This is a genomic window from Catellatospora chokoriensis (assembly GCF_011297315.1).
Lineage (GTDB): Bacteria > Actinomycetota > Actinomycetes > Mycobacteriales > Micromonosporaceae > Catellatospora > Catellatospora citrea.
This window is the reverse complement of record NZ_JAAOTI010000015.1, coordinates 57,672-112,439: the sequence shown is the minus strand read 5'-3', so window position 1 is coordinate 112,439 and position 54,768 is coordinate 57,672. Positions and strand designations below refer to the sequence as shown.

The following is a 54,768-nucleotide window of genomic DNA, read 5'->3' as shown; positions in this document are numbered from 1 at the left end:
ACTCCAGTCGGCCTATTCGGGCGACGTGTTCGGCTACGCCGGTGATCAGGCGGGGGCGGGTGCGGGAGTTGACGGCGACCACGGCGGTGGGGCGGGCGGGCCAGGGGTCGGTGCCGTGGGACCAGTCCTTGAGGACTTCGACGAGCACGTTGAGCAGGTCTTGGGGTGGGGTGGTGTCGGGGGTGCCCTCGGACAGGAGTTCGCGGAGCCGGGTGCCCCAGCCGAGGTCGGAGAGGCGGCCCACGGCGCGGCCGGGGAGGGTCTGTTCGGCCGGCGGGATCTTTCCCGTCAGGGGCACGCCGGCGGCGGCGAGGCCCGTGGGCCACATCTTGCGGGGTTCGATCTGGACGCCGGGGCGGCCGAGGAAGGTGTGCGCGGCGTTGAGGGCGTCGGCGGAGACGTCCCTGGTGTAGGCGGGGCCGGCGCAGTTGTCGCAGCGGCCGCAGCGTCGTGCCTCGGGGTCGTCGAGGGTCAGGCGGAGGAACTCCATCCGGCAGCGCGTGGTGGTGGTGTAGTCGCGCATCGAGTCCTGTTCGGCCTGGCGGGCCTTGGCGATGCGGGCGTAGCGCTCGGTGTCGTACGCCCAGGGGCGGCCGGTGGCCTCCCAGCCGCCGCGGACGCGCTTGACCGCGCCGTCCACGTCGAGGACCTTGAGCATCATCTCCAGGCGGTTGCGGCGCAGGTCGACCTGGACTTCGAGGGCCTGCGTCGACACGGGTCGCCCGGCGGTGTCGAGCACGTCGAGGACGCGGCGGACCTGGTCCTCGGGCGGGAAGGCCAGCGAGGCGAAGTAGCGCCAGATGGCGGCGTCCTCGGGGCCGGGCAGCAGCATCACGTCGGCCCCGGCCACGGCCCGGCCGGCGCGGCCGACCTGCTGGTAGTAGGCGATGGGCGAGGCGGGCGCGCCGAGGTGGACCACGAAGCCGAGGTCGGGCTTGTCGAAGCCCATGCCCAGGGCGGAGGTGGCGACCAGCGCCTTGAGCTTGTTGTCGAGCAGGTCCTGCTCGGCGGAGCGGCGGTCGGCGTCCTCGGCCTGGCCGGTGTAGGAGGCCACGGCGTAGCCGCGGCTCGCGAGGAACTGGGCGGTCTCCTGGGCGGCGGCCACGGTCAGCGTGTAGACGATGCCGGAGCCGGGGATCTGGTCCAGGTGGTCGGCGAGCCAGGCGAGCCGGTGCGCGGGGCTGGGCAGCTCCAGGGCGGCCAGCCGCAGCGACTCGCGGTCCAGCGGGCCGCGCAGCACCAGCGGCTCCTGGTCGGCCGTCTGGCCGCCGCCCAGCTGCTCGGCGACGTCCGTGGTGACGCGCTCGTTGGCGGTGGCGGTGGTGGCCAGCACGGGCGTGCCCGCGGGCAGCTCGGCCAGCATGGTGCGCAGCCGCCGGTAGTCGGGGCGGAAGTCGTGGCCCCAGTCGGAGACGCAGTGCGCCTCGTCGACCACGAGCAGGCCGGTGGTGGCGGCCAGGCGGGGCAGCACGGTGTCGCGGAAGTCCGGGTTGTTGAGCCGTTCCGGGCTGATCAGCAGCACGTCCACCGCGCCGTCGGCGATCTCCGTGGTGATCTGGTCCCAGTCCTCCAGGTTGGCCGAGTTGATGGTGCGGGCGTGGATGCCCGCCCGCGCCGCCGCCTCGACCTGGTTGCGCATCAGCGCCAGCAGCGGCGACACGATCACCGTCGGGCCGTGGCCGCGCTCGCGCAGCAGCGCCGTGGCGACGAAGTACACCGCGGACTTGCCCCAGCCGGTGCGCTGCACGCACAGCACCCGCCGGGCGTCGGCGACCAGCGCCTCGATCGCCCGCCACTGGTCCGGCCGCAGCTCGGCATGGTCACCCGCGAGCCGCCGCAGCACCGTTTCGGCACGTTCGCGCAGTTCCGTCCTGTCGTCCGCCATCCCGCAGTTCTACCAGCCGGGGGTGTCAACCGCCGGGTCGGCGGCGGCGGGGGTGTCGGCCGTCGCGCTCGCGGGTAATCAGGGCGAATGACCAATATCGGCTACACGCTCATGACCGAGCAGCGCGGGCCCCGGGAACTGGTCGACGACGCGGTACGCGCCGAGGCGGCCGGGTTCGGCTTCGCGGTCTGCTCCGACCACTACTACCCGTGGCTGGCCGAGCAGGGGCACGCCCCGTTCGCGTGGTCGGTGCTGGGCGCGGCCGCCCACGCCACCGAGCGCATCCCGCTGGTCTCCTTCGTCACCTGCCCCACCATGCGGTATCACCCGACGGTGGTGGCCCAGATGGCGGCGACCGTGGGCGTCATGTCGCGCGGCCGGTTCACGCTCGGGCTGGGCGCCGGCGAGAACCTCAACGAGCACGTGGTGGGGGCGTACCCGCAGGCCGTGCAGCGCCACGCGATGCTGTCCGAGGCCCTGGAGATCATTCAGCCGCTGCTGGCGGGCGAGGTCGTGCACCACCTCGGCGAGTACTTCGAGGTGCCCGAGGCACGGCTGTGGGACCTGCCCGACGAGCGGGTGCCGATCGGCGTCGCGGTGTCCGGGCCGTCCTCGATCCGGCTGGCCGCCCGCCATGACGCGGCGCTTATCGCGATCGAGCCGAAGCGCGAGCTGATCGAGCGGTACGCCGACGCCGGCGGCACCAGGCCCCGCTACGGGCAGGTGGCGATCTGCTGGGGCCCGGACGCCGACGCGTGCGCCCGGATCGCCCACGACCAGTTCCGCTGGTTCGACCTGGGCTGGGCGGTGAACGCGGAGCTGCCGCACCCGCGCTCGTTCGCCGCGGCGACCACCGCGATGACTCCCGGGATGGTCGCCGAGAAGATCTCCTGCGGCCCGGACGTGGACAGGCACGTGGCCGCCGTACGACAGTTCGCCGACGCCGGGTTCACCGACGTCGCCCTGATCCAGATCGGCGGCGACAGCCAGCCCGACTTCCTCGACTTCGCCGAGAAGCACCTCCTACCCGCCCTGGCCGGCATCTGACGCACGCCCCCCGGGCCCTGCTGCGTGCAGTTTCGGGGAAACTGCGCCCACCGCGGCGATCCAGGGCGCAGTTTCCCCGAAACTGCCGCACACTCCGGCGTGGCCGCGGCGTCAGCGCGGGGCGCGGGCCCCCGGCGCGCGGCGCGACAGGCGCAGGACGCGCAGGACCATGGCGGGTTTGCGGAGGACGCCGGGCGGGGTGAGCAGGTGCTGGACGGCGGTGAAGATGCGGCGGATCTCCGGGTCGACCTGGGCGGCGAGCTGGATGCGGCGGGAGTAGCGGTTGCGCAGGGCGATGCCCCGCGGGCGCTCGCCCTGGGTCTGCGGGTAGGCGAAGTCACCTCCGGCGGCGAATCCCCAGGGGGTGGCGAGGATGTGGGCCGCCTCCCCGTAGTAGTCGGTGGCGAGGGCTGCGGTCACCGCGCCGTGCGCGTCGAGTTGCCGGCCGAGGGCCTGGGCCTCCAGCGCTGCGCAGGTCATGCCCTGTCCGTAGATCGGGTTGAAGCTGCAGATCGCGTCGCCCAGGGCGAGGTAGCCCGCGGGGTGGGCGGGCAGGTCCTCGAAGTGGCGGCGGCGGTTCGACGGGAAGGTGAACGACACGGCCTCGGTCACCGGCTCGCACCTGTCGATGAGCCCGGCGATGCCGGGGTGGGGCAGGCTGCGGGCGTGCGCGGTGAACGCGTCCGGGTCGCCCACGGCGGGGAAGTCGCCGTGCCAGCCGCCCATCGAGATCAGCCAGCGGTCGTCCTCGATCGGCAGGGCCAGCCCGACCCGGGTCTCGTGCGGCGCGGCGGGCAGCACGAACACCGCGGTGGCGTCGCTCAGGTCGCCGGGTTTGCGCCGGTAGAGGCGTGTGGTGTAGCCGACGCCGATCTTGATCTCGGTGACCGCCGGAGCGGCGAAGCCCAGCTCGGCGAGCCAGCGGTCGGAGCGGCTGCCCCGGCCCGAGGAGTCGACCACCAGCGCGCACGGCAGCGTCTCGCCGCTGTCCAGCACGACCCCGGTGACCACACCGCCCGCGCCCGCCAGCCCGCTGACCGCGACCCCGGCCCGGATCTCGACGTTGCGCAGCGCCGACACGCGGCCGCGCACGGTGTGCTCCAGCAGCGGGCGGCTGAACGACAGCAGGGTGATCCCGGTCGGCGACTTCGCCCAGACGCTGCCGTACCGGTAGAAGATCATCTCGGTGCCCGGCTCGAACGGCACCGCGCCCGCCCCGACCAGCTCGTCCACCAGGCCGTCGAACAGCTCGCCGAGCGCCCGCTGCCCGGCCGCGAGCAGCACCGCGCCGTGGTTGCCCTGCGGCACGCCGCGCCGCGGCGCCGCTGACGGCGGCAGGTGGTCCCGGTCCAGCACGATCACCCGGGCGTACCGGTCGGCCAGCACCCGCGCGGCGCACAGGCCCGCGATGCCGGCGCCGATCACGACCGCGGTGGATCCGGACAGGTTCGGGGCGTTCTCGGTCATCCGTCCATCTTCGACGCAACGCGCCGACATCGCCGACCCGGGTGGCGATTCGCGCGACGGATGTGACGATTTCCCGTCAGCCCTAACGATCAACGTGGATCGATACTAGGGTGCTGGTGTGTCCTCATCCGCCGTGGTGTTGCTGGGCGGGCTGCCGTTCACGCTGCTCGCGGTGCTCTTTTTGGGGCTGCTGGCGCAGGCGCAGTCCCGGCGCGACGGCGTGCGCCCGGGCCGGCTCAGCGCGGCCGAGCGCGCGAAGCTGACCGCCGAGGCCCGCGAGCTGGAGGAGGTCGCGGCGGAGGTGCTCGAGGCGGCCCGCACCGCGGTGCTGCTGGCCGAGCGCACCGCGGCCGAGCTGGCGGCCGCCGAGGCCGAGCGGGACGCCGCCTGGCAGAGCCACCTGGCGGCCGCGCAGGCGCTCGAGGAGGCGGCCGAGGCGCTGCCGCCCGAGCCGGTCGAGGCCACCGTCTCCGCGGAGAACCTGCGCGAGGTCTCCCGCGCCGCGCGGGCCGCCTACAAGCGCGGCGACCTGTCGATGGAGCAGCTGCGCGCGGTGTGGCAGCAGGTCGACGGCTGGGATCAGTCTCGCCAGGACCGCTCGCACGGGCTGTCCCGTCTGCGCGCCGAGGACGCCGAGGCAGCCCGCCTCTACCACGTCGCCGCCTCCCGGGCCCGGCACGCCCGCCGCGCCGCCGAGGTGGCCCGGGTGTCGTCACACGCACTGACCCAGGAAGCTGCCGACGCCGCATACGAGGCCCAGGCGGTGCAGACCGTCCTGCGCGGCAAGCCCTGACCCCTACCCGCCCCGGCAGGCGACGAAACCGCCACGACGATTGAACCGCCCCCACCCCGGGTACCCCTCCCCCATGCGCGACTACGACGAAGTGGTGGAGGTCGTCTACGCCTGGCAGCAGCCCGAACCGGCCGGCGGCGTCCCCGCCCGCGACCTGCCCGACGAACACCTGCTCCGAGAACTGGCAGCCATCCACCGCACCCGCCACGACACCCTGCGCCACGGCTCCGACCAGGCCCTGGCCCACCACACCGCACGCATGATCGAACTAGAGGCCGACTACCTCCGCCGCCACCCCACCCGCGAAATCGCCCCCTCCCGCCTACGCCCCGACCCCACCCCATGATCACGACGATCTTGCGTGAACCGTGCTGACGACACGGGCAAAGCGGTCATAAGGTCAACAGTTCACGCAAGATCGTCGTGATCATGCGGGTGGGGTCGGGGTGGGGCGTGTGGGGTGGGTTACGGGGGGTCGGGGTGGTGGGGGTGGGCGTGAGATTCTTGGGGGCGTGAGTGCGACTTTGATGGTGGGGCGGTACCCCGTTGATCCGCCGGTGGTGCTGGCGCCGATGGCGGGCATCACCAATGTCGCGTTCCGGCAGCTCTGCCGCGAGCAGGGGGCAGGCATCTACGTCTGCGAGATGATCACCACGGTCGCGCTGGCGGTGCGCAACCCGAAGACCGACAAGATGATCGAGTTCGGGCCGGACGAGCACCCCCGCAGCATGCAGCTCTACGGCGTCGACCCGGACATCACCGCCAAGGCCGTGCGGCGGGTGGTCGACGAGAACCTCGCCGATCACATCGACCTCAACTTCGGGTGCAGCGTCAAGAAGATCACGAGCAAGGGCGGCGGCTCCGCGATCCCGTGGAAGCGCCGGCTGTTCGGCTCGATCATCAAGGCCGCCGTCGACGCGGCCGCGCCCGCCGGCATCCCGGTCACCATCAAGATGCGCAAGGGCATCGACGACGACCACCTGACGTACGTCGAGGCGGGCCTGATCGCGCAGGAGGCCGGCGCGAAGTGGGTGGCCCTGCACGCCCGCACCGCCGCACAGCGCTACTCCGGCGAGGCCGACTGGGAGTCCATCGCCACCCTCAAGCAGGCCCTGGACGTGCCGGTGCTCGGCAACGGCGACATCTGGGAGGCCGACGACGCGCTGCGCATGGTGGCCGAGACCGGCTGCGACGGCGTCGTGGTGGGCCGGGGCTGCCTGGGCCGGCCGTGGCTGTTCGCCGACCTGGCCGCCGCGTTCGCCGGCCGGCCCGAGCGGGTCATGCCCGACCTGGGCGAGGTCGCGCAGGTCATGCGCCGCCACGCCGAGCTGCTGGCGCACTGGTGGGGCGCCGAGCGCGAGGCCGTCACGGACTTCCGCAAGCATGTCGCCTGGTATCTCAAGGGCTTCCCGGTGGGCTCGGAGCTGCGCCGGTCGATGGCCATGGCGTCGTCGCTGATGGAGCTGGACGACCTGCTCGGCAAGCTGGACCACGACGCGCCCTTCCCGGTGGCGAACCTGGGCCAGCCGCGCGGGCGCACCAACTCCCCCGCCAAGGTGGTGCTCCCCTACGGCTGGCTCGACGACCGCGACTCCGAGACCGTCCCCGAGGACGCCGAACACGACGACTCCGGCGGCTGACCGCCCCCGCCCCACCTCGCGCAACGAGCATGATCGCTGTTTGGCGCCATGATCTGCGGTCAAACCACGGATCATGGCGCCAAACAGCGATCATGGCGCGCAAGCCGACCAACGGTCAGCGGCCCAAACTGCCGACCAGAGCCCGGGTGTACGACGCCCGCACCCGCGCGATCAGCACGAACACCACCAGCAGTGCACCGGACAGGTACGCATTCGACGCCGCCCCGGGCAGCACGAACAGGTTCATGACGGTCGCCCCGGTCATCAGCCCGACCAGCCCGATCGCCGCCGCCCCCGACAGCCGCGGGATCAGCAGCCCCACGCCGCCGGCCAGCTCGCAGGCCCCGACGAACCAGATGAACCAGGTCCCCAGCCCCGCCTCCCCGAAGCTCGCCGGGGCCTCGAAGCCGGGCAGATACTTGGGCGCCGACACGGTGATGAAGAACAGCCCGAGCAGCACCTGCCCGGTCCACGTGACGATGTGGACGGCGCGGCGGGGGCGGACGGCGGGGGCGGCGTACGTGGTCATGGCGGGTTCCCTTCCCGAAGTGATGTCATCGCGTTCATCCGTGTAGACGGACGCCACGCGCGGAACTCATCGGTCGGGACGGAACGGATTCGCCGGGTCACCGCCCCCGCGCGGCGAAATGCTCGACGATGCCCTGCAGCAGGCGGGTGTCGAAGGGCAGCGCGGCGCAGCTGTCCACCGCGGCGTCGCGGTGCTGCTCCATGAGCCGCCGCGCCTGCGCGAGCCCGTACACCCGGACCAGGTTGGCCTTGCCCACGTCATTGCCGGAGTCCTTGCCGAGCTGCTCGCTGGACGCGGTCGCGTCGAGGATGTCGTCGCGGGCCTGGAAGACGATGCCCGCGTGGTCGGCATACCGGGTGACCAGCTCGATCTCGACGCGCGGCCGGTCCAGCAGCATCAGCAGCGGCACCAGCGCGGCCTCGACCATCGTCGACGTCTTCAGCCGGTACATCTCCAGGATGTCCTCACCGGTGACCGGCGACGCGTCACGGGCGTAGCGCAGGTCCAGGTACTGGCCGCGGCACAGCCGCTGCGGGCCCAGCACCGTGCCGACGTACGCGACGACGTCGGTGACCCGGTGCGCCGGGTAGTGCCGGTCGAGCCGGGCCAGCATGCCGAACCCGGAGGACAGCATGGAGATCGCGGCGAGCTGCACGCTGCCCTCGTCGAACACGGTGTGCGCGGCCGGGCGGCCCCGGCGCAGCGTGGCGTCGTCCTGCGCGGGCAGGTCGTCGAAGATCAGGCTGGCGGTGTGGAACAGCTCGATCGCGCCGAGCAGCGACTCGGGCATGTCGCCGCGCACGCCGAGCCCTTCGGCCAGCATCAGCGTCAGCGCGGGCCGCAGCCGCTTGGCGGGTCCGTCCATCGTGTACGCCAGGATCGGGGCCAGCTCAGCCGCGTTGACCTCGGCGTGGCAGTTGTGCACGATCTCGTTGATGCGCGGCAGCCGGTCGAGCACGAACGTGCGCGCGTCGACACTGTTCGGGTCGCGGCGGCCCATCACCGCGGCCGCCTCCCGCTTGAGGCGCAGGTCGGCGGTGGTCAGCTGGGGCAGCACCCGCCGCGGCACCCCGGCCGCCGTACGCAGGAATCCGGCGATCTCCGGGGTGACCGGGTACTGGTCGAGCAGCCGCAGCGTGCCCTGCGGGTCGGCGCACAGGTGGGTGGCCAGCTTGATCGCGCCGACGCCGGTCAGCGCCTCGCGGGCCACCGGATCACCGCCGTACACCTGCTCGACGACGTACGCGTCATAGGCGAACAGGTCGAGCAGCGGGTTCGTGCGGCCGTCGCCGGGATGGGTGAACGGCGTCATCCGCCCGGCCTGGCGGTCCTCCTCGCGGTCGACGAGATCGTCCTTGAACTGGCTCAGGAAGATCGTGTTGAGGCAGCGGGCGTAGAAGCCGTCGTCGAGGCGGCGCCGGCCGAGGATGTTGGCCACCACCCGGCTCAGCCCGGCCTTGAGGAAGATGTCCGGGTACGCCGCCTCCAGCCCGCCGTCGCGCAGCTCGTCCGGGCGGCGGGCCGCGTCGCGGTGCTGGGCCAGGTACATCGACTCGGCCGCGTGGTAGAGGTGCCGGTGCGTGCCGAACGGGTAGACCTGCAGCGCGATGCCGTACAGGTCGTGCATCTCCTCGGCGAGCGGATGGTCGGGGACCTCGGCGGGATCGATCGTGCCGCCCGTGGACAGGCCGCGCAGGATCAGCCGGTGCAGCCGGTCCCGCTCGCGGGGCAGCATGTGCTCGCCGGGCAGGTCCTGGAAGCTGTCGTCGATGACGGCGTACGCGGCCCCGTACGCGTACGCGCCGGGCAGGATCCGGGTGAGGTGTTCGCGCACCGCGGCCCGGCCCGCGTCACGGGTGTCGTACCCCCCGATGGCCAGCACCCCCACCAGCGTGCGGACCACCTTGCCCATCGCTCCCGCCTGCACCACCGTCTCCGGCAGCGTGCGGTGCAGCCGGTCCAGCCGCTCGGCCAGCCAGCGCGTCTCGGGGACCCCGCGCAGCGTCGGGAAGCGCCGCTCCAGCGACTCCACCACCCCGGCGACGCCCCGCCCGCGCTCGATGCCCTCGACGACCTCGCGCACCGTGCGGGCGTGCGCCCGCGCCAGCACCTCGCCCCGGGCGACGTCGGCCGGGTCGGGCACCTCGCTGAGGTTGTACACCCCGAAGTAGTTCAGCTCCAGCAGCGCCTGCTCGCGCAGCTCCCGCCGCCGCCGCGGCGGGTGGACCCCACGCAGCAGCGCGGCCGCCGGCGTGTGCCGCCCGGCGATCGCCCTGAGCTGCGCGGTGTACTGCTCCACATGCGACCCGACCGCCGCCGGGTTCCCGTCCCGCCAGCGGGCGTAGTGCGCCAGCGTGTGCCGCACACCCTCCTCGAGCCTGCCGTGCTCGAGATCCTCCTGCCGGAACGGAAACGGCTCCAGCAACTCCGCGACGACACTCATGAGGCCGACCACCTCCCCGCGGACCCAGACGACCCCGCCACCCCATGATCCCACCCCCGCGCCAACCCCCGCCCGGACAGAAGGAAAGGCATCTTCTTAACGCTCCGCGTTGTAGAAGGCGCCCTTCCAAACGCGACAGAGGCGCTGCGTGCGCGACCGGCGGCTTACTGACTCAGAGCGGGGTGAGGAGGGTGGCCAGGTCGGTGGGGCGGCTGAGCATGGGCCAGTGGCCGGTGGGGAGTTCGAGGACGTCGGGGCCGGCGAGCAGGGCGAAGTAGGGGTGGCCGGCCGCGATCATCTCGTGCACCTGGGCGGCGGGGAACATGCAGGTGATGAGTGCGGACGGGACCGAGGAGAAGTCCGGGTGGTAGTGGACGGGCTGCCGGGCCGAGGCGAACGGGTGCGGGGTGGCGCGTTCGCGCAGCAGGGCGAGCCGGTCGGCGTCGAGGCCGGCCAGGGACGGGTCGTCCGGGTCCGGCAGGAACGGCGGCACGGAGGCCAGGAAGCCGTCGCCGATCTCGGCGAGGATGCGCTCCTGCTGCTCGGGCGGATTCGTGTCGAACTGCGACGTGCCCTCGGGCAGCGCGCCACTGTCGACGTACACCACCCGGCGCAGCCGCGCGGCCAGCAGTCCCGCCGCGACGGACACCACCATGCCGCCGTAACTGTGCCCGACCAGCACCACGTCCCGCAGATCCGCGCCCTCGACCAGCGCGACGACGTCGGCGACGTGGGTGTCCAGATCGGTCTGCGGCGTGGCCTCGGCGGCCCGCTCCGCGACCCCGGAAAGCGTCACCGGCCGCGGATCGTGGCCCGCCTCCGCCAGCCGCGATGCCACGTCCTGCCAGGCCCATGCCCCGAGCCACATGCCCGGCACGAGTACGAATGTCGTCATGCCCGCCACGCTAGGCCGACGCACCGACACGGCACGGTGCTGCACGCGGCCGGCCTGCCGGCGCGCAGCCGCCACGGCCGCGCGGTGCTCTACGTGGCGACCGCGGCGGGTCACACCCTGCTCGACGCCGGGACCGCCTTGCTCTGATCTGCCAGGATGTCCGCCATGCACCCCCGACCGAACTTCACCGTCGTCCTGCGCGGCTTCGACCGCACCGAGGTCGACGCCCTGCTCGACAAGGTGAGCCGCGGCGAGCTGAACCTCGCCGGCGGCACCGTGTTCGACTTCACCGTCGTCCTGCGCGGATATGACCGCGAGCAGGTGAACGCCTACCTGGGCCGCCTGGCGGCGCTGGACGCGGCCGACGGTCCCTGAGCCTTCAGAAGGCGCGGGCGTACTGGTCCGGCCAGTGCGGCTGGCCGCCGAGCTTGGCCAGCGCCCGGCGCGGCCAGTACGGGTCGCGCAGCAGCTCCCGCCCGATCAGCACCAGGTCGGCCTGGCCGTCGGCGACGATGCGCTCGGCCTGCTCCGGTTCGGTGATCAGGCCGACCGCACCGGTGGGCACCCCGGCGTCACGGCGCACCTGCTCGGCCAGCGGGGCCTGGTAACCGGGGCCGATCGGGATGTCGGCGTGCGGGACGGCTCCGCCCGAGGAGCAGTCGATCAGGTCGACCCCGGCCTCGACCAGCTCGCTGGCCAGGGCGACGGTGTCGGTGACGGCCCAGCCGCCGTCGGTCCAGTCGGTCGCGGAGACCCGGGCCAGCACCGGCACGTCGGGGCCGACGGCGTCGCGCACCGCCGTCGCGACCGCCACGGCCAGGCGCGTGCGCCCGGCGCGGTCGCCGCCCCAGCCGTCGGTGCGGTGGTTGGTCAGCGGCGAGTAGAACTCGTGCAGCAGGTAGCCGTGCGCCGCGTGGATCTCCACGGCCCGGAAGCCGGCGTCGATCGCGTATACCGCGGCCTGCGCGAACGCGGCGATCACCGCGGCGATGCCGGCCTCGTCGAGGGCCCGGGGCGCACGGTACGCCGGCATGAACGGCTCGGTGCCGGGCCCGGTCGGCTGCCAGCCGCCGTCGGTGTCGGGGACCCCGCCCCGCTCCTGCGCGAACGGCCAGTACGTGGACGCCTTGAACCCGGCGTGGGCGAGCTGGATCGCGGGCACCGCCCCCTGCGCGGTCACGAACGCCGTCACCGGCCGCCAGGCGTCCACATGCGCCGGGGACCAGATGCCGGCGTCGCGCGGCGAGATCCGGCCCTCCGGCAGCACGGCGCTGGCCTCGGCGATGACCAGCCCGGCCCCGCCGACCGCGCGGGCGCCCAGATGGGTCAGGTGCCAGTCGGTGGGCAGGCCGTCCGGCCCGGCCGAGTACTGGCACATCGGCGACATCGCGATGCGGTTGGGCAGCGTCACGCCGCGCAGTTCGAGGGGCTGGCCGAGTACGGTCACGGCGCAACAGTACGGCCGGGCGCGGGCGTCGTCCTGTGACGCGGATCGCACCCCGGCCGGACTCGGCTCCGCACAGGGTGAAGGGCCGGGGAGACCATGGTCTTCCCGGCCCTTCGGCTTCCTGCGTGGCGTCCTACGAGAAGATGCTCACGCCACCCGGTCCGACCAGCAGACCGATCACGATCAGCACGATGCCCCACAGGATCTGGCGTCGTGCCAGCGAGACGATCCCGGAAACGACCAGGACCACGGCGAGGATCCACAGTAAAAGCTCCATGGTTCCTACCTGCCCCACGAACTCGGTGACGAAACCGCTACTGTCCGTTGCTGACTAGTCCTCCGCCAGCATGCGCTCGCGCAACTGCGCGAGGCACCGGCTGAGCAGGCGCGACACGTGCATCTGGGAGACCCCGATCTGCTCCGCGATCTGGGCCTGGTTGCGGCCCTGGACGAAGCGCAGCATGAGGATCTTCTGCTCGCGTTCCGGCAGCTCCTTGACGTACTGCCGGACCGCGTGCACGTCCGGAATGGACTCCAGCACGGTGTCGGTCTCGCCGATCAGCTCGCCGAGCTCCACATCGCCGTCCTCGCCGCTCACCGCGACGTTGAGGGAGTTGATGCGGTACGCCTGCGCGCAGTGCATCCCGGCCACCACGTCTTCGACGGTGACGTTGAGATGCGCGGCGAGGTCGTCGGCGGTCGGCCACCGGCCGAGGTCCTGGCAGAGCTGCGGGGACACCCGGTTGATGTCCAGGTACAGCTCCTGCATGCGGCGACTGACCCGCATGCTCCAGCCCCGGTCACGGAAGTAGCGCTTGAGTTCGCCGACGATCGTCGGCACCGCGAAGTGCACGAAAGCACTGCCGCGGGTGGGGTCGAAACGGTCCACGGCCTGGATCAGGCCGATGGTCGCCACCTGCACGAGGTCGTCGCCGTCCACGCCGCGATGGCGGAAGCGGCGGGCCAGGCGTTCGGCCAGCGGCAGCCAGGCGCAGATGGCCTCCTGCCGCACGTCCTCATGTGCGGGGTCTTGCTCGCTCAGCTCTCCGAGACGGCGCAGCAGCACATCGCCGGCAGTCGCGTCGAGGGTGTCGGTCAGGGACGAGGGGGACGCGGACACGACAGTCTCGCGAACCAGTGTTGCAGTCATTGCAGGCCTCCGGCGCAGTGAACCGCGTGTGTTCCGGAGCGACGGGGGTCGTCCTCGGACACGGTTCGCCTGTGACGGACACAGCACCCGTTTCTTGAGCGCTGATCGACGGCTTGGCAGCCGACTCGGCAAGCCGAGCACTGCCGACCATACAAGAGACTGACCAAAAGTACTAGTGGGGTGTCCGCCCTTCGCCCGGTCGAGCAGCGCGGGCCGACCGGTTCCGAGCTCCGTGCAACACTTCCGGCCCGAATCGCGTCCTGGGCCGGAAGGGAGAGCAGATGAGCGACGAGACCGCCTTCGCCGACTTCGTGCGACAACGCGGCGCGGCCCTCTACCGGTACGGCTACCTGCTGACCGGCAGCCACCACGACGCCGACGACCTCGTGCAGGAGGCGCTGATCCGGCTGCGGGGCAAATGGCAGCGGCTGCACACCGACGACCCGATCGGCTATGTACGCACCACGATGGCACGCCTGCACGTGAGCTTCTGGCGGCGGCGCAAGAACCGGGAGCGCCCGGCCGCATCGCTGCCCGAGGTCGCCGTGGACGACCCGGGACTGGCCTCGGTCGACGCGGAGGCGACCCAGGCCGACGCGCTGTGGGCCGCGCTGGCCACCCTGCCGCCCCGCCAGCGCGCGGTGCTGGTGCTGCGCTTCTACGAGCAGCTGACCGACGCGGAGATCGCCGAGACGCTGCACCTCACCCGCGGCACCATCCGCGGCCACGCCTCGCGTGGCCTGGAGAAACTGCGCTCCTCACACGCCGTCCACCACCTGGCGGGAGTCCTGTCATGACCGACCTCGACCTGCCCGATGCCCTGCGACGCCGCGCCGCACAGGCCGTCGCGCCGCCCGACAACCTCGCGGGGATCGTGGAAGGCCGATACCGCGGGCGCCGCCGACGCCGGATCGGCGCGTCGGTGCTCGCCACGGTGGGCGCCCTCGCCGCGCTGACCACCGCCATGGCCCACCTCGGCGGCGGGCGACCCGACCCCGCGGCGACGCCGTCTCCCAGCCCCGCGGTGGCGCAGATCATGCCGCCCGGCGGCGGCCCCTTTCCGTCGGCAGCCGAACTGTGGCCGGAGATCGACATCACGCTGCCGGCGCAGACGCCGCACGACAGCGCCGTGGACGTGATCAAGAGCATCGATGCCACCCACGTGCTGGTGTCGACGCTGGAGCCGCCGGGCTTCTACTCGTACGACGTCGTGCGCCGGACATTCCAGCAACTGCCGTTCGAGCACCTCGACGGAAACGGCCTGCGGGTCACGCCGAACTACATCTACCACGCGGTGCGCCGCCCGAAGCCTGTGCTCCAGGTCTACCGCCTGCCCGTCCACGGTGGCACCGTCGAGCAGGTGGCCGCCGATCTTCCCTATGACCGCTTCGCGCGCTGGTACGCGACCGATGACGCGGTGTACGGCTCCGGCCCGACAGGCGACGGCTCCTGGACGTACGACATCGCCACCGGACGGACGACAGCCGTCGCGGGGGTCACCGTCTCCGGCGACCCAGGACAGTCCGTCTGGCGTGCGGAGCGGGCGGATCAGCCGCGGGCCGGTACCGGCCGAGGCTTCAACCCCCCGCCGACGCTGGCCCTCCACAACATCGTCACCGGTGAACGGCGCGACGTCGCGCAGCCCCCGGGCGTGACGGAGATGGAGTGTTCGCCCCAGTTGTGCGTGTACCTGGACCCGTTGTCACCGAAGGCGCCCAAGCGGTACTACGTCCAGCGCCTGGACGGCAGCGGCCGGACGGCGCTTCCGTTCGCGAACGGGCTGGGAATCCGGGCCTTCCCCATCGGGCCGCTCGGACTCTTCCTCGTCGGCGGCCACCTCTACGATCCGGCCACCGGCCGCGCGGGTTCGGTCGGAGCCGACCGGCTCGCCTGCGGCATGGGGTACGACGGCGTCCGGATCGAGTGGCTTCCGGACCAGAATTCGCCTTGCCGCGAACACGTCATCTGGCTGATCGACCGCATCCGCTGAGGTTCGCCGCGTCCTGACAGGGAGAGGCGGGTGCCCTGGGCCCTCTCGTGCCCGGGGCGCCCGTCGCACCGCCCGCATCACGTTCAGAAAGCGAAGCCCGAGGTGACGGCCCGATGATCGGTGCCGGGGGTCCGCAGCACCCCGGCCTGCGTCGCGGTCAGTCCCCGGTACAGCACGTGGTCGGGCCGCATCACCGGCAGCGAGGACGGCCACGTGAAGCCCCAGCCCCAGCCCGCCTCGGCCTGCGCGTCGCTCAGCAGCGCCGACAGCGGCGCGATGGCCCGGTCGGTGGCCGCGGTGTTGAGGTCGCCCAGCACCAGCACCCGCTGCGCCTCGTCCGCCCGGACCGCCTGGGCCAGCATGTCGATGGTGTGGTCACGGGTCGCCGTGTCGTTGATCCGCGCCGAGCCGAGGTGCACGACGTACACCGCGACCTCGCCCTGCGGGGTATTCACCAGCGCGCGCAGGGCTCGGGTCCACTCCAGACCGGTGTCGACGCCGGCGACGTCCACGATCGGATACTTGCTGAGCAGGCCCACCGTCGACCGGACCGCGTGGTGCGGGTAGGTCTTGGCCAACTGCTCGGCGACCGTCTCGATGGTGCCGCCGGCGGCCTCCTGCAGCGCGATCAGGTCGGGGCCGCCCTCGGCCAGTGCCCGCACCGTGGTCTGCGGGTCGGGGTTGTCGGCGTACAGGTTCTGGGTGACCACCCGCAGCTGGACGTCGCCGCCCGGGGGCGGCAGCAGGGCTCGGCCGAACAGCGCCGCCCAGATGATCGCGGGCAGCAGCACCGCCAGCAGTGCCCTGCCCGAGCGGGCCAGCAGCGCGGCGACGGCCAGCACCGGCACGGCCAGGCCGAACAGCGGGGCGATGGTGTCGAGCACGCTGCCGATGCCGTGCACATTGGGGACGAGCCGGTGACCCGCGAGCACAGCCGCCAGCAGCAGGGCGGCCGCGATGACCAGCCCTGCCCGCCACGCCGGGCGCCGGGGCGGCGGCTGGGCCGGGCCTCCGGGCGTCTTCTTCAGCTCGATGGTGGTCACTGTCCGTATGTTACCGGGGAGGACCCGAATCAAACTCGGCAAACGTCGCACTACCCGTGTGTGAAGTCCCCCGAACCACCGGTTCGGGGGACTTCACACACGTCAACCGCGTTCAGCAGCCGGGCAGGCGCTCGCTCAGGTAGCCCTCCACCTGGTCCAGCGAGACGCGCTCCTGGACCATCGAATCACGATCACGTACGGTCACCGCGTTGTCTTCCAAGGTGTCGAAGTCGACGGTGACGCAGTACGGCGTGCCGATCTCGTCCTGGCGGCGGTAGCGGCGGCCGATCGCCTGGGCGTCGTCGAAGTCCACCACCCAGCGCTTGCGCAGGTCCGCGGCCAGGCCACGAGCCTTCGGCGAGAGCTGCTCGTTGCGCGACAGCGGGAGCACGGCCACCTTCACCGGGGCCAGGCGCTTGTCGAAGCGCATCACGGTGCGCTTGTCCACGCCGCCCTTGGTGTTGGGCGCCTCGTCCTCGTCGTACGCCTCCAACATGAACGCCAGCACGGCGCGGGTCAGACCCGCCGCCGGCTCGATGACGTACGGCACCCAGCGCTCGTTCTTCTCCTGGTCGAAGTACGACAGGTCGGTGCCCGAGTGCTTGCCGTGCGTGGTCAGGTCGAAGTCGGTGCGGTTGGCGATGCCCTCCAGCTCGGAGAACTCGGTGCCGCCGAACCGGAAGCGGTACTCGATGTCGACCGTGCGCTTGGAGTAGTGCGACAGCTTCTCCTGCGGGTGCTCGAAGAAGCGCAGGTTCTCCGCGGAGATGCCCAGGTCGAGGTACCAGTTCCAGCGCTCGTTCAGCCAGTACTCGTGCCAGGTCTCGTCGGTGCCGGGCTCGACGAAGAACTCCATCTCCATCTGCTCGAACTCCCGCGTACGGAAGATGAAGTTGCCCGGGGTGATCTCGTTGCGGAAGCTCTTGCCGACCTGCGCGATGCCGAACGGCGGCTTCTTGCGGGCCGTGGTCGCGACGTTGGCGTAGTTCACGAAGATGCCCTGCGCCGTCTCCGGCCGCAGGTAGTGCACGCCCTCGGCGCTCTCGACCGGGCCGAGGAAGGTCTTCATCAGGCCGTTGAACATCCGCGGCTCGGTGAAGGTGCCCTTGTTGCCGCAGTTGGGGCAGTTCAGCTCGGACAGCACGAAGGTGGCGCCGGGCTTCTTCTCCAGGAACGCCTCCTCCAGGTGGTCGGCCCGGAAGCGCTTGTGGCAGCTGGTGCACTCGGTGAGCGGGTCGACGAACGCCTCGATGTGGCCGGAGGCCTCCCACACCTGGCGGGCCAGGATCACCGCGGAGTCCAGGCCGACGATGTCGTCGCGCTGCTGGACCATCGTCTTCCACCACTGCCGGCGGACGTTGTCCTTGAGCTCCACGCCCAGCGGACCGTAGTCCCAGGCCGAACGGGTGCCACCGTAGATCTCACTCGACGGGTAGACGAAGCCCCGGCGCTTGGCCAGGCTGACGACGGAGTCGATGCGGTCCGCGGGCATGATCAGGTCTCCATTCCGTTGGAGGTTGCCGCCGGCTGGCTGTCGGCGGAGGTCGGCGGAAGATCCGCACGACGTGGATACGGTACGGGCCACCTCTGGTCACCCGCATTCGGTTAAACGCTACTGCACACGCAACGTGGTGAGCCCGCCGGTGCGCCGCGCCGGGACCCGGGTGTGGGCGGCTACTCCCGCCCGCAGACTTCCAGGTCGGTGGTCTTCGGGTCCTGGGCGAGGCGGTAGACGACCCGCTCGGTGTCGCCGTCGGTGTAGCGCTCGGTCACCGGCAGGGTGATCCCCGAGGTCCCCTGCAGCTCGACCTCGCCCAGCTCGTACGACTGGATCCGGTCCGGCCGGGACTCCTCCCGGCTGGTGAAGCGCGCCAGGTCCAGCCGCCGCTGCTCGTCCTCGCAGAGCAGCTCGTACGCCTTGTCGTACTTCTTGGCCTGCAGCGCGTCGAGGTAGGAACCCACCGCGACGTGGGCCCGCTCGTTGATCGCCTGCACCCCGGTGACGCCCAGGCCGACCCCGGCCACCAGGCCGCCGCCGCAGCACAGTGCCACCAGCCCGCCCGCAATGCCGAGCGCCCAGCCCAGCCGCGTTCCGCCGCCTTCGGCAGGCGCGGCCGGGAACGGCGGCGCGGCGCCCGGACCGGGCGGCACGGGCGAGGGCGCGGGCGCGTGGGTCATGGCCGCGATCATATTGCGTACACCCCACCCGCCGCCGCCGTGCCCGAAACCCGACCTCGGCCTCCCCGGCCGGCGCGGCTCACGCCCGGTCGCTGGCCCTGGTCTGCACCTCGCCGCCCGGCTCGGCCTCGGCCAGGGTCTCGAACGCGCACGGCTCCATCAGCGATTCGGCCAGCAGGGGCGTCGCCGTCATCTTCACGTCGAAACCGCCCAGCGCGCGCCGGTAGGCCCCCACGCTCTCCCACTCGGTGAGCAGGCACCAGTGCTCCGGCTCGTCCAGCGACCGGGTCAGCTCCCCGCGCAGGTAGCCGGGGCGGGCCGCGAGGGCGGCGAGCGCCGCGTGGGCGCGCTCGACGAACGCCTCCTCGTTGGCGGCGATCACGAATCGATTGAGCATCAGCACCTCACTACAGTAAGGAGGGGCACCTTCTTATCGTTTTACGGGGTAAAGGGTGCCCTTCTTAACGCCAGTCGGAGAGGACCGCAGCTGTGCCCCAGGACGTCGCGAACAACCCGCTGCTGCGCCGGCTGGCCCGGATCCCGAAGGGCACCGCGCTGCTGGGCACACTGGCCCTGCTCCTGGTGGCCGTGCTGCTGCCGAACCCGTACGGCGGCATCCTCCTGCTGGCGCTGGCCGCTGCCCTGGCCGCGCTGCTGGTGACCACCTGGCCGGTGCAGCCCCCGGCGACCCGGGCCCTGCGCGTGGTCGTGCTCACCCTGCTCACCGCCGCCGCCCTGACCCGCCTGTTCTGACCCGCGGGAGGGATATGCACCTATGCGTTTTTGACAATCGTTCTCATTTTCAGGGAGAGTTGACGCCATGCTGAGCCGATCTCTCCAGCGTGCCGCCGTCGCCGGCGTCGCCGCGCTGCTGGCCTTGGGCACCCTCACCGCCTGTTCCGACTCCCCCGCCGACACCTCCGGCCGATTCGACGTCGTCACCGGCTTCTACCCCCTGCAGTTCGTCTCCGAGAAGGTCGGCGGCCCCGACGTGCACGTGGTCGACCTGGCCCAGCCGGGCGCCGAGCCGCACGACATGGAGCTGTCCCCGGCCCAGGTCGCGCAGGTCGCGAACGCGGGACTGGTGATCTACCTGAAGGGCTTCCAGCCGCAGCTCGACGAGGCCGTCGCGCAGAACGCCGCCGATCGCGCGTTCGACGTGGCCACGGTCACCCCGCTCGTCAGCGGCCCCAACCACGAGGGCGCGAACGAGGAGGGCGGCAGCGCCCCCGACCCGCACGTCTGGCTCGACCCGACCCGCCTGGCCGCGATCGCCGGCAGCGTCTCGCACCAGCTGGCCGAACGCGACCCGGCGCACGCGGCGGCCTACGCCGAGCGCGGCGACGCCCTGGTCGCCGAGCTGAACAAGCTGGACGCCGAGTTCACCGCCGGGCTGGCGAACTGCCAACGGCACGAGATCGTGACCAGCCACGCCGCGTTCGGCTACCTCGCCGACCGGTACAAGCTCAAGCAGATCGCGCTGTCCGGGCTGACCCCGGACACCGAGCCCACCCCGCAGCAGGTCGCGGCCGTCGCCGCCGAGGCGCGCAAGTACGGTGCGACCACGATCTTCTTCGAGACGCTCGTGTCGCCGAAGGTCGCGCAGACACTGGCCGAGCAGGTCGGCGCGAAGACCGCCGTGCTCGACCCGTTGGAAGGGCTCGCCGAGGGCGGGACGGGTGACTACTTCTCGGTCATGCGGACCAATCTCGCGACGCTGCGTGCCGCGTTGGGCTGTTCATGAGCCGGTGCGCCGAGCCGGTCATCGCCGCCGACGAGCAGGACGAGGAGAAGGCGTGAACCCCCCGGTTCTCGAGATCAAGCATGGTGCGGTCGCCTACGACCGGCCCGTGCTGCGCGACGTCAATCTGACCGTACGCAGCGGTGAGGTGGTCGCCGTGCTGGGCGCCAACGGCAGCGGCAAGTCCACGATGATCCGGGCCGGGCTCGGCCTGGTCCCGCTGGCCGAGGGCCAGGTGGAGCTGTTCGGCGTCGCACTGCGGCGCTTCCGGAACTGGCAGCGCATCGGGTACGTGCCGCAGCGGCTCGGCGCGGGCGGCGGCGTGCCCGCCACCGTCGGCGAGGTGGTCTCCTCCGGCCGGCTGGCCCGGCGCGGCTTCCCCGGGCTGCTGCGCGCCGGTGACCGGCAGGCCGTCGCGAAGGCGCTGGCCGCGGTCGACCTGACCGACCGGGTGCACGACCCGGTCGCCTCCCTGTCCGGCGGCCAGCAGCAGCGCACCCTGATCGCGCGGGCCCTGGCCGGTGAGCCGGACCTGCTGGTGCTCGACGAGCCCACCGCGGGCGTGGACGCCAAGTCGCAGGAGGCGTTCGCACAGGCGCTGCGCGACTTCGTCCGGCACGGCGGCACGGTGCTGCTGGTCGCGCACGAGCTGGGCCCGCTGCAACCCGTCATCACCCGCGCGGTGGTGGTGCACGACGGGGTCATCGCGCACGACGGCGCGGTGCCGCACCCGGCCGGCCACCACGCCGAACCCGGCCACGACCACGTGCACCCGCACGCCCCGCAGGACCCGCCGAGCATCTGGGGACGCGAATGAACGTGAACCTCATCGAGATCATGTCGCTGCCGTTCATGCAGCGGGCGCTGCTGGGCGCCCTCATCACCGGCCTGATCGCGCCCTCTCTCGGCATCTACCTGGTGCAGCGGCGGATGTCGCTGATCGGCGACGGCATCGGCCACATCGCGCTGACCGGTGTCGGCGTCGGCCTGCTCACCGGCACGTCCCCGGTGCTCACCGCGATCATCGTGTCCGCCCTGGGCGCGGTCGCCGTCGAGCTGATCCGCGAACGCGGCCGCACCTCGGGCGACATCGCGCTGGCGATCCTGTTCTACGGCGGCATCGCGGGCGGCGTCTTCCTGGTCGGGCTCGCCCCCGGCAAGGGCAGCGCCAACCTGACGTCGTACCTGTTCGGCTCGCTGCTCACCACGTCCGCCACGGACCTGATCACGATCGCGATCCTCGGCGCGTGCGTGCTCGCGGTCACCGTCGGGCTGCGGCCCTGGCTGTTCGCGATCTGCCAGGACGAGGAGTACGCCAAGGTCTCCGGCCTGCCGGTGCGCGCGCTGAACCTGCTGCTGGCCGTCATGACCGCGGTGACCGTCACCGTCGCCATGCGCTCGGTCGGCCTGCTGCTGGTCAGCGCGCTGATGGTGGTGCCCGTCGCGGCCGCGCAGCTGGTCTCCCGCGGCTTCGGCGGCACCATGACGCTGGCCATGCTCGGCGGAGTGATCAGCGCCGGGGCCGGGATACTCGTGTCCGCCGGCTACGACACCGCGCCCGGCGCGACCATCGTGCTCGCCGCCATCGCACTGTTCATCCTGGTCGCGGTCGTGGGCACGGCGCTGCGCCGGCGGCGGCGCGCGGACACCGGCGCCGCGGCGGTCTGCGATCCGCCCGAGTGCGTCCTCGACTCATGATTGGGTATGCACCGACGCGCGGGGCTACGGTGGTCGATGTGAGCCAGACGCAGTCCTACGTCCGCGCCGGAGAGCTGCTGCGGGCACTCGCCGCGCCGGTGCGGATCGCGATCGTGACCGAGCTGGCGACGAACGGCGAACGCCACGTGCACGAGCTGGTGGAACGACTGCGGGTGGCCCAGCCGCTGGTCTCCCAGCACCTGCGGGTGCTCCGGGCGGCCGGGGTGGTCCGCGCCGAACGGCACGGCCGCGAGATCGCATACTCCTTGGTGGACGAGCACGTCGCGCACATCGTGGCCGACGCCGTCACCCACGCCGCGGAGCAGCGCCCGTGACCGAAGTCTTCGAGGAGAAAGCATGACGAGCCCACAGGGCACCGCGGCCCGGAACACGCGGCAGCGTTCTGCCGTGGCGACGCTGCTGTCCGAGGTGGAGGGCTTCCACAGCGCGCAGGAGCTGCACGCCATGCTGCGCGATCGGGGCGAGCGGGTCGGCCTGACGACCGTGTACCGCACGCTGCAGGCGCTGGCCGACGCCGGGGACATCGACGTGATGCGCCCGCCGGGCGGCGAGCAGCTGTTCCGGCGCTGCTCCAACGGCCACCACCACCATCTGGTGTGCCGCACCTGCGGGCGTACCGTCGAGGTGGCCGGACCGGCCGTGGAGTCGTGGGCGGACCGGGTCGCGGCGCAGCACGGGTTCGTCGACGTCAGCCATACGCTGGAGATCTTCGGCACCTGCCAGGGCTGCGCGACGACACGGGCCTGACGCGGGGCGTTTATCGATCGCCCCGGTCGATCAGAATGCTGTCATGAAGCTCTATGCGGAGAAGCCGTGGCGGTTCACCCGGCAGATCATCGCCGATGTCACCGCCCTGGTGTGGAGCGCGATCTGGATCTGGGCCGCGATCACGCTGTACGACCTGGTCCAGAAGCTGGCGGTGCCCGGCCAGAAGCTGGAGAGCGCCGGCACCAACCTGGCCGCCGACATGGCGGAGGCGCAGGCGCGCGCCGGGCGCATCCCGCTGGTCGGTGACGAGGTGGGCGCCCCGTTCGGCAGCGCCGCCAACGCCGCGAACTCCATCGCCGAGGCCGGGCGCGACCAGCAGGACGCCATCGCGAACCTGGCGACGGTGCTGGCCTGGCTGACCGCGGGCATACCGGTGCTGATGGCGCTGGCGCTGTGGCTGCCACTGCGACTGTCGTGGATCCGGGCGGCCAGCGTCGCGGCGAAGGTGCGCCGGTATCCGGGTGGGGGCGAGCTGCTGGCGCTGCGGGCGCTGGCCACCGCGCCGCTGCGGCGGCTCGCTTCGCTGGACAGCGGCGTCGTCGCGGGCTGGCGGACCGGCGACCCGGAGGCGATCGAGCAGCTGGCCGCCCTGGAGCTACGCCGCCTCGGCCTGCGCGGCAGCCCACGCCGCTGACCCGGCTCGGCTCGGCGCGGCGCGGCACGTGGGGATGATCGCTGTCTGTGGTCAGAAAGTGTGGTCAGACCGCATGTTCTGACCGTAGACAGCGATCATCGCCGTCAGCCCGAACGGTCCGCGTTAGGAGGGGCACCTTCCTCTACGCATGGCGATGGGAAAGTGCCCCTCCTTCTAGCGGGGTGGGATGCGGCGGCGGGAGTCGGTGGCGGTGGACGGGCCGGGGGTCCAGGTGGAGACCCATTCGCCCTGGTCGGGTGGGCCGATGATGCCGGCTTCGAGGGCCGTGTGGTCGCCGGCGAGGACCTTGCGGGCCAGGGCGACGTCGGCGGCGTCGGTGTTGTTCCAGAGGGCGTGTTCGAGGATGGCGATGCGGCCGCGGGACTGGTGACAGAACAGGTCGGCGAGGTCGCGTTCCTCGGGGCGGCCGGAGGCGGTGGCGCGGGAGCAGACCGCGGCGATGGCGAACAGCTCCGCGCCGATGTCGACGATCCGGCCCAGGAAGGCCTGCCGGTGCTCCAGTTTGCCCTGCCAGCGGGCCATGCCCTGGAAGGTGTTGCGGGCCAGGCGGCGGGCGGCGCGCTCGGCCCAGCGCACGTGTTTGGCGAGCGGACCGAACTGGCGGTAGCCGCCGAACGTGCCCCGGCCCATCGCCAGGGTGGGCAGCCAGCGGCCGTAGAAGCCGGTGGCGCCCAGCAGCGCCCGGCCCTTGGCGCCGACGCTCGACTTCGGGTCGATCAGCGCGCCGGCCACGGACAGGTGCTGGTCCACCGCCTCGCGGGCGATGAACAGGTGCATGATCTCGGTGGAGCCCTCGAAGATGCGGTTGATCCGCAGGTCGCGCAGGAGCTGCTCGACGCCGATCGCCTTCTCGCCGCGGGCGGCCAGCGAGTCCGCGCTCTCGTAGCCGCGCCCGCCCCGGATCTGCACCAGCTCGTCGGCGACCCGCCAGGCCAGCTCGGAGCCGTACAGCTTGACCAGCGCGGCCTCGATCCGGAAGTCGTTGCGGTCGTCGTCGGCGAGCAGGCAGCACAGGTCGAGCATGGACTCCATGCCGTACGTGGTGGCCGCGATGAACGCGATCTTCGTGGCGACGGCCTCGTGCTGGCCGACCGGCCGTCCCCACTGCACCCGCTGCTGCGACCACTGGCGGGCGACGCTCAGCGACCACTTGGACGCGCCGACGCACATCGCGGGCAGCGACAGCCGGCCGGTGTTCAGGGTGCTCAGCGCGATCTTGAGGCCCTGGCCCTCGCCGCCGATGACGTTCTCGGCCGGCACGAAGACGTCGTGGAAACGGGTGACGCTGTTCTCCAGGCCGCGCAGGCCGAGGAAGGCGTTGCGGTTCTCGACGGTGACGCCCTCGGCGTCGCCCTCGACGACGAACGCGGTGATGCCGCCGCGCCGGCCCTCGCCCTTCGGCACCATCGCCATGACCACGAGCAGTGTCGCCACGGTGCCGTTGGTGGCCCACAGCTTGACCCCGTTCAGGCGGTAGCCGCCCTCGACCGGGGTGGCGGTGGCCCCCATCCGGGCCGGGTCGGAGCCGACGTCGGGCTCGGTGAGCAGGAACGCCGACACCTCGCCCGCGGCCAGCCGGGGCAGGAAGCGCTGCTTCTGCTCCTTGGTGCCGAACAGCTTGAGCGGCTGCGGCACGCCGATGGACTGGTGCGCCGACAGCAGCGCACCGATCGCCGGGCTTACCGAGCCGGCCAGCGTCAGCGCGCGGCAGTAGTCGAGGTGGGACAGGCCGAGGCCGCCGTACGCGGGATCGATCTTCATGCCGAACGCGCCGAGTTCGGCCAGGCCGTGGAAGACCTCGTCCGGGATGCGGGCGTCGCGTTCGATGGCGGCCCCGTCGACCTCGGTGCTGACGTACTCGCCGAGCTTTTGCAGGAACTGCTCGGCGTCGGGGTTCGGGGCGGGTTGGGGCCACGGGTGGATCAGGTCCATCCGCAGGCGTCCCAGGAACAACTGCTTGCCGAAACTGGGCTTGCGCCACTCGCTCTCGCGGGCGGCCTCGGCGACCTGCCGGGCCTGTTCCGCGCTCACCTCACGCTGCACCGTCGTCATCGTCGACACCCCTGTCGTCCGGTCGAACGCGGGGTCGCCGGGGCCGCCTCATGAGCGCGCCGCGACGAGCCGTGTTCGGTGGTTTGCGCCCTGAAATCACGCTACCCCGCAGTACTACCGAGCGGTAGCAGTTGGCAAACCAGCGGACAGGGACTACTCGTACTGCTCCGCGGGGGCCTGGATCGGACGCCACTCCAGCACCTCGATGAACGGGATGCTCTCGCCGTTGATCGCGTCGGTGCCCCGCTGGTCGGTGTATGTACCGGTGATCTCCACCCAGCTGTCGGCGGGCAGCCCCGTGGGCACGCTGCCGTTCATGCCGACCTTGATCGGGCGGGCGTCGGCCGCGCAGCAGGACAGGATCATGCGGGTGAGCAGCTGGCCACCGTCGGGGTTGTCCGACAGGAAGCCGGTCACCTTGACCCGGCGCTCGCCGATGGACAGTCCCTTGTCGAAGATCGCCCGGGTGGCGTAGTCGAGCACGCTGATCTCGGCGGGGTCCCCGTCGGGCAGCGCCGGGAAGTCGGAGACCTGCTGCGAGGAGAGCGCCGAACCGGCCTGGCCGGCGGCATAGGATCCGAGCGCGGGCGGGGCCACCAGCAGCAGGCCGAGCACCGGTGCGATCAGCAGCCAGCCGACCCGCGGCTCGCGATGCCCGACGTGGCCGTGATCGTGGTCGGCGTGCTCGTCGTGGTCCGCGCACTCGGTGTCGGCCGCCGCGCCGTGGCGGATGTCGTACCAGAGGGTCATCGCGGCCGCGAGCACCAGCAGCGCGCCCGCGCCGATCAGGAACGGCTGCAGCCCCGCCTTGACGTAGCGCAGGTACATGTCGGTGAGGCTGGCCTTGAGGATCGCGCCGCCGAGCAGCAGCATCACCACGCCCTGGGCTTGACGGTTCACAGCAGCACCATCCCGACTCCGGCGGCGACGACTACCGCCATCACGAACGTGGCCGGGGCGAAGCGCATCGCGAAGCGGCGGCCGAACACCCCCGCCTGCATGGAGATCAGCTTCAGGTCGACCATCGGGCCGACGACCAGGAACGCCAGGCGCGCGGTGAGCGAGAACTGGCTCAGCGACGCGGCGACGAACGCGTCCGCCTCGGAGCAGATGGACAGCAGCACGGCGAGCGCCGCGAGCGCCAGCACCGACAGCACGGGCTGGTCGGCCACGGCCTGCAGCACCGACTCGGGCACCAGCACGTTGATGGTGGCCGCGGCCATCGCGCCCAGCACCAGGAAGCCGCCCGCGTGCACAATGTCGTGGCGGCAGGCCGCCCAGAAGGCCCGCCAGCGGGACAGGTCGTCCAGCTCGGGCCGGTGCGGCAGCCTGATCCACTCCTGCTTGCCCAGCCGCAGCCAGAGCCAGCCCATCACCATGGCCACGATGATGCTGGCCACGCCGCGGGCGACCACCATCTCCGGGTTGTTCGGGAAGGCGACCGCGGTGGCGGTCAGCACGATCGGGTTGATCGCGGGCGCGGCCAGCAGGAACGCCAGCGCGGCGGCGGGCGTGACGCCGCGGCGGATCAGCGAGCCCGCGATCGGCACCGAGCCGCACTCGCAGCCGGGCAGCACCACGCCCGCGCAGCTGGCCACCGGCACGGCGAGGGCCGGGTGCTTGGGCAGCGCCTTCGACCAGAACGAGCGCGGCACGAACACCGCGATCACCGCCGACAGCGCGACGCCGAACACCAAAAACGGCGTGGCCTGGACCATCACCGATACGAACACGGTGGTCCAGGTCTGCAGCAGCGGCGTGGAGATCGCGGCGGCGATCGGCTGCCGGAAGATGAGCAGCGCGATGAGCAGCGCTGCCAGCACCTCGACGGAGCCGATCCGGCCGCCCCACAGCGGCTTGCGGGCCGACCGCCCGGCGGGCGGCGACGGGGGCGCCGCGGGCGGGCGCTGATCGACGGAGGTCACGCGGATCCTTCGCGGTATCGGGGTGTGCCGACCGGCACAGGTTACCGGGCGTGAGTTCGGTGTTAGCCTTTCCGGCACAAGCGCCGCTGTCCAGCGGCCTCATATGAACAAGTAACGACAGGGGAGCGCACAGCGCTGAGAGTGCGGCACACGGCCGCAGACCCTCGAACCTGATCTGGGTAATGCCAGCGCAGGGAGTTCGGTCAACACCTCACCGCCACGCCTGCTTTCGTGATACCCCCCAAATGGGGTATCGCGGACGCGACGTGTGCACTTCTCCTCGTTCGTCCCCTCAACGGACCAGGAGTTATCCATGAACAACTATCGCTGGCGGACGGTCGACATCGTCGTCGCCTCCATCCTCGCCGTCGCCTTCGGCGTCGTCTTCTGGGCCTGGGGCCTGCTGTGGAACGGCCCGGCCGGGGCGATCTTCGGCTCGACGTTCCCGCCTGCCGCGGCCGCCATCTACGGCGTATGGCTGCTGCCCGCCGTGCTCGCCCCGCTGATCATCCGCAAGCCGGGCGCGGCGATCTACACCGAGCTCGTCGCCGCGATCGTGTCGGCGCTGCTCGGCACCTCGTGGGGCATCACCGTGCTCTGGTACGGCCTGGCCCAGGGCGCGGCCGGCGAGCTCGGCTTCCTGCTCGGCGGTTACCGCCGATGGAACCTGAGCCAGTCACTGGTCGCGGCCGCGCTCGCGGGCGCCACCGCGGCCGGGCTCGACCTGTACTACTACTACGCCGACTGGTCGTTCGACTGGAAGGCCGCCTACGTCGCCATCGTCGTGGCCAGCACGCTGCTGTTCGCCGGCGTCGGCGGGCACTTCCTGACCAAGGCCCTGGCCGGCACCGGCGCGCTCGACCGCTTCCCGTCCGGCCGCAGCCGCGACCTGGTCTGATGATCACGCTCGAAGGGTACGGGTGGCGGCACGCCGGCCGCCGCGCGTGGGCGGTGCGCGGGGTCGACCTGCGCATCGAGCGCGGCGAGCGGGTGCTGCTGCTCGGCCCTTCGGGCGCGGGCAAGTCCACGCTGCTGCACGCGCTGGGCGGGCTGCTGCCCGACGACTCCGGCGAGGCCGAGGGCGCACGCAAGGTCGACGCCGAGCGCGTCGGCATCGTGTTCCAGGACCCGCAGTCGCAGCTGGTGATGTCGCGGGCCGGCGACGAGGTCGCGTTCGGCCTGGAGAACATCGGGTGGGCCGCCGACCGCGTCTGGCCACGCGTCGACGAGGTGCTCCACCAGGTCGGTTTCGGCTACGAGCGCGACCGGGCCACCGACACCCTGTCCGGCGGCGAGCAGCAGCGCCTGGTGCTGGCCGGGGCGCTGGCCCCGCGCCCGGAGCTGCTCCTGCTCGACGAGCCGACGGCCAACCTGGACCCGGCCGGGGCCGCCCTGGTCCGCCGGGCGCTGCGCGACGCCGTGGACGCCGACACCACCGTGGTGCTCATCGAGCACCGCATCGCCGAGGTGCTGGACCTGGTCACCCGGGTGGTGGTGCTGGAGCCGGGCGGCGGGGTCCGCGACGACGTCCCGCCCCACCTGCTGTCCGGCCCGCTCGGCGCGGAACTGGCCGCCGCCGGGGTCTGGGTGCCCGGCCACCCCGCGCCCGCCCACCCCGCCGCGCACCCACCCGGCGACACCCTGCTCTCGACCCACGACCTGCGGGTACGCCACCTGCCCTACCCCGACGTCACGGTCCGCGCCGGTCAGGCGCTCGCGGTGACCGGCCCCAACGGCTGCGGCAAGTCGACGCTCGCGCTCGCCCTGGGCGGCCTGCTCAAACCCGCCGGAGGCGAGGTGCGCTCCCCCGACGGACCGCCGCACCGATGGGGGGCCCGCGCGCTGGCGGGCCGGATCGGCTCGGTGTTCCAGAACCCGGAGCACCAGTTCGTGACCGCCACCGTGCGCGACGAGCTGGCGCTGGGCGGCACCGCCCCGGGCCGGGTCGACGAGCTGCTGACCCGGCTGCGGCTGGACCGCCTGGCCGGGGCGAACCCGTTCACGCTGTCCGGCGGCGAGGCCCGGCGGCTGTCCGTGGCCACCGCGCTGGCCGCCCGGCCGCGGCTGCTGATCCTCGACGAGCCCACCTTCGGCCAGGACCGCCGCACCTGGATCGAGCTGGTCGACATGCTGGCCGCGCTCCGCGACGACGGCCACGGCATCGTCACCGTCACCCACGACCCGGACGTGGTCACCACCCTCGCCGACCGCATCCTCGACCTGGGACGGAAGTCATGACCGGAACCGCCGCCGCGCAGTTCGGCCGCACGCCGTGACCCTGCCCGCCGCCACCTCCCCGCAAGCCTCGTTGCAGCGCAACGATGCCCTGCTCGCGCGCCGCACCCCGGTTGCGAAGATCGTCTTTCTGGCGCTGTTCACCACTTCGGCCCTGTTCACCCGGGACGTGGCCGCGCTCGGGTTCGCGCTGGCGGTGACGTTCGCCGTGGCGCCGCTGTTCGGGATCACGCCGTGGGGGCTGCTGCGGCGCGGCTGGCCGGCGCTGCTGGGGGCGGCGACGGTGGTGCTGTCGCTGGCGCTGTTCGCCGCGGACCGGTCGGGCACCGTGCTGGTGGACTTCGGGCCGGTCGTGATCACCTCGACGGTGCTGGCCAACGCGCTGTCGCTGGCGCTGCGGCTGCTGGCCATCGCGCTGCCCAGCATCCTGGTGTTCAGCACCACCGACCCGACCGACCTGGCCGACTCGCTGATCCAGCACGCCCGGGTCTCGCCCCGCTTCGCGATCGGGGCGCTGGCCGCGTTCCGGCTGGTCGGGCTGCTCGGCGACGAGTGGCGGATGATCGCGATGGCGCGCCGGGCCCGCGGCATCGACGCCGGGCGCAACCCGGTGCGCTGGTTCACGCTGTTCGCCAGTACCGCGTTCGGCCTGCTGGTCGGGGCGATCCGGCGGGGCACTCGGCTGGCCGTGGCGATGGACGCCCGCGGCTTCGACTCCGGCCTGCCCCGCACCGTGGCCCGCCCGATGCCCTGGCGCCCCGCCGACTGGCTGCTCGTCGCGGCAGGCGCGCTCCTCGCCGCACTGATCCAGGTGATCGCCCACCGCTGACCCCCGAACGCGAGGACGTCCCCGCAGGACCTGGCCAGCCTGTTGCCTTATCCGTCGGTCACCGACATATTGACGTCAGTGACGGGAGGCGCGGTATGGCGCAGTCGGCGACGCAGCGCATCAGCAGGATCGCAGTAGTGATCCTCGGGCTGGTCCTCGCGGGTCTGGCCGCGACCACGCACCACACCTGGGAGCGGGCGCGGGTGGCCGAACTCGGATGCCGGACCGGACCGCTGCTGCCCACGGTGACCGAGGAGGAGCACCGCGGCTCGTTCCTGTTCCCGTACGGCACGGTCACCTCGTGCCGGGTGCTCGGCGGCGAGGTCGGCCTGTTCAGCGCCGACGCCGACACCGACCTGCTACTGGACACGCGCCGCGGACCGGTCGCCGTGCGGGTCGAGTACCGCGGCATGGCCAACGGCTGGCAGTGGACCGCGAAAGCCACCGAACTCACCGCCGACCAGGCCGCCCATCTGCTGTCCGACGCGGACGAGCAGCGCCTGCGCGCTGCGATCGCGTTCCGCGGCGGCGTGCTAGCCGAGCCATGGACCCTGCACTACGGCGACGGCTGACGAAGATCCATGGACTTGCCCGGCACCTGTGGGTATCCGAGTCCTTGATACGCACAGGTGCCAGGCAAGTCGAACGATCAAGAGCGGCCGGTCAGGCGGTGGGGGCCGGTGGGGCGACCGGGTTGGGCAGGGCGCCGCCGAAGCGGCGGTCCCGCTGGGCGTACAGCTCGCAGGCGTACCACAGGTGGCGGCGGTCGAAGTCGGGCCACAGCGTGTCCAGGTAGACGTGCTCGGCGTACGCGGACTGCCAGAGCAGGAAGTTGCTGGTGCGCTGCTCGCCCGACGGGCGCAGGAACAGGTCCACGTCCGGCACCTCGGGGTGGTAGAGGTACTTCGCGATGGTCTTCTCGTTGACCTTGTCGGCCTTCAGCCGGCCCAGGGCCACGTCCCGCGCGATCGCGGCCGCCGCGTCGGCGATCTCGGCCTGGCCGCCGTAGTTCACGCAGAACTGCAGGGTGAGCTTGCTGTTGCCGCGGCTCATCTGCTCGGCCGTCTCCAGCTCGTCGATGACGCTCTTCCACAGCCGCCCGCGCCGACCCGACCACACGATGCGTACGCCCAGGTCGTTGAGCATGTCGCGGCGGCGGCGGATGACGTCGCGGTTGAAGCCCATCAGGAAGCGCACCTCCTCCGGCGAGCGCTTCCAGTTCTCCGTGGAGAAGGCGTACACCGACAGGTAGGGCACGCCGAGCTCCAGCGCCCCCTCGATGGTGTCGAACAGGGAGAACTCGCCGCGCTTGTGCCCCTCGGTGCGGGGCAGGCCGCGTTCCTTGGCCCAGCGCCCGTTGCCGTCCATGACGATGGCGACGTGCTTGGGCAGCGCGTCGCCGGGCAGCTTGGGCGGGGTCGCGCCGGACGGGTGGGGGGTCGGCGGCTTGGGCTCGCGCCGGGTTCGGATCACGTTGCGTTTCCCCTGTTCGGGCGCGGGACCGGACTCAGCCCGGTTCCCGGCGATCAACCAACGGCAGAGAGCGTAGCTGCCGTTCCAGGTGCCACTGCAAATGCGCCGCCACGAAACCCGCACACTCGCGCTGCACCGGCGGCTCGGTCCGCTCCGCCGCGGGCCAGTCGCCCTCCAGCAGGGCCGACATCAGATCGAGGGTGGCCGGGTCGGGATGGGCGGCGCCGGGCGGGCGGCAGTTCAGGCAGGTGACACCCCCGGCGGGTACGGAGAACGCCCGGTGCGGCCCCTCCTCGCCGCACACCGCGCAGTCGCGCAGTGCCGGGGCCCAGCCGGCCTGGGCCATGGCCCGCAGCAGGTAGGCGTCGAGCACCAGCGGGCCGGGCCGTCGCCCTTCGGCGAGCGCTCGCAGCGCGCCCAGGGTGAGCTGGTAGAGCCGCAGCGCGGGCTCCCGCTCGACCGGGGTCAGCCGCTCGGCCAGCTCCACGATCGCGCTGGCCGCGGTGTAGCGCGGGTAGTCGGTCAGGAAGCGGCGGCCGAACAGGTCACGGCCCTCGACCTGGGTGACGGTGTCCAGCGAGCTGCCCTCGCTGCACTGGACGTCGACGTGCCCGAACGGCTCCAGCCGTGCCCCGAAGCGCGAGGTGGTCCGGCGTACGCCCTTGGCGACCGCGCGCACCCGGCCGTGCTGGCGGGTCAGCAGCGTAACGATCCGGTCGGCCTCGCCGAGCTTCTGCACGCGCAGCACGAGGGCGTCATCGCGATAGAGCGGTCGACGCATACCCGGCATGGCGACGACCCTACCGGCCCACGCCGACTAGAAGCCCAGCCGCCGGAGCTGGCGGGGGTCGCGCTGCCAGTCCTTGGCGACGCGGACGTGGAGATCCAGGTAGACCTTGGTGCCGAGCAGCTCCTGGATGTCGAGGCGTGCCTTGGTGCCGACCTCCTTGAGGCGGGAGCCGCGCGCGCCGATCATGATGGCCTTCTGGCTCTGCCGCTCGATGTAGATGTCGGCGTACACCTTGGTCAGGCCGTCCTCGGGGATGATCTCCTGGATCAGCACCGCGATCGAGTGCGGCAGCTCGTCGCGCACCCCCTCCAGCGCGGCCTCGCGGATCATCTCGCCGATCAGCACGTGCTCGGGCTCGTCGGTGAGCATGTCGTCCGGGTAGAGCTGCGGGGACTTCGGCAGGTGCCCGACCATCACGTCGACCAGCGTGTCGAGCTGCGAGTTCGCCACCGCGCTGACCGGCACCACATCGGCGAACTCGCCGAGGGCGTTGACCGCGAGCAGCTGCTTGGCCAGGGTCTCCTTGTCGACCAGGTCGGTCTTGGTGACCACGGCGACCACGGTGGCCTTCAGCGCGGCGATCTCGCCGGCGATGAACGTGTCGCCCTTGCCGACGGGCTCGTTGGCGGGGATGCACAGGCCGATCACGTCGACCTCGCTCCAGGTGGCCCGGACCAGGTCGTTGAGGCGCTCGCCGAGCAGGGTGCGCGGGCGGTGCAGACCCGGGGTGTCCACCAGCACCAGCTGGGAGTCGGCCCGGTGCAGCACGGCGCGGATGATGTGCCGCGTCGTCTGCGGTTTGTTCGACGTGATCGCGATCTTCTGCCCGATGATCGCGTTCGTCAGAGTCGACTTGCCCGCGTTCGGCCGCCCCACGAAGCAGGCGAACCCGGCACGGTATGAGTTATCCGCCACCTGCTCAACCTACCGTCAGGGCAGGAAGGCAAGCTCATCGGCGTACCCGCGGCGACCGGCGGACTGCTCGGCCACGAGCGCGGCGAACAGGTCGTCGACCGGGGTCTGCAGCAGGTCGGCCAGCGGGAGCAGGGTCGTCACGCCGTCCGCGTACGCCCCGAACAGCTCGCCCACCAGCCGCGCGGGCAGCCGCGGGGCCTGCGCCGCGCCCAGCCGGGCGAGCAGCGCCGCCCGGCCGACGGGTCCGTGCTGGCAGCGGGCCGCCGTCCACAGGCCGAGCTCGGCCTGCCGGGCCGCGTCGAGCAGGCCGAGCCCGCGCAGCCGGGCCGCCATCGCCCCGGCCGAGACGCCGAACAGCGCGACCAGCGCGGCGAACACCGCGTCGGTGACCGGGGCCGAGAGCCGCAGCCCGGCGGGCACCGGATCGGTGACCGGACCCGGAGCCCCCGGCGGCATGGGCCCGGTGACCGGCGTCGCGGCCGCCGCCTGCAGCTCGTCGGCGGGCATCAGGAACGCGGCGGCGAAGGCGTCGGCGCGCTGCTCCAGCCCGGCACGCTGGCGGCCGGGTGCGAGGTGCTGGTCGAGCAGCGGCTGCTCGGCGTCGCCGGCCAGCACGTGGCCCAGGGCGTGCGCGAGCGCGAAACGCTGCCGGGTGAACTGGCTGGTGACGTTGGCCAGCACCAGCCTGCCGTGCGCGGACTGCCAGGCCAGGGCGTCCGCGCCGCCGGGCAGCGCGGTGAACGCCACGTCCACCGCGAACGCCTGCTCGACGGCGGCCGCCAGGTCGGCGGTGAGCAGCGCGCCCAGGCGCGGCACTCCGCCGGCACGCAGCGTGGCGAGGGCTCGTTCCGCCAGCGCGCGACCCGCGGCCACCGGCGGCCCAGCGGGCGGTGCGGGCAGGCGGGGCAGCGGCGGGCGGCGGCCCAGCAGGCGCAGCCGCTCGTATGCCGCGGCGTAGCGGTCGACCAGCGTGCGGATCTCGTCACCCGCGCTCGGCTCCACGGCGGGCAGCGCGGGTTCCCGGGTGCGGCCGGTCAGCAGCCAGTCCACGCTGACGTCCCCGGCGTCGGCGATGAGCGCCAGCTCCAGCGAGGTGAAGCGGCGCACGGCGTTGAGCGACTTGGACAGTTTGTCGGCGCTGATGCCGACCAGCTCGCTGAAGGCGGCCTGGCTGGACGAGACACGGGTGATCACCGAACGGACGCGGTCGATCACGCCTTCATCCATGGCCATCACCGTAATGAGCAGTCGCGATAATCGCAACGGCCGTCAGGACGGTTGACACACCCCCGCCCCGCGGTCACCACGGAGGCCGGCCGCTCCGGTACGGTGATCTCCGTGGAGCTGCTGCACTCGGGCAAGGTCAGGGACGTCTACCGCGACGGCGCGGACATCATTCTGGTGGCGTCGGACCGGCTCTCGGTCTACGACGTGATCCTGCCGACGCCGGTGCCGGACAAGGGCCGGGTGCTCACCCAGCTCTCGCTGTGGTGGTTCGAGCAGCTCAAGGACGTCGTGCCGAACCACGTCATCTCCGGCGACGACGTGCCGGCCGAGTTCGCCGGGCGCGCGGTGCGCTGCCGCTCGCTGACCATGGTGCCGGTGGAGTGCGTGGCGCGCGGCTACCTGACCGGCGGCGGTCTCAAGGAGTACCTGGCGGGCGGTTCCGTGTCCGGGGTCGTGCTGCCGGCGGGGCTGACCGAGGCGTCGCGGCTGGACGAGCCGGTCTTCACGCCGTCGACCAAGGCCCCGGTCGGCGAGAAGGACCAGCCGATGACCTATCCGGAGGTCGAGGACGAGGTCGGCGCGGACACCGCGGCCCGGCTGCGCGACATCACCCTCGCTGTGTACGCCCGGGGCCGGGACATCGCCGCCGAGCGGGGCATCATCCTGGCCGACACGAAGATCGAGCTGGGCTGGGCCGCCGACGGCACGCTGGTGCTGGGCGACGAGGTGCTCACCCCCGACTCCTCCCGCTTCTGGCCCGCCGACGGGTACGCCCCCGGCCGGGTGCAGCCGAGCTTCGACAAGCAGTTCGTGCGCGACTGGGCGGTCGGCACCGGCTGGGACAAGACGGCTCCCGCCCCCGAGGTGCCCGAGGACATCATCGCGGCCACCCGGGCGCGGTACATCGAGGCGTACGAGCGGCTCACCGGCCTGGCCTGGTCCTGACCCGACGGTCGTTGCCCGGCCCGCGAGGACCGAGCTAGCCTGGCGGTATGGCGCGCGAGACCTACCTGGAGACCCGGCGGCGACTCGGCCTGCCGGACATCCCGCAGGAGCTGCTCGACGAGTTCCGCGCCCAGCTGGAGCTGGAGGAACAGCGCCGCAACGATCCGGAGTGGATCGCCGAGCAGGAGGCCGGCTACGAGGCCATGATGGCCCGGCTGCAGCGGAAGACCCGGTGAGGGCGGCCGGCCGCATCCTCGACACCGGCGCGATCCGGCGTTACGTGGCCGCGGACAGCCTGACCGTCAGCGCCGCGCTGGCGGGTCTGGAGGCGGGCGGGTTCACCGCGCTGGTGCCCGCGCTGTGCCTGAGCGAGGCGTACTGGGCCGCCGACCGCGCCGACGAGCCGATGCTGGACGTGCTGCGCACGCTGCCGCAGGTCGAGGTCGTCCCACTGAGCGCCGGGGACGCACAGGCCGTCGGCGGCCTGGCTCACCACCTGGGCACCCTCGGCCTGGCCCACGCCTGCCTGCTCGCGGCGGTGCTGCGGGTGCCCCTGATGACCACCGAACCCGCGCTGGCGGGCAAGATTCTCGGCGCTGACCTGCTGCGGGAAGTGTGAACCCGAACGCGATTTCAGATTTTGTCGCATTTCTTCACATAAGCGCCGTATCACACCGATCATAGAGACATGCGTTCTCTGCTCGGCGTGTCGCTTGTCATCTCGTCCGTCCTGCTCGGCAGCCCCGCGTCCGCGGCGGCCGGAGCCGACGCGGGCGCGGGGCCACCGGTGCCCCAGGTAGTCTCGGCGGACCCGGTGGACTGGACCCCGCACGTCACTGACGGGCAGGTCTGGGCCATGGCCCTGCTCGGCGACACGGTCGTGGTGGGCGGGAACTTCAACGCCACCACCGACGCGCACCGCCGAGCCGCGGTGACCCGCCGCCACCTGATGGCGTTCCGCCTGTCCGACGGCCAGATCACCGACTTCGCGCCGGAGCTGGACGGGCCGGTCTACGCCCTCGCCGAAGGCCCCGACGGCAGCCTGCTGGTGGGCGGCGACTTCACCAAGGTCAACGGCCGGAACCGCCGCTCGCTGGCCCGCCTCGACCTGGCCACCGGCCGGCTGCACCGCGGCTTCTACGCCCCGGTCGACGGCGACGTGCGCACGCTCGCGGTGTCGGGCGGCACGCTCTACGTCGGCGGCTACTACCGCTCCGTCAGCGGCGTGCCGCGCGCCGGGCTGGCCCGGGTCGACGCCCTGTCCGGCCGCCTCGACGAGGGCTTCGACGCGGGTCTGTCGGATGCGGTGGAGAACTACCCCCGCGCCGAGGCGATGAGCCTGTCCCCCGACGGCACCCGGCTCGTCGTGATCGGAAACTTCGCGCGGGTGCAGGGCCTGGACCGCCAGCAGCTGGTCAGCCTCGACGTCACCGGCCCGCAGGCCGTGGTCAGCGACTGGTCCACCGCCTTCTACGGCGTCGACCGTTGCGACGCCCGCTTCGACAGCTACGTGCGCGGCATCGACCACTCCCCCGACGGCTCCTACTTCGTGGTCGTCACCACCGGCCACGACTCCGGACCGGACCTGCCCTGCACCGCCGCCGCCCGGTTCGAGACCGCCGGCTCCGGCGAGCACCACCCCACCTGGATCAACCACACCGGCGGCCACTCCCTGTACGCCGTGGCCGCCACCGGTCCGGCCGTCTACGTCGGCGGGCACCAGCTCTGGCAGGACAACACGTACGGGCAGAAGACGAAGGGCCCCGGCGCGGTGGACCGGCCCGGCATCGCCGCGCTCGACCCGGTCACCGGCCGCGCCCTGGACTGGAACCCCACCCGCAGCCGCGGCCAGGGCGTACGCGCCTTCGTGGTCAGCCCGCAGGGCCTGCTGGTCGGCTCCGACACCGACGAGCTGGCCCGCGAGTACCACGCCCGCGTCGGCCTGTTCCCGTACCCGCCGGTCGGCGTGCCCTCCTGAGCGGCACCGTCCGGCACCACCTCACCGGACGAGGCCCCGTCTCCGCCGCGTGGGTCGGCGGAAACGGGGCCTCGAGCCTCAGTGCCTCATCGCCCGCGGCCTCGGGCTTCGGGCTTCAGACCCGCAGGGCCTCAGCGGAACCACTCGACCAGGTCGTCCCAGAGACCGATGAGGGCGGTCGCCACGTACGGGCCGGGCTCGGCCGGGCGCGGCCGGTGCCCCGGCGCCACCGGAGGACCAGACGGCTCCGGCGCGGCCGACGGGTCCACGATCGGTTCCACGGGCGGTGCGGACGGATCCACAATGGGGTCCGACGGCGGAGCAGACGGGTCGACAATCGGGTCCACCGGCGGAGCCGACGGATCCACGATCGGGTCCACCGGCGGCGCGGACGGGTCCACGATGGGGTCCGACGGCGGCGCAGACGGGTCCACCGGCGGAGCCGACGGGTCCACGATCGGGTCCACCGGCGGAGCCGACGGATCCACGATCGGGTCCACCGGCGGCGCGGACGGGTCGACGATCGGGTCCGACGGTGGCGCAGACGGGTCGACGATCGGCGGTTCCACCGGGTCGGCCGACGGGTCCGCCGAGGGGGACACCTTCAGCGCCGAGCTGATGTGCGCCGGCTTCGCCCGGCCGGACGGCGGCGCCGAGGGCTCGGGTGCCAGTGACGGCGCGACCGAGGGCTCGGGCAGCACCGACGGCGCGACCGAGGGTTCCGGTGCACCCGATGGCGCGACCGAAGGCTCGGGTGCGCCCGACGGCAGGAGCACCGCGGAAGCGGACGGGTCCGGGTTCGGAGTGTCCGACGGGTCCGGGTCCGCGGAGTGCGACGGGTGCGGGCCGGCGCTGGCCGACGGGTCCGGCTCGGCGGTGTCCGACGGGTCCGGTTCCGGCGCGACCGGCGGCGTGACCGTGCCCTCGGCCGGGCAGGTGCGGGCCAGTACGAACAGCGGTGCGGTGCCGGTGATCTCGGCCTTGGCCCCGGTGAGGGTCCAGCCCTCCGGCAGGGCCGCCCAGGCCTTGCTGGTGTTCGCCCGCAGCACGACACCGCCGCCCTCGGCGGGGACGACCGCGGTGGCTTCGGTGCCCTCGGGGGTGGTGAACGTGGCGGTGACGCTGACGAAGTCGCCCGTCTTGGCGTGGTCGCCGGGCAGCTTGAAGACCCAGACGTCCTGACCGGACAGCGGCCCGCCGCCGAAGGCCGGATCGCAGACGTGGTTCTCGAACGCCGCCGCGGTGAAGCCCACGCTCGCCGGCAGGATGTCGACGGGCGCGTTCGCCCACGCTTTCGCGGGCTGGCCGCCGAGGTCGGTCCCCGCGAACACCAGGGCCATCCCGAAGGTCAGCACCGCCATCCCGCAGGCGGCGAGTGGTCGATTCCCCGGCCGGATGAGCCGGAAGTTGAGACGTCGCATGCATACCTCCACTGAGCTCGACGCAGCCCAGGGACTACCCGCGGTTTTTCGCCTCAAACCGGACTAATCAGATTATTTGGGAAATTCAGGAGATCAGTGCAGCGTGCTGACCTGCCCGGTGCTGTCCCGTACCACCAGCTCCGCCGGGGCGGGCACGAGCCGGCCGCCGGGCTCGTCGTCGAGCAGCAGCCGCATCGCCCGCGCCCCGATGTCGGCCAGCTGCAGGCGCACCGTGGTCAGCGCCGGGGTCAGGTCGGTCGCGACGGGCAGGTCGTCGAAGCCCGCCACCGAGACCTGCTCCGGCACGGGTCGGCCCAGCTCCCGCAGGGCGGCCAGGGCCCCGGCCGCCATCAGGTCGTTCAACGCGAAGACCGCGGTCAGCTCGGGGTGGCGACCCAGCAGCTCGTGGGTCGCCGCGCGACCGCCCTCGCGGGTGAAGTCCGCGTGGACCAGCCGGGGTCCGGCCACCACGGAGGTGAAGCCGGCCAGCCGCTGCGCGACCGTGGCCAGGCCCGCCGGACCGGTGATCACGCCGATCTCGCGGTGGCCCAGGCCCACCAGGTGCTCGGCGATGAGGCGGCCGCCGCCGTACTGGTCGGGCTCGACGGTGTCGATGCCGGTGCCGTGCGCGCCGATCGCGGCGACCCGCCCGCCCGACTCGGCGAACGCCGCCACCTCCTCGGCGAACGGCTCGCCGACGAACGCCGAGCCCGCCAGCAGCACCGCGCGGGCCCGCTGCGCGCGCAGCCGGGCCAGGTAGTCGCGCTCCAGCCCCGGATCGCGGAAGGTGTTGGCCACCAGCACCATCAGGTCGTGCTCGCGGGCCACGTCCATCGCGCCGGCGGCGATGGCGGCGAAGTAGGGGTCGGCGATGTCGTGCACCAGCACCCCGACGACGGTGCTGCGGGAGCGGGCCAGCGACTGCGCCGGGGCGTGCGCGACGTAGCGCAGCTCGCCGGCGGCGGCGGTGACCCGCTCGGCCAGCGCCTCGGCCACCCTGCGCCCGCCGCTGCCGTGCAGCACGCGGGACGCGGTGGCCAGCGAGACACCGGCCGCCGTGGCGACCTGCTGCAGCGTGACGGCGCCGCCGGGCGCTCTGGTTGACGAGGTTCGAGGCATGGGCGTAGGGTACCGCCTCGCAGGCGGAAAGCGCTTTCCACCCCCCACCTTTCGCCGCGGCTCCTCGCGAGCCGCGGCCTCCCCCGATCCCGACAGGTCGTGCCCGCGTCACGACCTGCCAGACCGAGAGGTACGAGCATGGACCGCAGAACTGTCGGCATCGTCATGAACGGTGTCACCGGCCGGATGGGTTACCGCCAGCACCTGGTGCGGTCCATTCTCGCCATCCGCGAGCAGGGCGGCCTCACCCTCGCCGACGGCACCGTGGTGTGGCCGGAGCCGGTGCTTGTCGGCCGCAACGCGGCGAAGCTGGAGCAGCTCGCGGAGCTGCACGGACTCACCCGCTACACCACCGACCTGGCCGCGGCCCTGGCCGACGACAGCAACGAGATCTACTTCGACGCGCAGGTGACCACCGCCCGCGTCGCCGCGCTGCGCCAGGCCATCGCCGCGGGCAAGCACGTCTACACCGAGAAGCCGACCGCCGAGTCGCTGGCCGACGCCGTCGCGCTGGCCGACGAGGCCCGGGCCGCGGGCGTCAAGCACGGCGTGGTGGCCGACAAGCTCTACCTGCCCGGCCTGCTGAAGCTGCGCCGCCTGGTCGAGTCGGGCTTCTTCGGCCGCATCCTGTCGGTGCGGGTCGAGTTCGGCTACTGGGTGTTCGAGGGCGACTGGCAGACCGCGCAGCGGCCGAGCTGGAACTACCGGTCCGAGGACGGCGGTGGCATCATCCTCGACATGTTCCCGCACTGGCGGTACGTGCTCGACCACGTGATCGCCCCGGTGCGCTCGGTCTACGCGCAGATGGCCACCCACATCCCGCAGCGCTGGGACGAGCAGGGCAACGCCTACCCGGCCACCGCCGACGACGCCGCGTACGCCGTGCTGGAGCTGGAGGGCGGCATCGTCGCCTCGGTCAACAGCTCCTGGACCACCCGGGTCGACCGCACCGAGCTGGTGACCTTCCACGTCGACGGCACCGAGGGCAGCGCTGTGGCCGGCCTGCGCAACTGCCGCATCCAGCACCGCGCCACCACCCCGAAGCCGGTGTGGAACCCGGACCTGCCGGTCAGCCACGACTTCCGCGACCAGTGGAGCGAGCTGCCGGAGAACGACACCTACGACAACGGCTTCAAGCGGCAGTGGGAGGAGTTCCTGGCGTACGTGGTCGCCGACGCCCCGTACGGCCACGACCTCTACGCGGGCGCCCGCGGCGTGCAGCTGGCCGAGCTGGGCCTGCAGTCCGCCCGCGAGGGCCGCAAGATCCTGGTGGGTGACCTGTGACCGCGCCGGCCGCCGCGCGCGACGAGCCGGGCACGGCTGCCGTGCGCAGCCGTGTGTTCTACGCCGCCGCGCACGTCGTCGCCGATCCGACCGCGGACAACGGGGCGGGCCGCCCGGCGGTCGTCGACTGGGATGCCACCATGCGGTTCCGGCACCACCTGTGGTCGCTGGGCCTGGGCATCGCCGACGCGATGGACACCGCGCAGCGCGGCATGGGCCTGGACTGGGCCGCCACCACCGAGCTGATCCGCCGCAGCGGCGCCGAGGCCAAGGCCGTCGGCGGCCGGCTGGCCTGCGGCGCGGGCACCGACCAGCTCGCCCCAGGCGCGCACAGCCTGGCCGCCATCGAGGCGGCCTACGCCGAGCAGCTCGACGTGGTGCAGCAGGCCGGTGCGAAGGTGATCCTGATGGCGTCCCGGGCGCTGGCCGCGGCCGCCACGGGCCCGGCCGACTACCACGCCGTCTACGGCAAGCTGCTGGCGCAGGCCGAGCAGCCGGTGATCCTGCACTGGCTGGGCGACATGTTCGACCCGGCGCTGGCGGGCTACTGGGGCGCGGCCGACCTGGACGCGGCGACCGAGAGCGCGCTGGAGCTGATCCACACCAACGCCGGCAAGATCGACGGCATCAAGGTGTCGCTGCTGGACGAGGCCCGCGAGGTCGCGATCCGCCGTCGGCTGCCCGCGGGCGTGCGCCTGTACACCGGCGACGACTTCAACTACCCGCAGCTGATCGCGGGCGACGAGGTCGGCCACTCGGACGCGCTGCTGGGCATCTTCGACGCCATCGCGGTCCCCGCCGCGAAGGCGCTGGAACTGCTCGACGCCGGTGACACCGCCGGGTTCCGCGCGGTCCTCGACCCGACCGTGCCGCTGGCCAAGCACATCTTCGGCACGCCGACCTACCACTACAAGACCGGCATCGTGTTCCTGGCCTGGCTCAACGGCCACCAGGAGCGCTTCGTCATGGTGGGCGGGCAGGAGCACTCGCGCTCCCGCGACCACCTGCTGGAACTGCACCGGCTCGCCGGGGAGGCGGGCGTGCTCGACGACCCCGACCTGGCCGCGGACCGGCTGGCGCGGTACCTGGACGGCGCGGCATGAGGCTGTCGCTGAACACCGCCACCGTCAAGAAGGCGACCCTCGCCCAGGCCGCCCGGCTGTGCGCCGAGCACGGCATCACCGGCATCGGCCCGTGGCGGGACGTCGTCGAGGCGGCGGGCGGGGCCAAGGCCGCGAAGCGGCTGCTCGACCAGTACGAGCTGGCCGTCACCAGCCTGTGCCGGGGCGGCTTCGTCACCACCGGCTCCGCCGCGGCGCTGGCGGACAACCGGCGCGCCATCGAGGAAGCGGCCGACCTCGGCACGTCCGAACTCGTGCTGGTCGTCGGCGGGCTGGCCGAGGGCTCCAAGGACCTGCCCGCGGCCCGCGCCCACGTGGCCCGGGCCCTGGAGCAGCTGGTGCCGTATGCGAGCAGCCACGGCGTACGCCTGGCGATCGAGCCGCTGCACCCGATGTTCTGCGCCGACCGCGCGGTCGTCTCCACCCTCGGCCAGGCCCTGGACCTGGCCGAGCCGTTCGCCCCGCACGAGGTCGGCGTCGTCGTCGACACGTACCACGTGTGGTGGGACCCGCAGCTGTTCACCCAGATCAGCCGCGCTGCGGGCCGCATCTCGGCCTACCAGGTCTGCGACTGGGTGGTCCCGCTCCCGGCCGACATGCTGCTCGGCCGCGGCCACGTCGGCGACGGCCACATCGACTTCGCCCCCATCACCGACGCGGTGCGCCGCGCCGGCTACACCGGCCACGTCGAGGTCGAGATCTTCAACCAGGCCGTCTGGGACACCGACCCCGCCGAAACCGTCAAAACCGTCGTAGACCGCCACCTCACCCACCTCGGCCCCGTCTGACAGCAAAGGAAGGGCACCTTCACAACGCTGTGCGTTGCAGAAGGTGCCCTTCCTGACTCTGTGGGGCCGTGACCAGGCGTGAGATCAGGCCGTGCCGGTGGCGGCGATGCTGCCGTCGGGGGTGGCCAGGTAGACCGGGATGCCGGTGGTCACGTCGCGGACGGCGGCCAGGTCCTGGCCGTCGACCATGGACGCCTCCGTCACCACCAGCGCCGCCTCCAGGGTGCTCGCGCCCGCGGCGACCGCGGAGGCCACCGCGAGCCGCAGCGCCGACACCGAGAACGACGGCAGGTTGATGCTGACCCCGGTGTACGTGCGCCCGTCGCCGTCGCGCACCGCCGCGCCCTCGATCGCGCCGATCCGGGCGCGGGCCGAGCGGGCCATGGTGAGCAGCTTGCGGTCCTCCGCCGAGACGGACTCACCGGTGACGTCAGACATCTGCCATGTGCCTTTCGGAGGGGGCGGACTCGGCGGTTTCCTCGCGCTTGACCAGCACCGTGTCGATGTGGTTGCGCCGACCGGTGGTGCCCTCGGCGACCAGGGTCAGCCCGCCCACGGACACCCGCGCGCCGGGGATCGGCACCCGGCCCAGCGCCTGGGCCAGCAGCCCGGCGACGGTCTCGACCTCGTCGGCGGGCAGCTCGACGTCGAACAGCTCGCCGAGGTCCTCGATCGGCAGCCGCCCGGTCACCCGCACCGCGCCGTCCTCCAGCCGCTCGACCGGGGGCCGCTCGACGTCGTACTCGTCGGTGATCTCGCCGACGATCTCCTCGAGGATGTCCTCGATGGTGATCAGGCCGGCGGTGCCGCCGTACTCGTCGATGACGATGGCGAGGTGGGTGCGGGCCGCCTGCATCTCCGACAGCAGGTCGTCGACGGGCTTGAACTCCGGCACGAACGCCGCCACCCGCATCAGGTGCTCGACCGGCGTCTCGGCGCCGCCCTCCTGCACCTGGCGGGCCATGTCCTTGAGGTAGACCACGCCGAGCACGTCGTCGACGGACTCGCCGATGACCGGCACCCGGGAGAAGCCCGAGCGCAGGGCCAGCGCGAGCGCCTGCTCGGCGGTCTTGCTCGACTCGACCCAGACCATCTCGGTGCGGGGCACCATGACCTCGCGGGCGATGGTGTCGCCCAGCGCGAACACGGAGTGGATCATCTCGCGCTCGCCGTGCTCCACGACGCCGCGCTGCTCGGCGAGGTCGACCAGCTCGCGCAGCTCCACCTGGGTGCTGGCGAACGGCCCCTCACGGAAGCCCTTGCCCGGGGTGACGGCGTTACCGATGATGATCAGCAGGCTGGCCAGCGGGCCGAGCACCCGGCCGAGCCAGCGCAGCACGGGGGCGGTGTAGCGGCCCACCTCGTACGCATGCTGGCGGCCGATGGTGCGCGGGGCCACCCCCACCACCACGAAGCTGATCACGCTCATCGCGCCGGCGGTGACCAGCGCGGCCGTCCAGCCGGGCCCGAACGTGTCCACGGCGACCAGGGCCACCAGCGTGGTGGCGGTCAGCTCGCACAGCAGCCGCAGCAGCAGGAGCAGGTTGATGTGGCGCACCGCGTCGGCCGCCACCGCCTGCAGCGCCGCCGCGCCGCGCAGGCCTTCGCGGTTCAGCTCCGCCGCGCGGGCGGGAGAGATCACGGCGAGGGCCGATTCGGTCATCGCGAACAGCCCCGCCAGCACCACCAGACCGGCCGCCGACCACAGCAGCGGCGCGTCGGGCAGTCCGCCCAGCTCGGTCACCGTGCTGTCCCGTCCTCAGCCGGAACGGTATGGGCAGGATTCATGATCCGCTCGCCCCGCCCGTCGCCCGAGCCTGCCAGCTGTCCAGGAGTTTGCCCTGCAGGGCGAACATCTCCCGCTCCTCCTCCGGCTCGGCGTGGTCATAGCCGAGCAGATGCAGCACGCCGTGGATGGTGAGCATGCTCAGCTCGTCCGCGGTGCTGTAGTCACCGTGCAGCCCGGGGGCGGGCGCATCCGGCACGCTATCACCGGTGCGCATGCGGGGATCCGCGGAGCCGTACCGCGCCGCCTGCGACGCGGCCACCTCCGGGCACAGCACGATGTCGCCGAGCAGCGACGGCTGCCCGCCGGAGGACTCCGACGGGCCGTGGTCGATCGTGTCCTCGTCCATCGGGAAGGCCAGCACGTCCGTGGGGCCGTCCTTGTCCATCCAGCGGTGGTTCAGCTCCGCCATGTAGTCGGAGTCGACCAGCAGCACCGACAGCTCGGCGAGCGGGTTGACCCCCATCTGGACCAGGGCGTGCCGGGCGACGGCGACGATGTTGTCGGCGTCGACGTCGAACCCGGACTCGTTGGCGATCTCGATAGACACTCTTTATCCCTAGTCGTCAGCGGCGTCGCCCCGCACCGCGCCGCGGCACGGGGTGAACGTTCGCCGGCAGCGACTGGCGCTGCTGGTTCTCGTCCCACTTTTCGTATGCGTCGACGATCTCGCCGACCAGCCGGTGCCGCACCACGTCGGCACTGGTCAGCCGGGAGAAGTGCACGTCCTCCAGGCCGTCCAGGATCTCCTGCACGACGCGCAGGCCGCTGCGCTGGTCACCCGGCAGGTCGACCTGCGTCACGTCACCGGTGACGACGACCTTCGAGTTGAAGCCGAGCCGGGTCAGGAACATCTTCATCTGCTCGGGCGTGGTGTTCTGGGCCTCGTCCAGGATGATGAAGGCGTCGTTGAGGGTCCGGCCGCGCATGTACGCCAGCGGAGCCACCTCGATCGTGCCCTGCGTCATCAGGCGCGGGATCGACTCGGGGTCCATCATGTCGTGCAGCGCGTCGTAGAGCGGGCGCAGGTACGGGTCGATCTTCTCGTTGAGCGTGCCGGGCAGGAAGCCCAGCCGCTCGCCCGCCTCGACCGCGGGCCGGGTCAGCACGATCCGGGTGACCTCCTTGGCCTGCAGCGCCTGGACCGCCTTGGCCATGGCCAGGTAGGTCTTGCCGGTGCCGGCGGGCCCGATGCCGAAGACGATCGTGTTCGCGTCGATCGCGTCCACGTACTTCTTCTGGCCGAGGGTCTTGGGGCGGATGGTGCGCCCGCGGCGGGAGAGGATGTTGAGAGTGAGCACCTCGGCGGGCCGCTCGGTGGTGCCCTCATCGGTCAGCATGCCGACGGTGCGTCGGACGGCGTCCTCGGTCAGCGTCTCGCCCTTCTCGATAAGTTCCAGCAGCTCGCCGAAGACGCGCTCGGCAAGCGCGTTCTCGGCCGCCGGGCCGGTGATGGTGATCTCGTTGCCCCGGACCAGGATGTCGCTGGACAGGGCCTTCTCGATGAGCTTGAGCACGCGGTCGCCGGTGCCCAGCAACTGGACCATGACACTCGGGTCAGACACGGTGATCTTCGTCTGCACCGCGTTCGGAGAGGAACCAACGCTCATAAGGTGGCCGACGGCCTTCCGCACCCGCTCTCTGTGCTCACCGGACCGGCTCAGGTCGCCGCCCGCTGGTCCTATCGTAGTCACCGATCCCACCATCGCCGCCAGTGGTTATGACGGCGTGGTGGTTTCGGCATGCGGGGCATTCCTCAGGGACGGCTGACCCATACCCCGTCGAAGGTCTCCTGGCGGCGGGTGAAGCGGTAGGTCGCCCAGTGCATGCGGACCACCTGACCGGCGGCGTCGCGGGTCAGCCGCAGCCGCTCGCCCACCTCCCGGCCCGAGACGGTGCGCAGCACGTCCGGCTCGCCGGGCAGCGCCGCGAAGACCGCCGGGGGCGCGTCGACCGGGTCGTCCGCGCCGCGGCCGGTGAGCACCCCGCCGGACCAGCGGAACACGTACTCGTAGCCCTCGCCCCACCAGCGGCCCAGCACGCTGCGCAGGTGCTCGGGGGCGGGCTCGCCCGGGGTCCACGGCGCGAGGTCCACCGGGTCGGCGGCCAGCGCCTCGTCGATCAGCCGGTGCGGCAGGTCGATGATCGCCGAGGCGGTGCCCGAGGAGGCCAGCACGGCCGCGGCCATACCCCCCGGGTTGCCGGCGCCGCCGTGCCGGCCGCACGCGGCGGCCAGGAAGCCGGGCATCGCGCCGTTGTGGCCGACGTGCAGCACGCGGCCCTCGCGCGGCCACAGCATCAGGCCCAGCCCGACGCCCGAGCCCCACAGCGCCTCGTTGCGCGGCGTCAGCGGCCAGCGCGCCTCGGCGAGCGTGTCCGCGGCCAGCACCGCGCCGGCCGGGTCCACCGACGCCGGGTCGGTCAGGAACGCCGCCCAGCGGGCCTGGTCGGCGGCGGTGCTCCAGAGCTGCGCGGCCGGGGAGACCGCGCCGAAGTCGGTCGGCGGCTCCGGCCGGGCGTGGTCGGAGTACTCGTCGACGAGGTAGCCGGTCGCGGCGTGCGCCGGTGCGCCGTACGTGGTGGCGGACAGCCCCAGCGGCCCGCAGATCCGGTCGGCGACCAGGTCCCACCAGTCGCCGCCGAGCCGGCGCGCGGCCAGGTGGCCCAGCAGCGCGAAGCCCAGGTTCGAGTAGTGGAAGCGGCGCGCCGGCGGATGGATCGCCTCGGTGCGGGCCAGGTCGTCGAGCAGGCCCGGCAGGTCCGGCGGGGTCAGCGTGTCCCACACGTCACCGACCGGCTCGCGCTGCAGGCCCGCGGTGTGCGACAGCAGCCGCCGGATCGTCAGCCCGCCGTGCGCGGGCACGTCCAGGTGCGCGCCGATCGGGTCGTCGAGGTCGAGCAGGCCCGCGTCGCGGGCCTGGAGCACCAGCACCGCGGTGAAGGTCTTCGTGAGCGACCCGATCCGGAACGGGGTGTCGGCGTCCAGCGGCGCGCCGGGGTTGCCGGACCCGCCCACCTGGAAGGTCCACAACGGACGGTCGTCGCGGCGCAGCGCCACGCTGAGGGCGGGCACCCGGGCCTCGGCCTGTACGGCGCGGACCAGGCGTTCGAGAGTGCGGTTCAGGTCTGCCACGGCGGCGAGACTACCCGGTGAGGTCGCCGTCCATGTCGACACCGCCGAGCACGTGCGCGTGCGCGTGGAACACGCTCTGCCCCACCGACGCGCCGGTATTGAAGATCACCCGGAAGCCGTCGCCGACCACGCCCTCGGCGGTGGCCACGTCGGCGACGGTGCCCAGCACCTCGCCGGCCAGGGCCGGATTGTCCGAGGCCAGCGACGCGACGTCCGCGTAGTGCTCCTTGGGGATCACCAGCACGTGGGTGGGGGCCTTCGGGGCGATGTCGCGGAACGCGAGGGTGCGCTCGGTCTCGGCGACCACCGTCGCGGGGATCTCCCCCGCCACGATGCGGCAGAACAGGCAGTCGGCAACGGTCACGAGACAGATCGTAGGCTCACCTCAGGTCAAAGCCACGTGCGGTGCTGGTGACCGGAGCGTCGCGCGGCGTCGGCCGGGCCGTGGCGGCCGCGTTCGCCGCCCACGGCGACCGGGTCGCGATCCACCACCGCGACTCCGCCGACCTCGCCGCGTCGCTGCGGGCCGCGCTGCCCGGCGAAGGGCATGTCGTCGTACGGGCAGACCTGGCCGACCCGGCTGCCGTGGCCGCCATGGTCGACGCCGCCGCCGAGGCGCTGGGCGGGCTCGACGTGCTGGTCAACAACGCCGGGCAGGCCTACCCGCACCCGATCACCGGGGTCTCCTACGCCGAGTGGCAGGAGCTGTGGGCACGCACGCTCGCGGTGAACCTGACCGGCCCCGCGAACGTCACCTACTGCGCCGTCCGGCACATGCTGGGCCGCCCACCGGGCTCCCCACCCGCTCGCGTCATCAACGTCGGCTCCCGCGGGGCCTACCGCGGCGAGCCGGGCCAGCCCGCATACGGCGCCGCCAAGGCCGGCCTGCACGCCATGGGCCAGTCCCTCGCCGTCGCGCTGGCCCCGTACCGCATCGGCGTCGCCACGGTCGCGCCCGGATACGTCCAGGAGGACGAGACCAACGCCGCCTACAAGGTCCCCCGCGGGGCCGAGCAGGCCACGCAGAGCCCCTTCGGCCGCGTCGCCCGCCCCGAGGAGATCGCCGCCGCCGTGCTCTGGCTCGCCGACCCCGCCGCCGAATGGGCCTCCGGCGCCGTCCTCGACCTCAACGGCGCCTCCCACCTCCGCTGACCCACCGCCCTGCCCGGCCTTGATCGCTCGACTTGCCGGGCAGATGTGCGCATCTTGAGCGCGCTTTCGCCCACTTGCCTGGCAAGTCGGACGATCAAGGCGGCACCGGTCAGGCGGGCCGGGTCACCAGCGGTGGAGGCGGGCGGCGAGGACGCTGAGGGCCGCGACGCCGGCCGTCGAGGTGCGCAGCACGTTGTCGCCCAGGCGCACCGCGACCGCACCGGCCGCCGTGAACGCCTTCAGCTCGGCGTCGTCGATTCCGCCCTCGGGCCCCACGACCAGCACGATCTCCCCTGCGGTCGGCAGTTGGACCTGGGCGAGCCGCTCGGTTGCCTCCTCGTGCAGCACGAACGCGGCTGAGGCGGCAGAAAGGCGCTGGGTCAGCTGCTTCGTGGACAGGTCGGGGTCGCCGCCGACCACCGGCAGCCAGGTGCGGCGGGCCTGCTTGGCGGCCTCACGGGCCACCGCCGCCCACTTCTCGCGGGACTTCGCGCCCCTGTCGCCGCGCCACTGGGCGACGCTGCGGGACGCGGCCCAGGGCAGGATCTCGTCCACGCCGACCTCGGTCATCGCCTGCACGGCCAGCTCACCCCGGTCGCCCTTGGCGATGCCCTGGGCGACGACCAGGCGCGGGTCGGGCGCGTCGACGTACCGCCGATCGATGACGGTGACGTCGAGCGCGCCCTTGCCGACGGCCCGGACCACCGCGGACGCCACGCCACCCCGCCCGTCGGCGAGCAGCAGCGCCTCGCCCACCCGCAGCCGCTGCACGGTCGCGGCGTGGTGGCCCTCCGCCCCGCCGAGCGTGTAGAGGCCCTCACCCGGCAGTTCGTCGACCAGAAACAGCGGCGCGCTCACGTGCCACACCCTCCAACGTTGATCATGAACTTATGGGAGTGACACGCCGTCGAACACGTCCATAAGTTCATGATCAACGCGGCAGGGGCGGGCCGTCAGTGGCCGTTGAAGGCGTCGCGGACTCGGGAGAAGAAGCCGCCCTGCTTGGAGAGTTCGGCGACCTCCTCGCCGCGGAGGCGGGCGAACTCGCGGAGCATGCGCTCCTGCTCGCCGTCCAGGCGGGTGGGGGTGCGGACGTCGAGGTGCACGAAGAGGTCGCCACGGCCGGTGCCGCGCAGGTGCGGGACGCCCTTGGCGCGGATGCGCAGGGTGGAGTTGGGCTGGGTGCCCGGCTTGACCTCCACCTGCTCCTCGGAGTCCAGGGTCTTGATGGTGAGGCGGGTGCCCAGGGCGGCGGCGGTCATCGGGACGGTGACCTTGCAGTGCAGGTCGTCGCCCTTGCGCGCGTACACGTCGTGGGCCCGCTCGTGGATCTCCACGTAGAGGTCGCCGGAGGGGCCGCCGCCGGGGCCGACCTCGCCCTGGTTGGCCAGCCGGATGCGCATGCCGTCCTCGACGCCTGCCGGGATCTTGACGGTCAGGCTGCGGCGGGTGCGGACCCGGCCGTCGCCGGCGCAGGTCGGGCACGGGTGCGGGATGGTGGTGCCGAAGCCCTGGCAGGCGTTGCACGGGCGCGACGACACGACCTGGCCCAGGAAGGTGCGCTGCACCGACTGCACCTCGCCGCGGCCGCCGCAGGTGTCGCAGGTCTGCGGGTGGGTGCCCGCGGCGGTGCCGGCTCCCGAGCAGGTGGTGCAGAGCACCGCGGTGTCCACGGTGATCGGCGCCTCGACGCCGAACGCGGTCTCGAACAGGTCGAGGTCCAGCCGCAGGATCGCGTCGGCGCCGGGGCGGGTGCGCGGGCGCGGGCCGCGCGAGCCGCTGCCGCCGAAGAACGCGTCCATGATGTCCTGGAAGCCGACGAACGGGCCGCCGCCGGGACCGCCCGGACCCGCGCCGCCTCCGCCCGGCGCGAGCGGGTCCCCGCCCAGGTCGACCATCCGACGCTTCTGGTCGTCGGACAGCACCTCGTACGCGTTGTTGATGTCCTTGAACTTCTCCGCCGCGGCCGGGTCCGGATTGACGTCCGGGTGGTACTGACGGGCGAGCTTGCGGTAAGCCCGCTTGATGTCGTCGGCGTCGGCGTCCTTGGGAACGCCGAGAATGCCGTAGTAGTCCTTGGCCACGCTGTCCTCAAGCCTCGTTCAGCAACAACAGGAAATTCGGAATCAATGTCCCAGCATCTCGCCGACGTAACGCGCGACGGCGCGAACGGTGGCGATGGTGCCGGGGTAGTCCATGCGGGTCGGGCCGACGATGCCCATCCCACCCACCACGGTCGCACCCGGGCCGTAGCCCGTGCTGACCACCGAGGTGGCCCGCAGGTCGACGACCTCGTTCTCGTCGCCGATGCGCACCCTGGCCGCGCCCGACTTCACCTCGTCGAAGAGCTTGAGCAGGATGACCTCCTCCTCGAGCGCCTCCAGGATCGGCCGCAGCGCGCCCGTGGTCAGGTCCAGCGGGCCCATCCGGGCCAGGTTCGACGTGCCGGCCAGCGCGAGGCGCTCCTCGTGCCGCTCGACGAGGGTCTCCAGCAGGACGCTGACCAGCGTGCTCATGGTTGCCTTCGCCTGCGGCTCGGCCCGCTCCACCAGGCCCTGCACCAGCGGCGGGGTGTCCACCAGCTTCACGCCGACCAGGGTCGCGTTGAGGGTGCGGCGCAGCTCGGTGATCTCCTCGACCTCGACCGGGCCGGGCAGCTCGACGACCCGCTGCTCGACGCGGCCGGTGTCGGTGATCATGACCAGCAGCAGCCGGGTGGTGGAGACCGGGACCAGCTCCAGATGGCGTACGGAGGAGCGGGTCAGGCTCGGGTACTGCACGACGGCGACCTGGCGGGTCAGCTGCGCCAGCAGCCGCACCGCACGGTGCACGACGTCGTCGAGGTCGACCGCGCCGACCAGGAAGCGCTCGATCGCCCGGCGCTCGGCCGGGGAGAGCGGCTTGACCCGCGACAGCCGGTCGACGAACAGGCGGTAGCCGCGGTCGGTCGGCACCCGGCCGGCCGAGGTGTGCGGCTGGCGGATGTAGCCCTCCTCCTCGAGGACGGCCATGTCGTTGCGCACTGTCGCCGGGGACACACCGAGGGCGTGCCGTTCGACCAGTGCCTTGCTCCCGACGGGCTCCTGCGTCGCGACGTAGTCCTCGACGATGGCACGCAGCACTTCGAGCTTGCGGTCATCCAGACCCATACGCACCTCCCGGCTGGCACTCGTCGTGAGTGAGTGCCAGTCTACGTGGGCCGTCACCCGGACGGCATAGGCGTGGTGACGGGGTCGACACCCGCACGGCATCCGACACCGTTCGCACCCATCGGCAAAGTGGACGCCCGGTAAACTCGTCCATTCGGTTCGCAGAGTGTCGCCTATCGGTCACGGGTGTTGACTGGCGCCGATTGATCCACACACCTAGCCTGGCGGGCATGAGTGAACCCACCCCGCCCGGCTCTTCCGAGCCGCCGGTTCCTTCGGCCCCCTCCTACGAGCCGCCGTCGGCCCCCGCTTCTCCCCCGCCGTCCGCCCCCGGTGGCTACGGCCCGCCGCCGGTCGTCGGCAACGTCGCGCCGGCCGGTTTCGCCAACAACGACGACAAGACCTGGGCACTGGTCGCCCACTTCGGCGGTGCGGCCGGCGCGCTGCTCGGCGCCGGTGGCGGCGGCTGGGTCGCCCCGCTGATCGCGCTGCTGGTGCAGGGCCCGAAGTCGCCCGCGGCCCGCGCACACGCGGTCGAGGCGCTGAACTTCCAGATCGGCATCTCGATCGTGTCGATCGTCTGCTGGATCCTCAGCTGCCTGATCATCCCGATCTTCATCGCGCTCGCCGCGACCGTGGTCGGCGTGGTCTTCGGCGTGCTGGCCGGCATCAAGGCCAACGAGGGCCAGCTGTACACGTACCCGATGTCGTTCCTGAAGCTGGTCAAGTAAGCAGTTCACCAGGCCAGCAGGGAGTGGACCACCGCGTCCGCGAGGAGACGGCCGCGCAGCGTCAGCGCCGCGCGGCCGTCTGCGTACGCGGAGGGCTCCAGCAGCCCGTCGGCCAGCGCCTGCCCCGCCGCGGCACGCCCGGCCTCGTCCAGCACCTCCAGCGGCAGGCCCTCGACCAGGCGCAGCCGGAGCAGCACGTCCTCGGTGTGCCGCTGCTCGGCGGTGAGGATCTCCCGGCCCAGACCCGGGGACAGGCCCTCGGCCAGCCGGGCGGCGTACCGCGCCGGGTGCTTGACGTTCCACCAGCGCACCCCGCCGACGTGGCTGTGCGCCCCGGGCCCCAGGCCCCACCAGTCGCCGCCCTGCCAGTAGAGCAGGTTGTGCGCGCACCGCGCGGCCTCGTCGGCGGCCCAGTTGGAGACCTCGTACCAGTCCAGCCCGGCGGCGGACAGCGCCGCCTCGGCCGCCAGGTAGCGGTCGGCGGCCACGTCGTCGTCCGGGGACGCCAGCTCCCCGCGCCGGATCCGGGCCGACAGGCGGGTGCCGTCCTCCACGATCAGGGCGTACGCGCTGACGTGGTCCACCCCCGCCCCCACCACCGCGGCCAGCGAGGCGGCGAAGTCGTCCTCGGTCTCCCCCGGCGTGCCGTAGATCAGGTCCAGGTTGACGTGCTCGAACCCGGCCTCTCGTGCCTCGACCGCGGCGGCCGGGGCGCGTCCCGCGGTGTGCTTGCGGTCCAGGATGCGCAGCACCCCGGGCGCCGCCGACTGCATGCCCAGCGAGATCCGGGTGAACCCGGCCCGGCGCAGTTCCCGCAGCGAGGCGGGGTCGACGGATTCGGGGTTGGCCTCGGTGGTGACCTCCGCCCCGGCGGCCAGGCCCCAGGTGCGGTCGACCGCCTCCAGCATCCGCCCGAGCTGGGCCGGCTTGAGCAGGGTCGGCGTGCCGCCGCCGACGAAGACGGTGTCCACCCGCGGCGGGGCGGGCAGCACCTTCGCGGCCAGCGCCAGCTCGGCCAGCACCGCCTCGACGTAACCCTCGGTGTCCGCGCCGCCCAGCTCCGAGGCGGTGTAGGTGTTGAAGTCGCAGTAGCCGCAGCGGCTGGCGCAGAAGGGCACGTGCAGGTACACGCCGAAGCCGCGTCCGCCGACGTCGGCCAGCGCGGAGTCGGGAAGAGTGCCGTCGTCGGGGACGGGTTCACCGTCGGGAAGCTGGGCCACGGCTCTAGTCTGCCCTCATGTCCTCACCTGACTCCCACCTCGTCCGGGTCACCCACGCCCGCGGCGTAACCACGATCACCCTCGACAGCCCGCACAACCGCAACG

General features: G+C 72.5%; 59 protein-coding genes and 1 riboswitch (2 of these 60 running past the window's edge). Of the genes, 28 read left to right on the top strand and 31 right to left on the bottom strand.

Annotated elements, in window-relative coordinates:
• Window positions 1–1,885 carry the 5' portion of a RecQ family ATP-dependent DNA helicase gene (locus tag HAV39_RS23015; RefSeq protein WP_191841219.1) on the bottom strand. It extends 251 nt beyond the left edge of the window, so the window shows 1,885 of its 2,136 coding nt (coding positions 1–1,885); its start codon is at window positions 1,883–1,885; its stop codon lies off the left edge, out of view.
• An 87-nt stretch (window positions 1,886–1,972) separates the two neighbouring features.
• On the opposite strand from HAV39_RS23015, the gene HAV39_RS23010 reads away from it, so the two are divergent.
• Window positions 1,973–2,932 (top strand): TIGR03557 family F420-dependent LLM class oxidoreductase, encoded by a 960-nt coding sequence (locus HAV39_RS23010; RefSeq protein WP_191841218.1) that lies wholly within the window; start codon window positions 1,973–1,975, stop codon window positions 2,930–2,932.
• A 111-nt stretch (window positions 2,933–3,043) separates the two neighbouring features.
• Here the strand turns inward: HAV39_RS23010 and HAV39_RS23005 are convergent, their stop codons facing one another.
• Window positions 3,044–4,399 (bottom strand): FAD-dependent oxidoreductase, encoded by a 1,356-nt coding sequence (locus HAV39_RS23005; protein WP_191841217.1) that lies wholly within the window; start codon window positions 4,397–4,399, stop codon window positions 3,044–3,046.
• Window positions 4,400–4,517: 118 nt separating this feature from the next.
• On the opposite strand from HAV39_RS23005, the gene HAV39_RS23000 reads away from it, so the two are divergent.
• From HAV39_RS23000 to dusB, 3 genes are all read left to right on the top strand, one after another.
• A complete protein-coding gene (locus HAV39_RS23000; protein WP_191841216.1) occupies window positions 4,518–5,192 on the top strand; it encodes a hypothetical protein in 675 nt (224 codons plus the stop codon).
• 73 nt (window positions 5,193–5,265) lie between these two features.
• Window positions 5,266–5,538, top strand: coding sequence for a DUF6158 family protein (locus HAV39_RS22995; RefSeq protein WP_223124424.1), 273 nt, complete (start codon window positions 5,266–5,268; stop codon window positions 5,536–5,538).
• 181 nt (window positions 5,539–5,719) lie between these two features.
• A complete protein-coding gene (dusB, locus tag HAV39_RS22990; RefSeq protein ID WP_191841319.1) occupies window positions 5,720–6,832 on the top strand; it encodes a tRNA dihydrouridine synthase DusB in 1,113 nt (370 codons plus the stop codon).
• 115 nt (window positions 6,833–6,947) lie between these two features.
• Here the strand turns inward: dusB and HAV39_RS22985 are convergent, their stop codons facing one another.
• From HAV39_RS22985 to HAV39_RS22975, 3 genes are all read right to left on the bottom strand, one after another.
• A complete protein-coding gene (locus HAV39_RS22985; RefSeq protein ID WP_191841215.1) occupies window positions 6,948–7,361 on the bottom strand; it encodes a DoxX family protein in 414 nt (137 codons plus the stop codon).
• A 97-nt stretch (window positions 7,362–7,458) separates the two neighbouring features.
• On the bottom strand, window positions 7,459–9,804 hold the full coding sequence (locus HAV39_RS22980; RefSeq protein ID WP_191841214.1) for a polyprenyl synthetase family protein: 2,346 nt from the start codon (window positions 9,802–9,804) through the stop codon (window positions 7,459–7,461).
• 172 nt (window positions 9,805–9,976) lie between these two features.
• A complete protein-coding gene (locus tag HAV39_RS22975; RefSeq protein ID WP_191841213.1) occupies window positions 9,977–10,699 on the bottom strand; it encodes an alpha/beta fold hydrolase in 723 nt (240 codons plus the stop codon).
• Window positions 10,700–10,864: 165 nt separating this feature from the next.
• On the opposite strand from HAV39_RS22975, the gene HAV39_RS22970 reads away from it, so the two are divergent.
• On the top strand, window positions 10,865–11,074 hold the full coding sequence (locus tag HAV39_RS22970; protein WP_191841212.1) for a DivIVA domain-containing protein: 210 nt from the start codon (window positions 10,865–10,867) through the stop codon (window positions 11,072–11,074).
• A gap of 4 nt (window positions 11,075–11,078) precedes the next feature.
• On the opposite strand, the gene HAV39_RS22965 is transcribed toward HAV39_RS22970, so the two are convergent.
• The 3 genes from HAV39_RS22965 to HAV39_RS22955 form a co-directional block, all read right to left on the bottom strand.
• Window positions 11,079–12,146: an NADH:flavin oxidoreductase/NADH oxidase gene (locus tag HAV39_RS22965; RefSeq protein ID WP_191841211.1), complete on the bottom strand. Its 1,068-nt coding sequence runs from the start codon at window positions 12,144–12,146 to the stop codon at window positions 11,079–11,081.
• Window positions 12,147–12,279: 133 nt separating this feature from the next.
• Window positions 12,280–12,423: a GPGG-motif small membrane protein gene (locus tag HAV39_RS22960; protein WP_170213016.1), complete on the bottom strand. Its 144-nt coding sequence runs from the start codon at window positions 12,421–12,423 to the stop codon at window positions 12,280–12,282.
• Window positions 12,424–12,477: 54 nt separating this feature from the next.
• Window positions 12,478–13,296, bottom strand: coding sequence for a SigB/SigF/SigG family RNA polymerase sigma factor (locus tag HAV39_RS22955; RefSeq protein WP_191841210.1), 819 nt, complete (start codon window positions 13,294–13,296; stop codon window positions 12,478–12,480).
• Between the two features lie 281 nt (window positions 13,297–13,577).
• Here HAV39_RS22955 and HAV39_RS22950 point away from each other — a divergent pair, with 281 nt between their 5' ends.
• Window positions 13,578–14,093: a SigE family RNA polymerase sigma factor gene (locus HAV39_RS22950; protein WP_191841209.1), complete on the top strand. Its 516-nt coding sequence runs from the start codon at window positions 13,578–13,580 to the stop codon at window positions 14,091–14,093.
• On the top strand, window positions 14,090–15,286 hold the full coding sequence (locus HAV39_RS22945) for a hypothetical protein (RefSeq protein ID WP_191841208.1): 1,197 nt from the start codon (window positions 14,090–14,092) through the stop codon (window positions 15,284–15,286). Before HAV39_RS22950 ends, HAV39_RS22945 begins: the two co-directional genes overlap by 4 nt.
• Before the next feature lie 83 nt (window positions 15,287–15,369).
• On the opposite strand, the gene HAV39_RS22940 is transcribed toward HAV39_RS22945, so the two are convergent.
• The 4 genes from HAV39_RS22940 to HAV39_RS22925 all read right to left on the bottom strand — a co-directional run bounded on the left by HAV39_RS22940 (window position 15,370) and on the right by HAV39_RS22925 (window position 18,910).
• Window positions 15,370–16,329 carry an endonuclease/exonuclease/phosphatase family protein gene (locus HAV39_RS22940; RefSeq protein ID WP_239120284.1) on the bottom strand — a complete coding sequence of 320 codons (960 nt, stop codon included), beginning with the start codon at window positions 16,327–16,329 and terminating at the stop codon, window positions 15,370–15,372.
• A gap of 112 nt (window positions 16,330–16,441) precedes the next feature.
• Complete coding sequence (locus HAV39_RS22935) at window positions 16,442–17,821, bottom strand: glycine--tRNA ligase (protein WP_191841207.1); 1,380 nt, start codon at window positions 17,819–17,821, stop codon at window positions 16,442–16,444.
• A gap of 182 nt (window positions 17,822–18,003) precedes the next feature.
• Complete coding sequence (locus HAV39_RS22930; RefSeq protein ID WP_120316466.1) at window positions 18,004–18,507, bottom strand: hypothetical protein; 504 nt, start codon at window positions 18,505–18,507, stop codon at window positions 18,004–18,006.
• A gap of 79 nt (window positions 18,508–18,586) precedes the next feature.
• The gene (locus tag HAV39_RS22925) at window positions 18,587–18,910 is read right to left on the bottom strand and encodes an antibiotic biosynthesis monooxygenase family protein (RefSeq protein WP_120316467.1); all 324 of its coding nucleotides are present in this window, start codon (window positions 18,908–18,910) and stop codon (window positions 18,587–18,589) included.
• Window positions 18,911–18,996: 86 nt separating this feature from the next.
• Here HAV39_RS22925 and HAV39_RS22920 point away from each other — a divergent pair, with 86 nt between their 5' ends.
• The 7 genes from HAV39_RS22920 (at window position 18,997) to HAV39_RS22890 (ending at window position 23,369) form a co-directional block, all read left to right on the top strand.
• Complete coding sequence (locus HAV39_RS22920; protein ID WP_239120286.1) at window positions 18,997–19,260, top strand: hypothetical protein; 264 nt, start codon at window positions 18,997–18,999, stop codon at window positions 19,258–19,260.
• A gap of 67 nt (window positions 19,261–19,327) precedes the next feature.
• Window positions 19,328–20,251 (top strand): metal ABC transporter substrate-binding protein, encoded by a 924-nt coding sequence (locus HAV39_RS22915; RefSeq protein WP_191841206.1) that lies wholly within the window; start codon window positions 19,328–19,330, stop codon window positions 20,249–20,251.
• A gap of 52 nt (window positions 20,252–20,303) precedes the next feature.
• A complete protein-coding gene (locus tag HAV39_RS22910; protein WP_120316470.1) occupies window positions 20,304–21,065 on the top strand; it encodes a metal ABC transporter ATP-binding protein in 762 nt (253 codons plus the stop codon).
• 11 nt (window positions 21,066–21,076) lie between these two features.
• Window positions 21,077–21,946 carry a metal ABC transporter permease gene (locus HAV39_RS22905; RefSeq protein WP_120321417.1) on the top strand — a complete coding sequence of 290 codons (870 nt, stop codon included), beginning with the start codon at window positions 21,077–21,079 and terminating at the stop codon, window positions 21,944–21,946.
• Complete coding sequence (locus tag HAV39_RS22900; protein ID WP_144119453.1) at window positions 21,943–22,281, top strand: ArsR/SmtB family transcription factor; 339 nt, start codon at window positions 21,943–21,945, stop codon at window positions 22,279–22,281. The genes HAV39_RS22905 and HAV39_RS22900 overlap by 4 nt, the downstream gene beginning before the upstream one ends.
• A gap of 22 nt (window positions 22,282–22,303) precedes the next feature.
• Entirely contained in the window at window positions 22,304–22,714 is a 411-nt protein-coding gene (locus tag HAV39_RS22895) for a Fur family transcriptional regulator (protein WP_120316472.1), read from the top strand.
• Window positions 22,715–22,757: 43 nt separating this feature from the next.
• Window positions 22,758–23,369 (top strand): hypothetical protein, encoded by a 612-nt coding sequence (locus HAV39_RS22890; protein ID WP_120316473.1) that lies wholly within the window; start codon window positions 22,758–22,760, stop codon window positions 23,367–23,369.
• Window positions 23,370–23,543: 174 nt separating this feature from the next.
• Here the strand turns inward: HAV39_RS22890 and HAV39_RS22885 are convergent, their stop codons facing one another.
• The 3 genes from HAV39_RS22885 to HAV39_RS22875 form a co-directional block, all read right to left on the bottom strand.
• The gene (locus HAV39_RS22885; RefSeq protein WP_191841205.1) at window positions 23,544–25,442 is read right to left on the bottom strand and encodes an acyl-CoA dehydrogenase family protein; all 1,899 of its coding nucleotides are present in this window, start codon (window positions 25,440–25,442) and stop codon (window positions 23,544–23,546) included.
• 153 nt (window positions 25,443–25,595) lie between these two features.
• Complete coding sequence (locus HAV39_RS22880; protein WP_191841204.1) at window positions 25,596–26,342, bottom strand: TIGR03943 family putative permease subunit; 747 nt, start codon at window positions 26,340–26,342, stop codon at window positions 25,596–25,598.
• The gene (locus tag HAV39_RS22875) at window positions 26,339–27,373 is read right to left on the bottom strand and encodes a permease (protein WP_373311633.1); all 1,035 of its coding nucleotides are present in this window, start codon (window positions 27,371–27,373) and stop codon (window positions 26,339–26,341) included. Before HAV39_RS22875 ends, HAV39_RS22880 begins: the two co-directional genes overlap by 4 nt.
• Window positions 27,374–27,476: 103 nt before the next feature.
• Window positions 27,477–27,582, top strand: a riboswitch (TPP riboswitch).
• A gap of 98 nt (window positions 27,583–27,680) precedes the next feature.
• Here HAV39_RS22875 and HAV39_RS22870 point away from each other — a divergent pair.
• From HAV39_RS22870 to HAV39_RS22855, 4 genes are all read left to right on the top strand, one after another.
• Entirely contained in the window at window positions 27,681–28,265 is a 585-nt protein-coding gene (locus HAV39_RS22870; RefSeq protein ID WP_191841202.1) for an ECF transporter S component, read from the top strand.
• Entirely contained in the window at window positions 28,265–29,605 is a 1,341-nt protein-coding gene (locus HAV39_RS22865) for an ABC transporter ATP-binding protein (RefSeq protein WP_191841201.1), read from the top strand. The genes HAV39_RS22870 and HAV39_RS22865 overlap by 1 nt, the downstream gene beginning before the upstream one ends.
• A gap of 40 nt (window positions 29,606–29,645) precedes the next feature.
• On the top strand, window positions 29,646–30,431 hold the full coding sequence (locus tag HAV39_RS22860) for an energy-coupling factor transporter transmembrane component T family protein (RefSeq protein ID WP_191841316.1): 786 nt from the start codon (window positions 29,646–29,648) through the stop codon (window positions 30,429–30,431).
• Between the two features lie 95 nt (window positions 30,432–30,526).
• Window positions 30,527–31,003 (top strand): hypothetical protein, encoded by a 477-nt coding sequence (locus HAV39_RS22855; protein WP_191841200.1) that lies wholly within the window; start codon window positions 30,527–30,529, stop codon window positions 31,001–31,003.
• 91 nt (window positions 31,004–31,094) lie between these two features.
• On the opposite strand, the gene HAV39_RS22850 is transcribed toward HAV39_RS22855, so the two are convergent.
• From HAV39_RS22850 to HAV39_RS22835, 4 genes are read right to left on the bottom strand one after another with little or no spacing between them, the layout of a single operon-like run.
• A complete protein-coding gene (locus HAV39_RS22850; protein WP_120316479.1) occupies window positions 31,095–31,904 on the bottom strand; it encodes an isoprenyl transferase in 810 nt (269 codons plus the stop codon).
• A gap of 34 nt (window positions 31,905–31,938) precedes the next feature.
• The gene (gene recO, locus HAV39_RS22845; RefSeq protein ID WP_191841199.1) at window positions 31,939–32,694 is read right to left on the bottom strand and encodes a DNA repair protein RecO; all 756 of its coding nucleotides are present in this window, start codon (window positions 32,692–32,694) and stop codon (window positions 31,939–31,941) included.
• A 27-nt stretch (window positions 32,695–32,721) separates the two neighbouring features.
• On the bottom strand, window positions 32,722–33,609 hold the full coding sequence (era, locus tag HAV39_RS22840; RefSeq protein ID WP_191841198.1) for a GTPase Era: 888 nt from the start codon (window positions 33,607–33,609) through the stop codon (window positions 32,722–32,724).
• 15 nt (window positions 33,610–33,624) lie between these two features.
• A complete protein-coding gene (locus tag HAV39_RS22835) occupies window positions 33,625–34,836 on the bottom strand; it encodes a helix-turn-helix domain-containing protein (RefSeq protein ID WP_191841197.1) in 1,212 nt (403 codons plus the stop codon).
• Window positions 34,837–34,947: 111 nt separating this feature from the next.
• Here HAV39_RS22835 and HAV39_RS22830 point away from each other — a divergent pair, with 111 nt between their 5' ends.
• From HAV39_RS22830 to HAV39_RS22815, 4 genes are all read left to right on the top strand, one after another.
• Window positions 34,948–35,781: a phosphoribosylaminoimidazolesuccinocarboxamide synthase gene (locus tag HAV39_RS22830; RefSeq protein WP_191841196.1), complete on the top strand. Its 834-nt coding sequence runs from the start codon at window positions 34,948–34,950 to the stop codon at window positions 35,779–35,781.
• Window positions 35,782–35,828: 47 nt separating this feature from the next.
• Window positions 35,829–36,017, top strand: coding sequence for a hypothetical protein (locus HAV39_RS22825; protein WP_191841195.1), 189 nt, complete (start codon window positions 35,829–35,831; stop codon window positions 36,015–36,017).
• Window positions 36,014–36,400: a hypothetical protein gene (locus tag HAV39_RS22820; RefSeq protein ID WP_191841194.1), complete on the top strand. Its 387-nt coding sequence runs from the start codon at window positions 36,014–36,016 to the stop codon at window positions 36,398–36,400. The genes HAV39_RS22825 and HAV39_RS22820 overlap by 4 nt, the downstream gene beginning before the upstream one ends.
• 69 nt (window positions 36,401–36,469) lie before the next feature.
• Window positions 36,470–37,759, top strand: coding sequence for an SMP-30/gluconolactonase/LRE family protein (locus HAV39_RS22815; RefSeq protein WP_191841193.1), 1,290 nt, complete (start codon window positions 36,470–36,472; stop codon window positions 37,757–37,759).
• A 131-nt stretch (window positions 37,760–37,890) separates the two neighbouring features.
• Here the strand turns inward: HAV39_RS22815 and HAV39_RS43305 are convergent, their stop codons facing one another.
• Window positions 37,891–39,180 (bottom strand): hypothetical protein, encoded by a 1,290-nt coding sequence (locus tag HAV39_RS43305; protein ID WP_191841192.1) that lies wholly within the window; start codon window positions 39,178–39,180, stop codon window positions 37,891–37,893.
• 93 nt (window positions 39,181–39,273) lie between these two features.
• Window positions 39,274–40,299, bottom strand: a complete 1,026-nt coding sequence (locus tag HAV39_RS22805) for a LacI family DNA-binding transcriptional regulator (RefSeq protein ID WP_191841191.1) — start codon at window positions 40,297–40,299, stop codon at window positions 39,274–39,276.
• A 138-nt stretch (window positions 40,300–40,437) separates the two neighbouring features.
• Between HAV39_RS22805 and HAV39_RS22800 the strand changes: the two genes are divergently transcribed.
• From HAV39_RS22800 to HAV39_RS22790, 3 genes are read left to right on the top strand one after another with little or no spacing between them, the layout of a single operon-like run.
• Window positions 40,438–41,583 (top strand): Gfo/Idh/MocA family protein, encoded by a 1,146-nt coding sequence (locus HAV39_RS22800; protein WP_191841190.1) that lies wholly within the window; start codon window positions 40,438–40,440, stop codon window positions 41,581–41,583.
• Window positions 41,580–42,686, top strand: coding sequence for a dihydrodipicolinate synthase family protein (locus HAV39_RS22795; protein ID WP_239120290.1), 1,107 nt, complete (start codon window positions 41,580–41,582; stop codon window positions 42,684–42,686). Before HAV39_RS22800 ends, HAV39_RS22795 begins: the two co-directional genes overlap by 4 nt.
• Window positions 42,683–43,492, top strand: coding sequence for a sugar phosphate isomerase/epimerase family protein (locus HAV39_RS22790; protein WP_191841189.1), 810 nt, complete (start codon window positions 42,683–42,685; stop codon window positions 43,490–43,492). Before HAV39_RS22795 ends, HAV39_RS22790 begins: the two co-directional genes overlap by 4 nt.
• Before the next feature lie 84 nt (window positions 43,493–43,576).
• Here HAV39_RS22790 and HAV39_RS22785 read toward each other — a convergent pair whose 3' ends face one another.
• The 6 genes from HAV39_RS22785 to HAV39_RS22760 all read right to left on the bottom strand — a co-directional run bounded on the left by HAV39_RS22785 (window position 43,577) and on the right by HAV39_RS22760 (window position 48,775).
• Window positions 43,577–43,930 (bottom strand): cytidine/deoxycytidylate deaminase family protein, encoded by a 354-nt coding sequence (locus HAV39_RS22785; protein WP_191841188.1) that lies wholly within the window; start codon window positions 43,928–43,930, stop codon window positions 43,577–43,579.
• On the bottom strand, window positions 43,923–45,236 hold the full coding sequence (locus tag HAV39_RS22780) for a hemolysin family protein (RefSeq protein ID WP_120316491.1): 1,314 nt from the start codon (window positions 45,234–45,236) through the stop codon (window positions 43,923–43,925). The genes HAV39_RS22785 and HAV39_RS22780 overlap by 8 nt, the downstream gene beginning before the upstream one ends.
• Before the next feature lie 40 nt (window positions 45,237–45,276).
• Window positions 45,277–45,828 (bottom strand): rRNA maturation RNase YbeY, encoded by a 552-nt coding sequence (ybeY, locus tag HAV39_RS22775; protein ID WP_120316492.1) that lies wholly within the window; start codon window positions 45,826–45,828, stop codon window positions 45,277–45,279.
• A 16-nt stretch (window positions 45,829–45,844) separates the two neighbouring features.
• Window positions 45,845–46,888, bottom strand: coding sequence for a PhoH family protein (locus tag HAV39_RS22770; RefSeq protein ID WP_120316493.1), 1,044 nt, complete (start codon window positions 46,886–46,888; stop codon window positions 45,845–45,847).
• Between the two features lie 146 nt (window positions 46,889–47,034).
• Window positions 47,035–48,411 carry a serine hydrolase domain-containing protein gene (locus HAV39_RS22765; protein WP_191841187.1) on the bottom strand — a complete coding sequence of 459 codons (1,377 nt, stop codon included), beginning with the start codon at window positions 48,409–48,411 and terminating at the stop codon, window positions 47,035–47,037.
• Window positions 48,412–48,421: 10 nt separating this feature from the next.
• Window positions 48,422–48,775: a histidine triad nucleotide-binding protein gene (locus HAV39_RS22760; RefSeq protein WP_191841186.1), complete on the bottom strand. Its 354-nt coding sequence runs from the start codon at window positions 48,773–48,775 to the stop codon at window positions 48,422–48,424.
• Window positions 48,776–48,822: 47 nt separating this feature from the next.
• Here HAV39_RS22760 and HAV39_RS22755 point away from each other — a divergent pair, with 47 nt between their 5' ends.
• Complete coding sequence (locus tag HAV39_RS22755) at window positions 48,823–49,563, top strand: SDR family NAD(P)-dependent oxidoreductase (RefSeq protein WP_244958852.1); 741 nt, start codon at window positions 48,823–48,825, stop codon at window positions 49,561–49,563.
• A gap of 123 nt (window positions 49,564–49,686) precedes the next feature.
• On the opposite strand, the gene HAV39_RS22750 is transcribed toward HAV39_RS22755, so the two are convergent.
• From HAV39_RS22750 to hrcA, 3 genes are all read right to left on the bottom strand, one after another.
• Window positions 49,687–50,421 (bottom strand): 16S rRNA (uracil(1498)-N(3))-methyltransferase, encoded by a 735-nt coding sequence (locus HAV39_RS22750; protein WP_191841184.1) that lies wholly within the window; start codon window positions 50,419–50,421, stop codon window positions 49,687–49,689.
• 95 nt (window positions 50,422–50,516) lie between these two features.
• Window positions 50,517–51,647: a molecular chaperone DnaJ gene (gene dnaJ, locus HAV39_RS22745; RefSeq protein WP_120316497.1), complete on the bottom strand. Its 1,131-nt coding sequence runs from the start codon at window positions 51,645–51,647 to the stop codon at window positions 50,517–50,519.
• 42 nt (window positions 51,648–51,689) lie between these two features.
• Complete coding sequence (gene hrcA, locus HAV39_RS22740; protein ID WP_120316498.1) at window positions 51,690–52,712, bottom strand: heat-inducible transcriptional repressor HrcA; 1,023 nt, start codon at window positions 52,710–52,712, stop codon at window positions 51,690–51,692.
• A gap of 230 nt (window positions 52,713–52,942) precedes the next feature.
• Between hrcA and HAV39_RS22735 the strand changes: the two genes are divergently transcribed.
• Entirely contained in the window at window positions 52,943–53,443 is a 501-nt protein-coding gene (locus HAV39_RS22735; RefSeq protein ID WP_191841183.1) for a DUF4870 domain-containing protein, read from the top strand.
• A 5-nt stretch (window positions 53,444–53,448) separates the two neighbouring features.
• Here the strand turns inward: HAV39_RS22735 and hemW are convergent, their stop codons facing one another.
• Window positions 53,449–54,663: a radical SAM family heme chaperone HemW gene (gene hemW / locus HAV39_RS22730; protein WP_191841182.1), complete on the bottom strand. Its 1,215-nt coding sequence runs from the start codon at window positions 54,661–54,663 to the stop codon at window positions 53,449–53,451.
• 17 nt (window positions 54,664–54,680) lie between these two features.
• Here hemW and HAV39_RS22725 point away from each other — a divergent pair, with 17 nt between their 5' ends.
• Window positions 54,681–54,768: the 5' end (the start) of an enoyl-CoA hydratase-related protein gene (locus HAV39_RS22725; RefSeq protein ID WP_191841181.1), read on the top strand. It continues 731 nt past the right edge of the window; the window shows 88 of its 819 coding nt (coding positions 1–88); it begins with the start codon at window positions 54,681–54,683; its stop codon lies beyond the right edge, outside the window.

Excerpts from the sequence above, each read along its gene's own strand:
- HAV39_RS22885 (WP_191841205.1), bottom strand. The coding sequence starts at position 25,442 with ATGACGACGGTGCAGCGTGAGGTGAGCGCGGAACAGGCCCGGCAGGTC.
- HAV39_RS22785 (WP_191841188.1), bottom strand. The coding sequence starts at position 43,930 with ATGTCTGACGTCACCGGTGAGTCCGTCTCGGCGGAGGACCGCAAGCTG.
- HAV39_RS22835 (WP_191841197.1), bottom strand. The coding sequence starts at position 34,836 with ATGGATGAAGGCGTGATCGACCGCGTCCGTTCGGTGATCACCCGTGTC.
- HAV39_RS22815 (WP_191841193.1), top strand. The coding sequence starts at position 36,470 with ATGCGTTCTCTGCTCGGCGTGTCGCTTGTCATCTCGTCCGTCCTGCTC.
- HAV39_RS22855 (WP_191841200.1), top strand. The coding sequence starts at position 30,527 with ATGGCGCAGTCGGCGACGCAGCGCATCAGCAGGATCGCAGTAGTGATC.
- HAV39_RS22935 (WP_191841207.1), bottom strand. The coding sequence starts at position 17,821 with ATGCCCGCGGACCGCATCGACTCCGTCGTCAGCCTGGCCAAGCGCCGG.
- HAV39_RS22770 (WP_120316493.1), bottom strand. The coding sequence starts at position 46,888 with ATGAGCGTTGGTTCCTCTCCGAACGCGGTGCAGACGAAGATCACCGTG.
- HAV39_RS22870 (WP_191841202.1), top strand. The coding sequence starts at position 27,681 with ATGAACAACTATCGCTGGCGGACGGTCGACATCGTCGTCGCCTCCATC.
- HAV39_RS23010 (WP_191841218.1), top strand. The coding sequence starts at position 1,973 with ATGACCAATATCGGCTACACGCTCATGACCGAGCAGCGCGGGCCCCGG.
- HAV39_RS22895 (WP_120316472.1), top strand. The coding sequence starts at position 22,304 with ATGACGAGCCCACAGGGCACCGCGGCCCGGAACACGCGGCAGCGTTCT.
- HAV39_RS22890 (WP_120316473.1), top strand. The coding sequence starts at position 22,758 with ATGAAGCTCTATGCGGAGAAGCCGTGGCGGTTCACCCGGCAGATCATC.
- HAV39_RS22975 (WP_191841213.1), bottom strand. The coding sequence starts at position 10,699 with ATGACGACATTCGTACTCGTGCCGGGCATGTGGCTCGGGGCATGGGCC.
- HAV39_RS22825 (WP_191841195.1), top strand. The coding sequence starts at position 35,829 with ATGGCGCGCGAGACCTACCTGGAGACCCGGCGGCGACTCGGCCTGCCG.
- HAV39_RS22865 (WP_191841201.1), top strand. The coding sequence starts at position 28,265 with ATGATCACGCTCGAAGGGTACGGGTGGCGGCACGCCGGCCGCCGCGCG.
- HAV39_RS22790 (WP_191841189.1), top strand. The coding sequence starts at position 42,683 with ATGAGGCTGTCGCTGAACACCGCCACCGTCAAGAAGGCGACCCTCGCC.
- HAV39_RS22945 (WP_191841208.1), top strand. The coding sequence starts at position 14,090 with ATGACCGACCTCGACCTGCCCGATGCCCTGCGACGCCGCGCCGCACAG.
- HAV39_RS22900 (WP_144119453.1), top strand. The coding sequence starts at position 21,943 with ATGATTGGGTATGCACCGACGCGCGGGGCTACGGTGGTCGATGTGAGC.
- hrcA (WP_120316498.1), bottom strand. The coding sequence starts at position 52,712 with ATGGGTCTGGATGACCGCAAGCTCGAAGTGCTGCGTGCCATCGTCGAG.
- recO (WP_191841199.1), bottom strand. The coding sequence starts at position 32,694 with ATGCCGGGTATGCGTCGACCGCTCTATCGCGATGACGCCCTCGTGCTG.
- HAV39_RS22950 (WP_191841209.1), top strand. The coding sequence starts at position 13,578 with ATGAGCGACGAGACCGCCTTCGCCGACTTCGTGCGACAACGCGGCGCG.
- HAV39_RS22980 (WP_191841214.1), bottom strand. The coding sequence starts at position 9,804 with ATGAGTGTCGTCGCGGAGTTGCTGGAGCCGTTTCCGTTCCGGCAGGAG.
- HAV39_RS22800 (WP_191841190.1), top strand. The coding sequence starts at position 40,438 with ATGGACCGCAGAACTGTCGGCATCGTCATGAACGGTGTCACCGGCCGG.
- HAV39_RS22915 (WP_191841206.1), top strand. The coding sequence starts at position 19,328 with ATGCTGAGCCGATCTCTCCAGCGTGCCGCCGTCGCCGGCGTCGCCGCG.
- HAV39_RS22970 (WP_191841212.1), top strand. The coding sequence starts at position 10,865 with ATGCACCCCCGACCGAACTTCACCGTCGTCCTGCGCGGCTTCGACCGC.
- HAV39_RS22995 (WP_223124424.1), top strand. The coding sequence starts at position 5,266 with ATGCGCGACTACGACGAAGTGGTGGAGGTCGTCTACGCCTGGCAGCAG.
- HAV39_RS22930 (WP_120316466.1), bottom strand. The coding sequence starts at position 18,507 with ATGACCCACGCGCCCGCGCCCTCGCCCGTGCCGCCCGGTCCGGGCGCC.
- HAV39_RS22985 (WP_191841215.1), bottom strand. The coding sequence starts at position 7,361 with ATGACCACGTACGCCGCCCCCGCCGTCCGCCCCCGCCGCGCCGTCCAC.
- HAV39_RS22805 (WP_191841191.1), bottom strand. The coding sequence starts at position 40,299 with ATGCCTCGAACCTCGTCAACCAGAGCGCCCGGCGGCGCCGTCACGCTG.
- HAV39_RS43305 (WP_191841192.1), bottom strand. The coding sequence starts at position 39,180 with ATGCGACGTCTCAACTTCCGGCTCATCCGGCCGGGGAATCGACCACTC.
- HAV39_RS22960 (WP_170213016.1), bottom strand. The coding sequence starts at position 12,423 with ATGGAGCTTTTACTGTGGATCCTCGCCGTGGTCCTGGTCGTTTCCGGG.
- HAV39_RS22735 (WP_191841183.1), top strand. The coding sequence starts at position 52,943 with ATGAGTGAACCCACCCCGCCCGGCTCTTCCGAGCCGCCGGTTCCTTCG.
- dusB (WP_191841319.1), top strand. The coding sequence starts at position 5,720 with ATGGTGGGGCGGTACCCCGTTGATCCGCCGGTGGTGCTGGCGCCGATG.
- HAV39_RS22955 (WP_191841210.1), bottom strand. The coding sequence starts at position 13,296 with ATGACTGCAACACTGGTTCGCGAGACTGTCGTGTCCGCGTCCCCCTCG.
- HAV39_RS23005 (WP_191841217.1), bottom strand. The coding sequence starts at position 4,399 with ATGACCGAGAACGCCCCGAACCTGTCCGGATCCACCGCGGTCGTGATC.